At 70.1% G+C, this 54,586-nt stretch carries 54 protein-coding genes and 2 tRNA genes (1 of these 56 cut by a window edge); 22 read left to right on the top strand and 34 right to left on the bottom strand.

Features of this window, described 5'->3' with window-relative positions:
• The 14 genes from ACIQWG_RS21040 to ACIQWG_RS20975 form a co-directional block, all read right to left on the bottom strand.
• Positions 1-734 carry the 5' portion of a tyrosine-type recombinase/integrase gene (locus ACIQWG_RS21040; RefSeq protein WP_404097904.1) on the bottom strand. 643 nt of this gene lie to the left of the window's left edge, so 734 of the gene's 1,377 nt are visible here — the first part of the coding sequence; it begins with the start codon at positions 732-734; the stop codon falls past the left edge of the window.
• A 58-nt stretch (positions 735-792) separates the two neighbouring features.
• Positions 793-978 carry a helix-turn-helix transcriptional regulator gene (locus ACIQWG_RS21035; protein ID WP_404097902.1) on the bottom strand — a complete coding sequence of 62 codons (186 nt, stop codon included), beginning with the start codon at positions 976-978 and terminating at the stop codon, positions 793-795.
• Between the two features lie 107 nt (positions 979-1,085).
• A complete protein-coding gene (locus tag ACIQWG_RS21030; protein WP_404097899.1) occupies positions 1,086-2,492 on the bottom strand; it encodes a phage/plasmid primase, P4 family in 1,407 nt (468 codons plus the stop codon).
• Entirely contained in the window at positions 2,489-2,917 is a 429-nt protein-coding gene (locus ACIQWG_RS21025) for a hypothetical protein (protein WP_404097897.1), read from the bottom strand. Before ACIQWG_RS21025 ends, ACIQWG_RS21030 begins: the two co-directional genes overlap by 4 nt.
• Positions 2,914-3,831 (bottom strand): bifunctional DNA primase/polymerase, encoded by a 918-nt coding sequence (locus ACIQWG_RS21020; protein ID WP_404097894.1) that lies wholly within the window; start codon positions 3,829-3,831, stop codon positions 2,914-2,916. The genes ACIQWG_RS21025 and ACIQWG_RS21020 overlap by 4 nt, the downstream gene beginning before the upstream one ends.
• An 89-nt stretch (positions 3,832-3,920) precedes the next feature.
• Positions 3,921-5,195, bottom strand: coding sequence for a DNA cytosine methyltransferase (locus ACIQWG_RS21015; protein ID WP_404097892.1), 1,275 nt, complete (start codon positions 5,193-5,195; stop codon positions 3,921-3,923).
• A gap of 89 nt (positions 5,196-5,284) precedes the next feature.
• Entirely contained in the window at positions 5,285-5,749 is a 465-nt protein-coding gene (locus ACIQWG_RS21010; RefSeq protein ID WP_404097890.1) for a hypothetical protein, read from the bottom strand.
• Between the two features lie 205 nt (positions 5,750-5,954).
• Complete coding sequence (locus tag ACIQWG_RS21005; protein WP_404097888.1) at positions 5,955-8,090, bottom strand: ATP-binding protein; 2,136 nt, start codon at positions 8,088-8,090, stop codon at positions 5,955-5,957.
• Positions 8,091-8,194: 104 nt separating this feature from the next.
• Complete coding sequence (locus tag ACIQWG_RS21000) at positions 8,195-8,512, bottom strand: hypothetical protein (RefSeq protein ID WP_404097885.1); 318 nt, start codon at positions 8,510-8,512, stop codon at positions 8,195-8,197.
• A 27-nt stretch (positions 8,513-8,539) separates the two neighbouring features.
• Complete coding sequence (locus ACIQWG_RS20995) at positions 8,540-8,917, bottom strand: RRQRL motif-containing zinc-binding protein (protein WP_404097882.1); 378 nt, start codon at positions 8,915-8,917, stop codon at positions 8,540-8,542.
• Positions 8,917-9,813 carry a DUF2637 domain-containing protein gene (locus tag ACIQWG_RS20990; RefSeq protein ID WP_404097879.1) on the bottom strand — a complete coding sequence of 299 codons (897 nt, stop codon included), beginning with the start codon at positions 9,811-9,813 and terminating at the stop codon, positions 8,917-8,919. The genes ACIQWG_RS20995 and ACIQWG_RS20990 overlap by 1 nt, the downstream gene beginning before the upstream one ends.
• The gene (locus ACIQWG_RS20985) at positions 9,810-10,232 is read right to left on the bottom strand and encodes a hypothetical protein (RefSeq protein ID WP_404097876.1); all 423 of its coding nucleotides are present in this window, start codon (positions 10,230-10,232) and stop codon (positions 9,810-9,812) included. The genes ACIQWG_RS20990 and ACIQWG_RS20985 overlap by 4 nt, the downstream gene beginning before the upstream one ends.
• The gene (locus ACIQWG_RS20980) at positions 10,229-10,420 is read right to left on the bottom strand and encodes a hypothetical protein (RefSeq protein WP_404097873.1); all 192 of its coding nucleotides are present in this window, start codon (positions 10,418-10,420) and stop codon (positions 10,229-10,231) included. The genes ACIQWG_RS20985 and ACIQWG_RS20980 overlap by 4 nt, the downstream gene beginning before the upstream one ends.
• Positions 10,417-10,683: a DUF6284 family protein gene (locus ACIQWG_RS20975; RefSeq protein ID WP_404097872.1), complete on the bottom strand. Its 267-nt coding sequence runs from the start codon at positions 10,681-10,683 to the stop codon at positions 10,417-10,419. Before ACIQWG_RS20975 ends, ACIQWG_RS20980 begins: the two co-directional genes overlap by 4 nt.
• Positions 10,684-11,276: 593 nt before the next feature.
• Between ACIQWG_RS20975 and ACIQWG_RS20970 the strand changes: the two genes are divergently transcribed.
• Both ACIQWG_RS20970 and ACIQWG_RS20965 read left to right on the top strand, forming a co-directional pair.
• A complete protein-coding gene (locus ACIQWG_RS20970) occupies positions 11,277-12,044 on the top strand; it encodes a GntR family transcriptional regulator (RefSeq protein WP_404097869.1) in 768 nt (255 codons plus the stop codon).
• Complete coding sequence (locus ACIQWG_RS20965; RefSeq protein ID WP_404097867.1) at positions 12,041-12,610, top strand: GNAT family N-acetyltransferase; 570 nt, start codon at positions 12,041-12,043, stop codon at positions 12,608-12,610. The genes ACIQWG_RS20970 and ACIQWG_RS20965 overlap by 4 nt, the downstream gene beginning before the upstream one ends.
• Positions 12,611-12,644: 34 nt before the next feature.
• Here ACIQWG_RS20965 and ACIQWG_RS20960 read toward each other — a convergent pair whose 3' ends face one another.
• From ACIQWG_RS20960 to ACIQWG_RS20950, 3 genes are all read right to left on the bottom strand, one after another.
• Entirely contained in the window at positions 12,645-13,838 is a 1,194-nt protein-coding gene (locus ACIQWG_RS20960; RefSeq protein ID WP_404097864.1) for a hypothetical protein, read from the bottom strand.
• A complete protein-coding gene (locus ACIQWG_RS20955) occupies positions 13,835-14,398 on the bottom strand; it encodes a DUF4365 domain-containing protein (protein WP_404097861.1) in 564 nt (187 codons plus the stop codon). The genes ACIQWG_RS20960 and ACIQWG_RS20955 overlap by 4 nt, the downstream gene beginning before the upstream one ends.
• Before the next feature lie 126 nt (positions 14,399-14,524).
• Positions 14,525-14,938, bottom strand: a complete 414-nt coding sequence (locus ACIQWG_RS20950; protein WP_404097859.1) for a DUF6233 domain-containing protein — start codon at positions 14,936-14,938, stop codon at positions 14,525-14,527.
• A 154-nt stretch (positions 14,939-15,092) separates the two neighbouring features.
• Here ACIQWG_RS20950 and ACIQWG_RS20945 point away from each other — a divergent pair, with 154 nt between their 5' ends.
• Complete coding sequence (locus ACIQWG_RS20945) at positions 15,093-15,521, top strand: hypothetical protein (protein ID WP_404097857.1); 429 nt, start codon at positions 15,093-15,095, stop codon at positions 15,519-15,521.
• Positions 15,522-15,911: 390 nt separating this feature from the next.
• Here the strand turns inward: ACIQWG_RS20945 and ACIQWG_RS20940 are convergent, their stop codons facing one another.
• The 3 genes from ACIQWG_RS20940 to ACIQWG_RS20930 all read right to left on the bottom strand — a co-directional run bounded on the left by ACIQWG_RS20940 (position 15,912) and on the right by ACIQWG_RS20930 (position 18,234).
• A complete protein-coding gene (locus tag ACIQWG_RS20940; protein ID WP_404097855.1) occupies positions 15,912-16,460 on the bottom strand; it encodes a GNAT family N-acetyltransferase in 549 nt (182 codons plus the stop codon).
• 209 nt (positions 16,461-16,669) lie between these two features.
• Entirely contained in the window at positions 16,670-17,101 is a 432-nt protein-coding gene (locus tag ACIQWG_RS20935) for a hypothetical protein (protein WP_404097852.1), read from the bottom strand.
• A gap of 266 nt (positions 17,102-17,367) precedes the next feature.
• Positions 17,368-18,234: a bifunctional DNA primase/polymerase gene (locus tag ACIQWG_RS20930; RefSeq protein ID WP_404097850.1), complete on the bottom strand. Its 867-nt coding sequence runs from the start codon at positions 18,232-18,234 to the stop codon at positions 17,368-17,370.
• Between the two features lie 374 nt (positions 18,235-18,608).
• Between ACIQWG_RS20930 and ACIQWG_RS20925 the strand changes: the two genes are divergently transcribed.
• From ACIQWG_RS20925 to ACIQWG_RS20900, 6 genes are all read left to right on the top strand, one after another.
• A complete protein-coding gene (locus tag ACIQWG_RS20925) occupies positions 18,609-18,935 on the top strand; it encodes a hypothetical protein (protein ID WP_404097847.1) in 327 nt (108 codons plus the stop codon).
• 367 nt (positions 18,936-19,302) lie between these two features.
• Positions 19,303-20,478 carry a bifunctional MaoC family dehydratase N-terminal/OB-fold nucleic acid binding domain-containing protein gene (locus ACIQWG_RS20920; RefSeq protein WP_404097845.1) on the top strand — a complete coding sequence of 392 codons (1,176 nt, stop codon included), beginning with the start codon at positions 19,303-19,305 and terminating at the stop codon, positions 20,476-20,478.
• On the top strand, positions 20,465-20,884 hold the full coding sequence (locus ACIQWG_RS20915; RefSeq protein WP_404097843.1) for a MaoC family dehydratase: 420 nt from the start codon (positions 20,465-20,467) through the stop codon (positions 20,882-20,884). The genes ACIQWG_RS20920 and ACIQWG_RS20915 overlap by 14 nt, the downstream gene beginning before the upstream one ends.
• The gene (locus tag ACIQWG_RS20910; RefSeq protein WP_404097840.1) at positions 20,881-22,047 is read left to right on the top strand and encodes a lipid-transfer protein; all 1,167 of its coding nucleotides are present in this window, start codon (positions 20,881-20,883) and stop codon (positions 22,045-22,047) included. The genes ACIQWG_RS20915 and ACIQWG_RS20910 overlap by 4 nt, the downstream gene beginning before the upstream one ends.
• A gap of 147 nt (positions 22,048-22,194) precedes the next feature.
• Entirely contained in the window at positions 22,195-22,764 is a 570-nt protein-coding gene (locus ACIQWG_RS20905; RefSeq protein ID WP_404097837.1) for a SigE family RNA polymerase sigma factor, read from the top strand.
• Positions 22,765-23,422: 658 nt separating this feature from the next.
• Positions 23,423-25,069 (top strand): long-chain fatty acid--CoA ligase, encoded by a 1,647-nt coding sequence (locus ACIQWG_RS20900; RefSeq protein WP_404099375.1) that lies wholly within the window; start codon positions 23,423-23,425, stop codon positions 25,067-25,069.
• Between the two features lie 64 nt (positions 25,070-25,133).
• Here ACIQWG_RS20900 and ACIQWG_RS20895 read toward each other — a convergent pair whose 3' ends face one another.
• The 3 genes from ACIQWG_RS20895 to ACIQWG_RS20885 form a co-directional block, all read right to left on the bottom strand.
• Positions 25,134-26,018 (bottom strand): prohibitin family protein, encoded by an 885-nt coding sequence (locus tag ACIQWG_RS20895; RefSeq protein WP_404097835.1) that lies wholly within the window; start codon positions 26,016-26,018, stop codon positions 25,134-25,136.
• 121 nt (positions 26,019-26,139) lie between these two features.
• The gene (locus ACIQWG_RS20890; RefSeq protein ID WP_404097832.1) at positions 26,140-30,300 is read right to left on the bottom strand and encodes a PAS domain-containing protein; all 4,161 of its coding nucleotides are present in this window, start codon (positions 30,298-30,300) and stop codon (positions 26,140-26,142) included.
• Positions 30,301-30,643: 343 nt separating this feature from the next.
• Positions 30,644-31,150 (bottom strand): SSI family serine proteinase inhibitor, encoded by a 507-nt coding sequence (locus ACIQWG_RS20885; RefSeq protein WP_404097829.1) that lies wholly within the window; start codon positions 31,148-31,150, stop codon positions 30,644-30,646.
• Positions 31,151-31,366: 216 nt separating this feature from the next.
• On the opposite strand from ACIQWG_RS20885, the gene ACIQWG_RS20880 reads away from it, so the two are divergent.
• Together ACIQWG_RS20880 and ACIQWG_RS20875 are read left to right on the top strand one after the other, a co-directional pair.
• Positions 31,367-31,457 (top strand) — tRNA-Ser (locus tag ACIQWG_RS20880).
• A gap of 241 nt (positions 31,458-31,698) precedes the next feature.
• Positions 31,699-31,771, top strand: a tRNA-Arg gene (locus ACIQWG_RS20875).
• A 130-nt stretch (positions 31,772-31,901) separates the two neighbouring features.
• Here ACIQWG_RS20875 and ACIQWG_RS20870 read toward each other — a convergent pair.
• The 3 genes from ACIQWG_RS20870 to ACIQWG_RS20860 are packed head-to-tail and all read right to left on the bottom strand — an operon-like array spanning position 31,902 to position 33,503.
• Entirely contained in the window at positions 31,902-32,324 is a 423-nt protein-coding gene (locus ACIQWG_RS20870; RefSeq protein ID WP_404097827.1) for an arsenate reductase ArsC, read from the bottom strand.
• A 28-nt stretch (positions 32,325-32,352) separates the two neighbouring features.
• Positions 32,353-33,126, bottom strand: a complete 774-nt coding sequence (locus ACIQWG_RS20865; protein WP_404097824.1) for an aquaporin — start codon at positions 33,124-33,126, stop codon at positions 32,353-32,355.
• The gene (locus ACIQWG_RS20860) at positions 33,123-33,503 is read right to left on the bottom strand and encodes an ArsR/SmtB family transcription factor (RefSeq protein WP_404097821.1); all 381 of its coding nucleotides are present in this window, start codon (positions 33,501-33,503) and stop codon (positions 33,123-33,125) included. Before ACIQWG_RS20860 ends, ACIQWG_RS20865 begins: the two co-directional genes overlap by 4 nt.
• Positions 33,504-33,582: 79 nt before the next feature.
• On the opposite strand from ACIQWG_RS20860, the gene ACIQWG_RS20855 reads away from it, so the two are divergent.
• Complete coding sequence (locus tag ACIQWG_RS20855) at positions 33,583-34,056, top strand: ArsI/CadI family heavy metal resistance metalloenzyme (protein ID WP_404097818.1); 474 nt, start codon at positions 33,583-33,585, stop codon at positions 34,054-34,056.
• Positions 34,057-34,482: 426 nt separating this feature from the next.
• On the top strand, positions 34,483-35,013 hold the full coding sequence (locus tag ACIQWG_RS20850; RefSeq protein WP_404097816.1) for a hypothetical protein: 531 nt from the start codon (positions 34,483-34,485) through the stop codon (positions 35,011-35,013).
• A gap of 50 nt (positions 35,014-35,063) precedes the next feature.
• On the opposite strand, the gene ACIQWG_RS20845 is transcribed toward ACIQWG_RS20850, so the two are convergent.
• The 5 genes from ACIQWG_RS20845 to ACIQWG_RS20825 form a co-directional block, all read right to left on the bottom strand.
• Entirely contained in the window at positions 35,064-36,104 is a 1,041-nt protein-coding gene (locus ACIQWG_RS20845; RefSeq protein WP_404099372.1) for an MASE1 domain-containing protein, read from the bottom strand.
• A 5-nt stretch (positions 36,105-36,109) separates the two neighbouring features.
• Complete coding sequence (locus ACIQWG_RS20840) at positions 36,110-36,961, bottom strand: PP2C family protein-serine/threonine phosphatase (protein ID WP_404097813.1); 852 nt, start codon at positions 36,959-36,961, stop codon at positions 36,110-36,112.
• Between the two features lie 170 nt (positions 36,962-37,131).
• Positions 37,132-40,095 carry a SpoIIE family protein phosphatase gene (locus ACIQWG_RS20835; protein ID WP_404097811.1) on the bottom strand — a complete coding sequence of 988 codons (2,964 nt, stop codon included), beginning with the start codon at positions 40,093-40,095 and terminating at the stop codon, positions 37,132-37,134.
• Positions 40,092-40,664 (bottom strand): hypothetical protein, encoded by a 573-nt coding sequence (locus tag ACIQWG_RS20830; protein ID WP_404097808.1) that lies wholly within the window; start codon positions 40,662-40,664, stop codon positions 40,092-40,094. The genes ACIQWG_RS20835 and ACIQWG_RS20830 overlap by 4 nt, the downstream gene beginning before the upstream one ends.
• 267 nt (positions 40,665-40,931) lie before the next feature.
• On the bottom strand, positions 40,932-41,759 hold the full coding sequence (locus tag ACIQWG_RS20825; protein ID WP_404099369.1) for an NAD(P)H-binding protein: 828 nt from the start codon (positions 41,757-41,759) through the stop codon (positions 40,932-40,934).
• A 111-nt stretch (positions 41,760-41,870) separates the two neighbouring features.
• Here ACIQWG_RS20825 and ACIQWG_RS20820 point away from each other — a divergent pair, with 111 nt between their 5' ends.
• Positions 41,871-42,269, top strand: a complete 399-nt coding sequence (locus ACIQWG_RS20820) for a winged helix-turn-helix transcriptional regulator (protein WP_404097805.1) — start codon at positions 41,871-41,873, stop codon at positions 42,267-42,269.
• Positions 42,270-42,299: 30 nt separating this feature from the next.
• On the opposite strand, the gene ACIQWG_RS20815 is transcribed toward ACIQWG_RS20820, so the two are convergent.
• Positions 42,300-42,779 carry a MarR family winged helix-turn-helix transcriptional regulator gene (locus tag ACIQWG_RS20815; RefSeq protein ID WP_404097803.1) on the bottom strand — a complete coding sequence of 160 codons (480 nt, stop codon included), beginning with the start codon at positions 42,777-42,779 and terminating at the stop codon, positions 42,300-42,302.
• A 79-nt stretch (positions 42,780-42,858) separates the two neighbouring features.
• Here ACIQWG_RS20815 and ACIQWG_RS20810 point away from each other — a divergent pair, with 79 nt between their 5' ends.
• From ACIQWG_RS20810 to ACIQWG_RS20775, 8 genes are all read left to right on the top strand, one after another.
• Complete coding sequence (locus ACIQWG_RS20810) at positions 42,859-43,296, top strand: HGxxPAAW family protein (protein ID WP_404097801.1); 438 nt, start codon at positions 42,859-42,861, stop codon at positions 43,294-43,296.
• Between the two features lie 39 nt (positions 43,297-43,335).
• Complete coding sequence (locus tag ACIQWG_RS20805; protein WP_404097798.1) at positions 43,336-44,217, top strand: DUF2797 domain-containing protein; 882 nt, start codon at positions 43,336-43,338, stop codon at positions 44,215-44,217.
• 372 nt (positions 44,218-44,589) lie between these two features.
• The gene (locus tag ACIQWG_RS20800) at positions 44,590-45,330 is read left to right on the top strand and encodes a response regulator transcription factor (protein ID WP_362031151.1); all 741 of its coding nucleotides are present in this window, start codon (positions 44,590-44,592) and stop codon (positions 45,328-45,330) included.
• On the top strand, positions 45,327-46,940 hold the full coding sequence (locus ACIQWG_RS20795) for an ATP-binding protein (protein ID WP_404097795.1): 1,614 nt from the start codon (positions 45,327-45,329) through the stop codon (positions 46,938-46,940). Before ACIQWG_RS20800 ends, ACIQWG_RS20795 begins: the two co-directional genes overlap by 4 nt.
• Positions 46,941-46,954: 14 nt before the next feature.
• Positions 46,955-48,442: a glycosyltransferase gene (locus ACIQWG_RS20790; RefSeq protein WP_404097792.1), complete on the top strand. Its 1,488-nt coding sequence runs from the start codon at positions 46,955-46,957 to the stop codon at positions 48,440-48,442.
• On the top strand, positions 48,439-50,649 hold the full coding sequence (locus tag ACIQWG_RS20785) for an ArnT family glycosyltransferase (protein WP_404097789.1): 2,211 nt from the start codon (positions 48,439-48,441) through the stop codon (positions 50,647-50,649). Before ACIQWG_RS20790 ends, ACIQWG_RS20785 begins: the two co-directional genes overlap by 4 nt.
• A gap of 93 nt (positions 50,650-50,742) precedes the next feature.
• Positions 50,743-52,248: an MFS transporter gene (locus ACIQWG_RS20780; RefSeq protein ID WP_404097786.1), complete on the top strand. Its 1,506-nt coding sequence runs from the start codon at positions 50,743-50,745 to the stop codon at positions 52,246-52,248.
• A 72-nt stretch (positions 52,249-52,320) separates the two neighbouring features.
• Entirely contained in the window at positions 52,321-53,088 is a 768-nt protein-coding gene (locus tag ACIQWG_RS20775) for a TetR/AcrR family transcriptional regulator (RefSeq protein WP_404097783.1), read from the top strand.
• Here the strand turns inward: ACIQWG_RS20775 and ACIQWG_RS20770 are convergent.
• On the bottom strand, positions 53,076-53,546 hold the full coding sequence (locus tag ACIQWG_RS20770; protein ID WP_404097780.1) for a PPOX class F420-dependent oxidoreductase: 471 nt from the start codon (positions 53,544-53,546) through the stop codon (positions 53,076-53,078). The two genes, ACIQWG_RS20775 and ACIQWG_RS20770, sit on opposite strands and share 13 nt — an antisense overlap.
• A gap of 50 nt (positions 53,547-53,596) precedes the next feature.
• Positions 53,597-54,421 carry a YceI family protein gene (locus tag ACIQWG_RS20765; protein ID WP_404097778.1) on the bottom strand — a complete coding sequence of 275 codons (825 nt, stop codon included), beginning with the start codon at positions 54,419-54,421 and terminating at the stop codon, positions 53,597-53,599.
• Positions 54,422-54,586: the final 165 nt, after the last annotated feature.

Below are 54,586 nucleotides of genomic sequence, written 5' to 3'. Positions count from 1 at the left end.
AGCAGGGCCCGGGCTTGCGCCGGCGTTACGACGCTGCGCACGTCCAATTCCTCCACCGTTTTGGGAGTCTCCCAGTGAACGCGCAGCAGAGGATTGCCGGGCAGCAGCTCGTGTTCGACGGCCAGGCGCAGACAGTTGCTGAGTACCGCCCGCCGGCGCCGGAAGGTGTTAGCGGCGGCCGGCTTGCCGTCCTGGCGCTTGGCCAGGTGCTCCAGCACCGTGCGCATGCGCTTGGCACTGTCTAGGTCGACCACGGCTGGTGCGTTCCGCTCCACCCACACCAGAGCCTTGGCTTCAGCCCCTGGCGGCTCCTGGCCGGCGCGTCCCGCGTTGAACGCCCACTGATACAGGGCCCGGCGCAACACGTCTTCCTCCGGACGACCCTTGCCTGCCGGGCACAGCGCCATCGTGGCAATGGTCAGACTCTCCGCGATGCTTGCCCGATGCTTCGCCGCAGCAGTCGGCCACTTAAGCGCCACATGAGTGCGAGCGTGGGTGTACCAGTTGGTGCGGTTGCGCTCGCGCACTTCCGAGATGGGAAGGCCGGTCTCCGTGTCGAAGGGCTCTCCTTTGCGGGTCGCTGTCAGCAGCTCTGCACGGCGGGCATCCGCGAGAGTCTTGGTTGCGAACTTCTCTTGGTGCTCGTCGCCGGCGACCTGCCACCTAAGTTGAAACGGGGCGACCTTGCTGGGCCGCTTGCGGATGCTCCAGATGCGCACGTCGTAGCTGTGCATCGTGCTCCCTCATGGGAAGGGGCCCCGCCTGTGGCGGGGCCCCTTGGGTGGTCAACGGTCAGGCTGCGATTTCGTGTTCGGCCCACCAGGCATCCAGGTCGCTGCGACGGCAGCGGATCTGCCCGTTGGACAACTTGATCAGCTTGGGAGCCCCGCCGCGGGCACGCATGCGGTAGAACGCGGCGCGGCTCATCTTGATCTCTTTCAGGACCTCGGGGAGCGTGAGCTTCTCGGTGCCAGCCAAGGCAGCGACTCCTCTGTCTCGTACCGGGGGGAGTTGAGCGCACATTGTTCTGAGTCGTGACTCATCGCGACTCAGAGCGGCTCAGGGGTGGGTTGAGTCGCGATGAGTCACGACTCAGGCAAATGTGGTTCGGGCTGATTGAGGGTGATCCCGTGGTAGGTGGCGACCTGCCGGCCGTAGGCGTCGCGGGGGCGTGTGCGGTTGAGCTGAGGGACGACAGAGAGCAGGTTGCGGCCGAAGACTTGCTTGGTGCCGGGTCGTACGCCGTTGTCCTCGGCCCACTCGCGCCAGGTCTCCCACAGGGTGTCCACGGGCACGCTGCACGCCGGTCCGGTGGTGCAGCGCTCGCGGAGGAATGCGGATGTGGGTGAGGCGGTGTCCTGCATGGTGGTGATGGCATCGCGGCTGGAGGCGGGTTCGGTGATCCGGCCGGTGCGCTGGAGTCGGGCCAGGCCGTCGAGGGCCCAGTTGATGATGCCGGGCATCTCCGCGATGAGTTTGTCCGTGAGCGTGGGGTCTTCCTTGCCCAGCCAGGACACGGTCATGTTGAGCAGGATGAAGCGGCGGGCGATGACGCCGGATGAGTCGCCGAAGTGCGGCAGTTCGTTGGACAGGATCATCAGTCGAGTGGGCAGCTTTCCCGTCCAGGGCTGGCGGTACTTGCGGTCGATGTCGATGGTGTCCTCACCAGAGATGGTGAGCAGCCGTTCCACGACTTGACTGTTGTCATTGCCCGAAAGTCGGGCGTCGGAGATCACGGCGAGCGGCTTGCCCACGAGGGTGGACAACCCGAAGTTCGTGCCCAGTCCTGCCAGGGTCGGGCCGGCGAGGTTTTCCTTGCCGACCAGCATCTTCAGCACGCGGGCGATGGTGCCCTTGCCGGATCGGGACGGGCCGACCATGAGCAGGATCTTCTGCTGGTCGGTGCGCCCTGAGAGGACGTAGCCGAACCATTCCTGAAGGGCTGCGATGGCGTCGGGGGCGTCCGCCCAGATCTGCGCCAGGAACGCCTCCCACGTGGGCGCGCTGGCGTGGGGGTTGTAGGCGAAGGGGACGGAGACGAGGTTGAAGAATCCGGGCCCGTGCGGGAGCAGGGCGCGGTCCCGGATGCGGAGCAGGCCGTTTTCACAGGCGACGATGGGGCCGTGGTCCTGCCCGGTGTCGCCCTGGTCATCGATCCAGGCAGGGGCGTCGGTGTCGGTGGGCAGGAGGGTGATGGCGCCTAGGGCGTCGAGCAGGTTGCTGATCTTCTGCTTTGTCGGCGCCCAGTCGTGCCGCTCGGGCTTGTTGTCCTTGCCCATGGTCATGTAGATCGCGTGTTCTAGGCGCGTGTACATGGTCGCGCGCATCTGCGCGTCGTCCATCTCGCGCCAGCAGGTACCGATCCAGTGCATCCACGAGGCACGCCAGCGCCGGCACACCAGGCGTCCGTCCTCGCTCTGCCAGTCGGTCAGGAGCCGGCGGGCGACGGCCAGGGGGTTGGACGGTGCGGGCAGTTCTTCCAGGTCGGTCATGCGGCGGCCCTCCCTTCCATGGAGGCGTCGGGTGTGCCGGTGCAGCCGGATGTGTGGGCGGCGTACTCGTGGACCAGCGCGGCCACGGAGTCCCGACCCCGGGCGCGGCCGGTCTGCCCGCAGGAGCAGGCGTAGGCAGCGTTGGGGGTGTCTCCCTGGCGCTTGGACCAGCGGGCGCCGTCGTAGTGGTGCCGGTAGACCGGTGGGGCGTAGATGCGGATGCCGGGCCGCTCCGGTGTCGGGTCGACGCCGGGGCGGATGTCGCTGGTCCGGAATCCCTTAGAGCGAAGGGCAGTTACGACGCCCTTGCGGGCGGCGCCTTTCGGCTCGCCCGCTGCCGTCGTGTCCACAGCCTGTGGAGCGGCCGACAGCCCGGACGGGGCACCAGGGATGCTCTTCAGGCGGGGGTGGGGAGGGGTGCTCACGATGCATCCCGCCTGCTGGTCTGGTTGTGGGCGATGGACCAGTTGAGGGCGCTTCGGAGGGTCGAGCGGCACTCGGCAGCGGACAGTCCGGCCGCCTCGCCTTCCTCCTGAAGAGCCTGCTCGACCACGTGCCGGGGAAGGTCGCCCCACGCGACCAACCGTCCCAGGGCGCGTGCGGCGCGGAACAACTTGCTTTCCCGCTCGCCGGGTTGGGCCGTGCCCACGTTCCGTACCTCATTGGCGAGCGCTACATCCGCATATCGCCTTGATTGCGTCGTTACGGCCACTGAGGGGCTCTGAGGCGCCCTGGGGGCCGGTTGCAGGATGCTTTGCAGCCACGCGGGCAGAGGGGCCGCCACGGGGCTGCTCAGGGCTTCGTAGCCTCCGGCGGGTGTGACGCTGCCCGCCGCGACGACGTAGCCGCCCCATGCACGGGTGTCGACCAACTTCCCGATGGTCCGAGCTGTGTTGGTCAGCCGGAGACGGTGGGGGGCGGTGAAGTACAGGTGCTCTCCGCCGCTCGCGGTCCGCACCCGGTAGGTGTCGGGGACGGGGTGTCCGGCGCGCTCGCAGAGCGCCTCAAAGGTTGCCGCGCCGCTAGGCGCGTCCGAACTGCCCTTGCTGCCCTGGTGCTTGGGCATGTCGAGGTCGACGACGACCAGCCCGGACGGGCCGGTGGCGATGCCGACGTTGTAGGGGGTGTGCCACCAGGTGGCGCGGATGCGCTCGGGGTCGCGGGTGGCGCGCTGCTCCCACTTCAGGTGCCCGCCGGCACAGTCGCCGGTGTAAGTGCACGTGCTCTCGCCGTGCAGGGCGGGCCGCTTGTCGCCGGGGCGCAGCGGAAAGACGCACCAGCCGCGTTCGGCCGCATCCAGGGCGGCGCGGAGCATCGCGGATCGGGGGTTGTGGGTCATGCTGGATGTCTCCAGTTCCTTGGATGGGTGCTGGCGAGCAAGGGCGGCCCCGGATCTTTGGCGAGATGAGGGGGCCGCTCTTGGCGTAGCTAGGCGATGTCCAGGGCGAGTTGGGCAGGGGCTGCGACTTCGAGGGCGTCGGCGGCCAGCAGGGTGCGGTAGGCGAGGGCGGCTTGGTGGATGACGACGCCGTTGCCGAGGATCTTGAGCTGGTCGGAGCGGGACAGGCCCAGGTCGGGGCCGGTCACCCAGCCGGGATCGGCCCCCATCATCCATTCCACGAAGGCCGGGGACAGGCGGCGGTTGCCCTTGGTGCCCGGCTCCGTCGGCTCGGGCGCGGGCCGTCCCAGCACCTGCTCCCATCGCCGGATGGCGGGCCCGTAGTCGGTGCCGTTGGTCGCCACCCACCGCGAGCCGTCGGCCAGGTCACGGGCCAGGTACTCAATCGACGGGCGCGAGCTCGCACCCTGCGACGCGGACCGGTTGCGGCCGTAGCGGGCAGCGGTCGGGGTGGGCAGCAGGTTGACCACCACCTCATTGAGCGGGCGCGAATTGGTCCCGATCAGGTTGGAGGCGCCGGACTTCCAGTCCCGCGCTGCGGGCGTGGGCAGCAGGGTCACGGCGGTGCGCAGGTTCATCCCGCCCTGCCGCTTCGGGGAGAGTCCGGGGCCGCCGGTGCCGTCGGCGGCGGCAGGCGTGGGCAGCAGCCTCAGCCGTCGGCCGGGGGCAGCAAGAAGACCACTTCGTCCTCCAGCGTCGGCCCGTGCCCGCCCGCCTTTCGCTTGTCCGGGTGCTGCGGTCCGCCGTTCCTGCCGAGCTGTGAGGTGGGGGTCTTCAGCAGCGGGATACGCGACGGCGAACCAGCGGTCCCGCTTGTGGCAGGCGCCGACTTCGGGATCTCCAGCGCGTAGGCACATCCACCGCGCGTCGTACCCGATCGCGGCCAGGTCGGCGGCGACGACGTCGAGTCCGCGGGAGCGGAGGGCGGCGACGTTTTCCAGGAACACGAGCCGGGGTCGAAGAACGCGAACGGCGTGGGCGATGGTTTTCCACAGTCCGGAGCGGTCACCGGCGATCCCTCCCCGAGGTCCGGCGTTGGAGATGTCCTGGCAGGGGAAGCCGGCGGTCAGCGCCGCCGGACGTGCCGTCGTGGCGGCCAGGGCCGTCCAGTCGACGGCGGTGATGTCACCGAGGTTGCGGGCGCCGGGGAGGCGGGCCGCGAGCAGCCGGGAGGCGGCCGGGTCCTTCTCGCCGACCATGACCGTGGGCAGGCCGGTGACGGCTTCCACGGCCAGGTCCAGCGCGGCGGATCCGGTACAGAGGCTGACGTTGCCGCCCTCCGGCGGCACGACGGGATGGGTCATGCTGGAGGTCTCCAGTTCCCTTGACGGATGCTGGTGAGCAAGGGCGGCCCCGGATCTTTGGCGAGATGAGGGGGCCGCCCTTGGCGTAGCTACTGGTAGAAGCGGTTGCGCTTGATCACGGCCTTGCGGATGTTGACGGTGGTGCCGCCCTTGTGGCCGCTCGTGCTGAAGACCTGCACAGCGATCCATCCGCCGAAGATCACGGCGGTCAGGATGATGAGCTGGGAGATGAAGGCGGTGAGCGCGGCGATGAACGAGGTGAGCAGGATGAGCCCGCCGCACACAGCCAGGAACCCGACGCCCCCGAGGGCGATGTTCACCGCCGCGCGGGAGACGACCGGCTTGGCTGCGACGGGTTCGGGCTGCATGGGGCTGAGGGCGTAGCCGGTGACCACGCGGCCGTCCGGCAGCACGATGCTCGTGACCGACGGAACCGTGCCCGGCTGGACCGCAACGAGGGGCGCCGGCTGGACGATGGCGGGCTGTATCGGGGCGGGCTGGTGGACTTCCACGGGCCCGTAGGCGGGCGCGTGGCGGGCAGGTTCGGGGTGCATGCGGAATCCCTTCCGGCAGTGGGTCAGGGAGGTTGAGGCACCCCGTTGGGGGTGCGCTATGGAGGGGGTTTCAGGGGTCTGACCTGGGGCGCCTCCCTACCTCCCTGGCTGATCATTTGTGCAGGTCAGGGCCAGGGAGGCGGGTCAGGGAGAGGTTCAGGGAGTTCTCCCTGCCTCCCTGGCCCGGGCGGGTCGGCTCCCTGCCTCATCCTGCGGAAGCGGAACCCTCGTCATCGCGGTTGGCGAGGGCGCGGGTGAGGCGGTCACGGCTGACGACCATGACCCCGTCGGACTTGTAGGCGATGTCCTGCCCGGCGTCGTCGCGCGCGTCGTCGAGGACTCGCTTGAGGTCGGTGAACGACCAGCCGACGTACGCCTCTGAGTCGAGCGCGGCGAGTCGGCTGATGACTTCCTGGGTGCGCACCCGCTTGTCGCTGCCGAGCACGGTCACGATGTCGGCGAGCGGGTCACGCTTCTCGCCCCGCTCGATGGCGTGCAGCGTGGTGACCCCGTTGCGCAGGGCCTTGGCGCGGGCGGCGATGGCCTTGGCGTCGTCGTCGCCGATGAAGTGCGTGCGCACCGTGATGGACGACTGCCCCTTCGGGATGTCGATGCCGGAGGAGGCGACGACCAGGGTTCCCTGATCGAGGCCGGGACGCAGGAGGTGCGGGGCGGCGCCGCCGTTGACGGCCTTCTCACCCAGCGCCATGACGGCCTGCGCCTCGGTACCCAGCGCGAGGGAGGCGCGGGTGTGGGCGCCCTCGCGGACCAGCTTGGGAAGGTTCTCGTTGGTGGGGTCCTGGGTGCCCTGCCACATCAGCACGTTGACCACACGGCCCTGGTTGTGGATCTTTCGGACGGCCATGAAGTAGCGGCTGGTGGCCTTGGAGCCGCCGTAGTAGCGGCCCTCTTCGTCCTTGACCGGGCACATGAACGCCACCTGTGCCTCGTCCACGATGCAGAGCAGCGGATCGAACACCATGTCAGGGTTGTCCTGGCGGGCGGCGATCCGGCGGTTCATCTCCTCGACCACGCCCTCGACCATCTCCGTCGTCTGGATGACGTGGTCATCGGTCGGGCCCTGGATCAGGACGGTCGCGATGCCGTTGAACATGATCCAGTCACCGCCCTTGAGGTCGGCGAGCCGGAACTCAACCGTCCTGTCCAGGGCGGCCCACAGGGCGAGCGCGCGCAGGGAAGCGGTCTTGCCCTGGTTGGACAGGCCCGTGATGAGGAGGTGGCGCTGATACAGGCTCAGCGCGGCAGCGTCGCCGCGCAGGTCCTGCCCCCACGGGGCGCGGCCGGTCTTGTAGTTGGCGGTCATGGTCTCGTCGGTGACCAGCGGGGACGGGCCGATCGGCTCGTCGAGGGCGCCGGAGTCGGCGACCCACAGGCGGACCGTGCGGGCCGCCTCGGGGATGGTGATGAACACCTCGTGCTCGTGCCGGGTCAGGTTCTCCGCCAGCTTGCGCCGCTTGCTCTGCACCTCGTTTGTCGCGACACCGGACGGAAGTGTGACGTCGACCTCGACTCCGCATCCGGCGATCGTGATCGGACCGAGCATCGAGGCGCCGGCGTCGCCCATCTCCTGAATCGCCTTGCGCAGGGCGGGGATCCCCAGGTCACGCAGGGCCTTGACCACAATCGACGGGGTGATCGGCTCACCCTCGCTCGATCGGGCATTGGCGGGCAGTGCCCACTGGGGGGCTGCCTGCTGCTTGGAGCCGACGGCCCACATGCCCAGCAGGGCGAACAGCGGACCGAGGATGAGCGCGGGACCCCACACGATCTGCACGATCCGGATGAGCAGGGCGATGAAGTCGATCGTGGCGGCCAGAGGCGTGATGACGTCCTTGACGTCGCCGTTGCTGATGGCCATCACTATCCCGAGCGCGACCAGCGCCCCTATCCCCATGCCGGTGCCGACCGCTGCACCCCTGGCGACCTCAACCGGGGAGTGCAGCAGGTCCATGCGGCGGCGGTGGCGGGCGTCGCGGAAGCGCTGGAGACGCTCTTCCCATTCCTCCGCCAGTTCGTTGTTCCCCGCGGCTTCGGCAGCGCGGATCATGCGCTCGTAGCGGGCGCCGGTACGGCCGTCCCAGGTGCGGCGGGCCACGATCCGGCCCCCGTTGAACGTGTACAGGCCGTGCCGGGCCGCCGCGCGGCCGGCGCTCCTGGTCCGCTCGTGCGTGGCAACGGTCCTGATGGCGCGGCCGGAGCGCACCCACAGCGGCACGGGCCGTACGGGCGGGGCGTCCGGCACGACGGTCAGCGTCGTGACCTGCGCGTCCGGGTCGAGGGGTTCGGGGGTCTTGTGGAGGTGGACGACGTTCTCAGTCATGCTGGGAGTGCTCCTGACTGCCCCGAGGCGGGGCGGGAGTTGAGGTGAGAGCCGGGGTGGCCGTGTCCCTGGCAGGTGGCGGCCACCCCGGCGGTTTCGGCTGGTCAGAACCAGCCGGAAGACTTCTTCTGCGCCTTGGCGCGGGCGGCCTCGGTGATGAGCCGCTGGCGCTCGCCGTGCAGGGCGGTTAGCTCCGCGTTCAGCCGCCGCTCCACAGCCGATCCGACGGAGTCCATCCGGTTCTCCGCGCTGGTCGTGCTGCGGTCGCGGTAGACGTTGCGGGCGCCGCCGGCCATCGCGCGGGACATGTCGAGTCGTTCGCGGGCGGTCAGGGGCCACCACTCGCCCCGGCGCACCGCGTCCAACTTCCTCTCGGTCCGCTGGATTTCCTTGTCCAGGCGGCGGATGTCGGCCTTGCTCATCACGTACTCCTCGGTGGTAGGTGAAGGTCAGGCGGTGTCTTGTGCGGCGAGGCACATGCCGCAGATGCCGTGCGTGCGGGGGATGCAGTAGCCGACGTCGAGCCGGCAGGACGGGCAGGTGCGGCGGGCGAGCATGGCCAGCGCCAGCGCGCCCCACTTGCGCGACGTCATCGGCCGCACGGGCAGGGCGCAGTCGATGCGGTACAGGTAGGCGACCCTCGGGGTGCCGGTGCGGCGGTTGATGCGCATGGCCTGCGCGGCTATCGGCTGACCGCCCGGACGCAGACCCTCAGCCCGTAACTGGCGTCGGGTGGCCAGGCCGCCCGGTGCCAGGCGCCACGGGTAGGTGGGGATGCCGTAGCGGGCGCCGGACGGGTCGAAGCACTTGCCCCACGCGGCCGACATCAGCCGGCCTTGGCGCGCTCGGCAAGCAGGGTGTCGCGCAGCATCCGCGCGTTGGCAGGCGAGGTGTGGACCTCGCGGCGGATGCCCTCTGCGGTCACCTTCGCGTCCGGCCATCCGGCCGTGGCCTTGCGCGCCTCGGTGAGTAGCTGATCGGGGGTGCGCTTGGGTCGGGTCGACTTTGCCGCGTCGGGGAGCCGGCCGGTCGCCCGACGGGATCGGGTCGACTCGGCAGGCACCGGACGCCGCTCGATCGGGGCGAGCGGGAGAGCGGCGCCCTGCGGGATCGGCTTGAAGACCGGAGCCGACTTGAGGTGGTCGACGGGGCCCTGATCGGGCACCCGCACGAGGGTCGCGGTGATCGGCGCAGGGGGCGATTCGGGGAGGTCAGCCGTAGACCGTTTCATTGTGGTCTCGGTAGATTCCTCCGCATTTTCGATCGGGGTTGCGATCGGGGTGGGGCGGTGGTGCAGGACCTTGGCGACCAGATCGGAGCCGAAGTAGATCGACCCGACCGGCAGCGATGTGGCGAGCAGGACCAGGGCCCAGTTCGCAGGGTCCCAGTCGGCCAGCCGAGTCCAGTCGACCCGGGCGCCCCCGCCGCTGTGGAGCTCGGGTACGAGGCCGTGGACGTAGTTGAGGACCAGGGAGGCGAGGGTGTAGGTGCCCAGCACCCGCAGCGCGAACTTCCGCGCATCGGCGGTGAGCACGAGGGTGGCGATCAGGGCCAGGGCCATGAGGCCGTCGACCACGAACGGGTACAGCGTCGCGGCGGTCTCGTCCGCGCCGACCGCGCCGGCGATGTCGCGCAGCGCGTTCCACGACACCCGGAACGCCATACCGACCACGGCGACCAGGGCGAGCACCAGGGCGGCGCGTCCCTTGCGGTGAAGGTTCATGACCGGCCCTCCCGCCACGGGAAGGGGCGGGTGTGCTGCGCGGCCCGGAAGATGCGCAAGGCCACCCCGGCGGGGGCGTCCGGCTTGGCGACCGGGCGAGCGCTGGTGATCGAGGCCAGCATGCGGATGGCGTGCAGCTCGCATCCGTCGGCGCCCGCGTTCTGCGTGTCGATGATGGTCACGACGACCGGGCCGCCACAGGGCGCCGGGTCCTCCGGGTGCGCGGCCGGGCAACGGCGGGCCGGCTCCTGGTCGGCGTCGAGGATCTCCAGCAGAGACCGCAGCGACACCTCCAGGCGGCCCACCATGTAGGCGGCGGCGGACGCGTCGGTCAGCCTCGCCCCGACGATCGCGGCGAGCGTCTCCCGCGCCACCTCGACCTGCGCCCGCTCATGCGGGCTCAACTCAACGCGGCTCATCGCCTGCCCCCGTTCCGGCCGCCGTTGCCGACCCAGCCGAGGAACTGCACGAAGCAGCCGCCCGCGATCAGGTAGCGCCAGATGGGCTCGTCGGTGACGAACGCGGCCGTGATGCTGGTGAAGGAGAGCAGCAGGCCTGCCAGGATCAGCAGCAGGGCCAGGCCGGTCGGGGAGGTGTTCGCCCTCATGCCGCACCGCCCGGCATGCTCGCGTTCGTGCGGTTGATCAGCGCGACCCGGGCGGCGAGCGCCCGGCGGCGGGCGCGGCGGATGCGGCGCGCGTCCAGCTCGGTCGGGGTGCGGTCGATAATGATGATCTGCGCGTCGAGCAGCTCGACGTCCGCCAGGAGGACGGGCATCTCCTGCTCAACCGCGGCCAGTTCCGCGTCCGTCGGTTCGATCCAATCGGCGAACGCGATTGCGGCATCCTGAACTGTGACAATGGAGTTCATGGGTCGTGGTCTCCCTAGCAGGTGCAACGGCCCGAACAGCGGCTCCCGGGGTGCCACCCGGGAGCCGCGTGCCGTTGAGAGGGGAAGCCGCACACGGAACCGGTGCGGCGCGACCGCAGAGCAGCGGCCGGAGTGCCCCGGACGGGATTCGATCCCGCACCCTCACGGCGTGATGCCGGGGCGATGCGCGGGCCTAAGCCGCGCCGTACACCTTTTGCGGGAGGTGACCGCCCGTACTGCGCGATATGGATCTGTGTCTCAGTCCCGCTCTTCCGAGGAATCGCGTCTCGGTCTCTTCGCGCGGCGTGCGTGCCCTTGGACAGATCCGTTCTTTTGAGTCGGCACGTGTCCCTGACGGGAGATGACCGACTGATCTCCGCTCACCTCGACCGGTGTGGTCACGGCCGTCGTAGCTGTGGCGGATCACGCTGTGGAGTTGTCGGCGCAGGCGGGCACACTTAATGGTGTTGCACCACCTGCTCAGCTTGTTGGTACAAGCTGATGCAGTGATGCTGCACCCACGGACGGTGAGTCGTCAAGGGATTGGGGCCTACATGTACCAACAAGTTGCGCGAGTGCGTCATGATGAAGGCATGAACAAGCAGCCGAAGTACCGGCAAGTCGCCGACGTCCTGCGTCGTGAGATCGTCAACGGCACCCACGCGCCGGGATCGAGATTGCCCTCGGAGAACGACCTACAGCAGCGTTTTGACGCCTCGCGGAACACCATCCGCAACGGGCTGAGCTTGCTGGTCAGCGAGGGTTTGATCTCGTCTAGCCAGGGACTCGGCTACGAGGTCAAGTCTCACGAGGTGTTCGAACTCAACGCTTCGCGGTTCGAGAACCTGACCTTCCCGCAGAACGGTGACGCGTACAGCACGGACGTCACTAACGCGGGGCGTCGACCGCACCAGACCTTCCGTGTCGAGATGCTGCCGGCGTCACGGGAGATCGCTGAACGCCTCAAGGTCGAGCCAAGTACGAAGACGGTACTGCGGTTTTGCCACCGCTACGTAGACGACGTTCCTTGGTCGACACAGGCGACCTACTATCCATCGTGGCTGGTCGACGCGTCGCCGCGACTCGCTGAGCCTGGGGACATCGAGGAGGGGACAACGCGGTATCTGGCCGCTCAGGGCATCGAACAAGTCGGGTACTTCGATGAGGTCGAGGCCCGGATGCCGACCCCTGACGAGGCACGTCTCTTGGAGATCGGAGCAGGTGTGCCGGTGATGCTCTGGACGCGTACGGGCTACTCGGTAGATCGTCCGATCCGGTGCACCATCACGACGTTCCGGGGTGACCTGAACCGAATGAACTACGAGATCGGCGACCTAACCGCCCGGAGAGAGACCGCGTGATCATCATCCCAGCAGAGCCGCACGACGTAGCCAAACTGTTGGCCTTTCGCAAAGAGGCCGCAGGCTGGCTACGGGAACTCGGATCAGACCAGTGGAGCCGGCCATACCCGGCTGACAAGCTACTGGCCACGATCGAGGCAGGCTGTGTGTTCATGCTTCGCGACGGGCACACCACCGCTGGCACCGTCACGCTCACCCCGGAGGCTGAAGACGGCCTGTGGACTGACGCTGAACTGGCTGAGCCGTCGATGTTCATCAACAAGCTCACCGTCGCCCGCCAGTACTCCGGACAGAATCTCGGGGGACGGCTGCTCGATTGGGCTGGCGACCGGGCGCATCGCGCGGGTGCTCGATGGCTTCGCCTTGATGCCTGGACGACCAACGAGGGCCTTCAGCGGTACTACCTATCGCAAGAGTTCACGCACGTTCGGACGGTGCGCGAGGGCAGCGCAGTGAACGGTGGTCCGCGTGTCTCAGGATGGCTCGCACAGCGGCCGGCGAGGCCAGCAGAGCACTATTTCGAGGATCGAACTCCGGCTCCGGAGCGGCTTCCGTATGCAGCTTAACTAAGCTGGAGAAACTCATGGCTCGCGCGCTTTGTCACTGTAGTGCCAGCCGGAAGTCTTCCGCTCGGTTGATCCACCATGCGCGGCGTTCAAGAGTAACAGTGCCTACTGCCACAACGGGCGCTCGTTGATCGTGGGCCCTAATTGCCAGTCGGTAGTAATCTCCACTCAACTGAACTCTGACGCGGCGGCGAGACTTTCCCAGTACGCCGTCAATTACCGCGATTCCATCATCCTTGCCTTCGGCTCGTTCAAGCCGAATAACGTGGCCTACGACGCTTTCATGCAAAACGTTCGGCTGACTGCGAAGGTTCTTGCCGACAAATGTTGCTCTCTCCGCTTGCTCTCGCGGTAGGACCACCCGGCTCGGTGTTTCTGCGGGAGGACTTGGATGTGACGGGGACCAGCGGAAGGACATGTCTAGAGAATTGATGCCTTCCCAAGACCCCATGCGTCCAATCGACTCAAGCAACTGCGCACTTGCCCCTTGCTCGACTGCCTCGGATTGCGAAATCTGTGGCTCATCTTGCAATAGCTCATTGGCAGCCCGAAGGCCTGAAGCCAACGTCGACATCACGCGGCGCGTATAGGATTCAATTACCCCTTCGGGCGCTTCTGATGCTCGTACATCCACGCGGTCCGCAGACGGGTTTCCGGCATCGAGGGCCGGCCCAGGCAGTTCCTCTTGAACCGCACTATCGTGTCGCGCAAGAATTGTTATGACGAAACTGCCTCGCAGAGTATGACCCATGCGAACCTCTTCGGCCAGGAACTCTTTGGCGGCGTCTGGCTTCCGAGATGGGTGAGTTGGGCGAGGGTTGATGGCACTGCAAGCCGCAGCCAGAATCATCTGACTTGCCCCATTGATGAGGCTCTGTGCCTCCGTCAGTGGGATCGATCCATCGAGCGTTGTCTGATCCGCACGAAGCAGAAGAATGTCACTTCTGGCGCTTGCAATCTCTAGCGCCAGGGCTTCGCCTTTTACTTTGTGCACCTCGGAAATGGTGCGCAGTGCATCGTTCAGTCGCGTATTGAAGTCGCGATAGCGGGAGTTGTACGGCAGCATGAGGCTTGCGCCTTCTGCCGCATTTACCCAGAAGCTATTAACACCCTCTCGGAAATCCTCACGAATCCAACCAACGGTACGAAGGAAGTCCTCAATCGCTTGCGGGCTGAGATCTCGGATAGGGTCGTAAGGGCGGGCACCTTCACTGTGAGTGATGCTCACGGCCGCTCTCCGTTCCCAACTCGATGCAAAATATTCAGCAACTGTACCACGTCGAAAGTCTGATCTTTCGGCAGGTCGACGTAGGTTGAATCCGCCTCAATTTCTGCCATTCCCTCTAGGCAGACCCAATACGCCTTCTTTCTGAGTAGAAGGTGATCGTCTTTCGTTTCAAGCCATTCATCAAGAAGTTTAGGGACTGTGACGACGACTAGAATTTTGTGGTTATATGTTTCTACATCACGCAGCCAATCGTAATGATCGCGGCTAAGCCTCCATCGCAATCTTCCTTTATGTTCCAGGTCTTGCGCCGTGCATTTAAGTTGAATATCGACCTGGGAGGAACTGTACTTCTTGTGGCGAGCACTTTGGCGTACGGTGAAATCGATCCGTTCAACATCTACCTTTAGGTCGGAAATCGTACACCTAGCGGCAGTCGTAATAGCGTGCGTGTATGCCAGGCTGAATTGCTGCTTGCACTCTGCGGAATGCAGAGAGCCGTATGGGACGCCGTCGCCCAGAGCGAGGAATTGGCCGTCCCACTCAACCTTTGAAGCTGTCACCCGTGCCCCCCAGCCGTTGACTAGCCGACAGTTTGACATGAGTGGCGTGCGTCACACTAGAAGTTGGGGGTTTCGGCAGCGACACAGCTCCAGTGCGAACCTGCGGATCACTAGCATCGCCGCTGATCAGCTCACGTCGATGCCCAGCTCGCTGTCTGGTCGGCAGAACGCGCACGATTCAATGTTCGGGTCGGTGAGTGAGACGCGCGCGTCGTGCTCGCTGATCCGATGGGGTGTGCCTTCGATCATCGTGCAGTCGTTGACGTGGATGACAGCTGGCTCGGGGCCGTGGGGCGAGTGCTTCTGCTGGACGATGAACTGGGGTCGGGGCACGATCTGCGCGACTGGGCCCAGGCCAGCGCCTCCCTTGGGGAGTCGAGGCCGCCGCGGGGCTGGCGCTTCGGCGCGGCTGAGGGCTGAATGAACGGCGTCACGCTGGAGGCGGAGGTAGATCGCGACAGTCTCGTTCTCTGCGATCTCCTTGTCGAGGTGCGCCAGGATCGCTCGGAGGCGCGGAGGATCCGGTGGCGACTCGTTCATATGTTCGATAATAGGGCTGTCCGCACGCGTCGAGGAGCTAGCGTCCGCTGTCCTGTGTCATCGAACTCTGAGCGTGTGCCATCGAAGGTTGAGCGCTGACGCGCCCCCCAGCGCCCCCTAGGCAACGCGGCGAGCTTGGCTTGGAATGGCTTCCATGCTGACCTCGTGGCTCGACTTGATCGTCCTGTCCGCCATCTTCATAGCCATCTACTGGCTAGTTTCGTGGAGGCGAATGGGCAGCAGGATCTCCTACGAGACGGTACTGGTTGCGGCCACGATCAGCCCGTTCGTGGCGGCGTTCGCTTCCAAACTCGGGGAGCGTCTCGGGACTCGGGTGAGGATCAAACGGCTCTCGTGGAGGCAGCGCCGACGGCGCGGAGAGGAACTCGTTGTAGCCCAACCGTTCCGCCACCGCGCCATCACGATTGAAGTGAGAGCGGAGCTCAGCGATGAGGCTCGCCTTGCGCTGATCGACTTGGATGTTGGACAAGAAGTGCTGTGGGGGCATCTCCTCCGCTGGGACGACGAAGCCAAGGCGTGGCTTCCCGTCCCTATCGTCTCCAACGGCGATGACGCCGCTTGAAGCCTTGATCGCCAGTAAGGCGTTTCGTGCCGCTCAACCTTCGATGGCACACGCTCAAGGTTCGGCGACACAGGACATCCGCCACCATTGTTCGTCCGGCAGGGTGCACTGCGGCCATCCTCCGGCCAGCGTCGGGCGAACGGTACGGCTTGACGTAGCGAAGTGGCAGGTCAGGGCCTACTGGACTTCGCGAAACCGAATGGTCTTGAAAACCGTCGTGGCAGCGATGTCACCGTGGGTTCAAATCCCACACCCACCGCGCGGAGAGCAGTGAGAACGGCCCCTGACCTGGGAGAATCGGTCAGGGGTCGGTCTTTTGTCCGTTCCTGTGAGGCGCCGCAGTTCTCCGGAGTTCCCCGCTCGATCGGGCACGGATGGGGCACTGCTCGCTCAGCCGGACGGCGTGACCGAGGACCACACGCCGAACCACTGCTCGGCGCCGTACTCCTCGAACCGCTCCACCTCGGTGAACCCCAGGTTTGCAGCGAGGCGCATCGAGCGGTCGTTGGCGGTCTGGGTGGTGAGCACCACCAACTCGTTGGGGAGGGCGTCGGCGAACCAGTCGAGTGCCGCTGCGCACGCCTCAGCGGCGTACCCGCATCCCCACGCCCCCGGCAAGAACATGTAGCCGAGTTCGGTCTCCCTGGCATCTGGACGGATGCGCCGCGGATGCTCTGCGTCGCGCCGATCGAGCGTGATCATGCCGATCATCGCTCCGTCGAGATCAATCACGAAAAGGCCAGCGCGCCGACCGGGCACGTCAGGAAGCGCGCGTTCGAGTTCACCACGCGGTCGAGGGCCACCGATGTATGTGCCCACCTCTGGTGATGCGAACAACTCGATGAACGCCGCACGATCCCGGGCCTCGGACTCGCGGAGCACGAGCCGTTCGGTCCTTATCGGGGCAGGTGGCCAGGCGACTGGTGCGAGTTCAGTCATGCCGGGCAACCTATGCCCCGCCGTGAGGGTGATCCGAAAGATACGGCCTAGCGGTCAGAAGCACCTCAACCCACCACTTCCCCAGCTCCCATCCCGCCTGCTCGGTTCTGCCTAGGTCGATGGCAGACGGCACGGGAGTTCCCCTCGCCAGGGCAAGCCGATCTCCCGGCCGCAGATGCCTCGTCGACGCCCTGTCCCGGCCCATTCCGCTACAGCTCGTAATCCCGAGCCAGCCCCTCCCAGTCGACCTCCCGCAGCGCGTCCTCCGCGTCGCAGCCGGCCGGCACGGAAGTCGTGGGCTGGAACCAGATGATCGTGAGGGCGGAGCGGTGCAGGACCGGGTCGCGGTCGGGGTCGATGGCCTCGGAGCGGAAGGCACCCACACAGGCCACCCGCGGCAGCACCTCGACCGGGCCGAACGCACCCGAGTACTGGTCGGGATACTCCCGCGGCGGCGGTATGAGGTGCACCGGCGTGGAGGGGCGGTCTCCCTCGGCGGCGCGGACGAGGCCGCTGATCCGCATGTCGTTGACCACCTTGCAGGGGTAGCCCTCCAACATCCCTCCGTACGTCGAGGAGAGATGCAGCTCGGAGAGGTCGATCGAGCGGCCGGACGTGAGGACGACACGAGTCAGCGACATGGTCGGCACTTTAGGGCGGTGGTGCATCGAGCTCCCGTGAATTTCCGGGCCGGTCGGTCGCCTGACTCGGTCAGGTTGGGCGCCCGCGTACGGCAGGGGCGGGCTATGGGGGAGGAGGCGGGTGGGGTGTGGGGGCAGATCCGGGGGGGGAGGGGATGGGGCCGGTGGGGGAGAGCCGGGGCGGTCGACCAGGCCCACTGGCCTGGCCCAGCCCCTCCGGACCCACCCGGCCCCGCCCTCCCCCCTCCCCCCCTCCCCCACATCCCTCAGCCCCGATGCCCCGTCATCCGCGCCGCCGACGCGATCGTCGCGCGGGCCTCGCGTTCGGTGAGGCCGGTGTTGAGGGCCGCCTCGACCAGGGGCTCGACGAGGGCGGGGCCGATGCCGTCCTCGTAGGCACGGCAGGCCGCCCAGAACAGGCGGGTGTTGCGTTGGCCCTCGTGCGCGGCCAGGACGAACTGGACGAGGCCCTGGCCGTGGCCGCCGGTCGACGGGGGCGCGGGGTGGTGCGTGCGTGGTGGGGGGAGCAGAAGGCGCAGGAGGGCGCGCGGACAGGGCGCGGGAGCGATGTGGGCAGTCCCGGGCGCGGTGCTGTAGACGCCGTGGTCGGTGCGGGAGCCCGGTCCGACGAGGTAGCCGCCGGCGCCCCGGATGTCGATGCCGGGGGCCAGGCGGCCCGCCGAGTTGGGGACGACGACTTCGGGCGGGCCGGTGAGCCAGAGGTGGCGGCCGCCGCTGGGGGTGAGTATGACGACGGTGGGCGGAATGGTGAACAGGTGGCGCAGCGCCAGTTCGCGCAGGGCGGCCGAGGAGTCCGTACCGGATTTGGTGTCGAGGTCGATGCCGATCAGATGGTGCGGCGGCAGGCCGCACGCGATGCCGTAGCCGGTCGCCCACGGGGCGGCGGCGAAGAGTTCGCGGATGCGGGCGGGGTCGGTGGAGGCGTCGTAGACCCCGTGCCCGAAACGGCCGCACTCGCCGTGGCAGGGCTTGGGATCGAGGTCGTCGCGGTGAGGTGAGCGCAGGGCCGGGAGTTTCGTCCGGGACAGGGGGATGACGGCCAGTCCGCGTTCGGCGGCTGACAGGGCGTGTGCGAGGGCCAGCGTCGTGGCCTGCCGGTCGGTGGTGGCCATGCTTCTATGTTCGTACGAGTGTTCGAAAAAGGAAAGGGGGAATCGGTGCGACCCGCCGACGGCGCGCCGGGCGTCGGAGATTGGCCGGAAGTGCGCTGGAACCTTTCCCCTCTTGTGCTGCTTGAGGTGGAGCTGCCCGTACTGCCCCGTCTGGGAGTTGGAAGTGGCGAAAGGGGTTTATCGACTTGTCATCACGCTTGAGGGCGAATCAGGGCTTCCGGGGTGGTTCGCCGGGGATTCGGTGGGCAACTCTGATCTCGCGACGTCGTGCAGGACTCCGGGGCGGTCGGCCAACTGCCTTGGAAAGCGCAGTACTTCATGCACCACCTATGCGTCCGGCGGGGAGCCTGGGCGCACTGTTCTGGAGGAACAACATGGCAAGCATCCGTACCGCCCGCGTCATCGCAGCCGTCTCCGCCCTTCCGCTCGCGGTCGCCCTCTTCTCCGGCGTCGCGACGGCGGACAACGGCGCCATCGCGGACGACGGATCCAGCGCGGCCGTCACGAACGCCGCTCAGGGCCTCGTCGGCAGCGGGGTCGGCGGCGACAACTGGGGCAACTCGTCCACCACCCAGCAGCAGGCGACCGGCTCCGGTGCCTCGAACCAGAGCAACACCGCCCAGGTCAACGGCTCCGCCTTCACCTCGGTCAACCAGGGCAACGACAACACGTCGGTCAACTTCACTCCGCTCTGGTGGTGAGCTGAGGGGGCCGGTGCCCCGGTGCTCAGGCATCGGCCCCCTCGGAACTGTGGGTGTGCTGTGGGGTGTAACGCGTCTGCGCGGCGGTACTTCGGTGCCGCCGCGCAGGCGTTTTCCACGACCTTGACAGGGCTCACTATCTGACGGACAGTCAGAAACTCGAGTGAGAAATCCGAGTCAGAAACCCGGATGGGAACCCGAGTCGGGACCGAGTCAGACCCCCTGTGTTGCGCTCGGCTTGCGGAAGTTTCCCGGAACTCGTGGGAACCGGATCGGCGGCCGCGGTGTACCAGAAGTGTCAGTTCGATGCGGAGTGCACGGCGGCGCGGATGCGCCGGGGGCGGGCGACGAGGACGAGGGGGCGACGGTGAGCTACGGAGCGGGGGTGAGCCGCGAGGTGGCGGCGGACGACGAGTTCGAGACGCGGCCGGACGGGACGCGGTCGGACGGGACGCGGTCGGACGAGACGCGGCTGTTCGAGGCGCGGCTCAAGGCCTACGAGGGGCAGCCCGCCGCGGTGGCACGCACGGGCAAGGACCCCGTCAACGCGCCCATGATCCGGCACTGGTGCGAGGCGATGGACGACACCAACGAGGCGTATGTCGGACCGGACGCCATCGCGCCGCCCACCATGCTCCAGGTGTGGACGATGGCCGGCCTCTCCGGCCGTACAGGACACGCCCACGCCTACGACGAGTTGCTCGCCATGCTCGACGAGGCGGGCTACGGCTCGGTGGTCGCCACGGACTGCGAGCAGGAGTACCTACGGCCCCTGCGGCCCGGCGACGAGATCACCTTCGACTCGGTGATCGAGTCGGTGTCGGAACGGAAGACCACGAAACTCGGCACCGGGTACTTCGTCACGACCCGCATGGACATCCGCGTCGGCCCCGACCTCGCCGGCACCCACCGCTTCCGCATCCTCAAGTACGCACCCGTACGGAGGGCGGGACCGCCGGACCGGCGCCGGCAGGAGTCTGAGTCGGACCACCGCCCGTCCGGCCGACACCGGTCGGACCTTCGCCCGTCGGACCAGCACCAGGCCCCCACTCGACCTCACCCCGTCATCAACCGCGACAACGCCCGCTTCTGGGAGGGCGTCCAGCGGCACACCCTGCTCATCCAGCGCTGCACCGCCTGCCGCACCCTGCGCCATCCCTGGCTCCCCGGCTGCAACACGTGCGGGGGACTGGACTGGGACACGATCGAGGCGACCGGTGAGGGCACCGTCTATTCGTACGTCGTGATGCACCACCCCCCGTTCCCGGCCTTCGACCCGCCCTACGCGGTCGCCCTGATCGAGCTTTCCGAGGGCGTGCGCATGATCGGCAATGTGCTGGGGGTGCCGTACGACAAGGTGCGCATCGGGCTACCCGTACGGCTCGAATTCCAGCAGCACGAGCAGGAGTTGGTGCTTCCGGTATGGCGCTTGCATGAGGGGAGCGCTCATGAGGACACGGCGCATGAGGACATAGCGCATGAGGACACCGCCCGCGAGTCGACCCCTCGGAAAGGTGCAAAAGGTACACATGAACGCCGGTGACGAACTGCCCCCGCTCGAGATCCCGATCACCCGCACGCTCATCGTCGCCGGCGCCATCGCCTCACGCGATTACCAGGACGTGCACCACGACGTGGAGCTGGCCCGTCAGAAGGGCTCCCCGGACATCTTCATGAACATCCTGACCACGAACGGCCTGGTCGGCCGCTACATCACGGACCACTTCGGACCTACGGCCCTCCTGCGCAAGGTGGCCATCCGACTCGGGGCGCCCAACTACCCGGGCGACACCATGGTGTTGACCGGCAGGGTCGAGGAGGTCGACGGCGACACCGCGACTGTACGGGTCGTCGGAGCCAACGGCATCGGCAAGCACGTGACCGGCACCGTGACGGTCACCGTGCCGACGGGAGCCGCGGTCGGCGGGTCGGCGGAGGGGGCGGTATGAGCGTGCGCGAGCGGGACGCCCTCGGCGGTCGGGCGGCGATCGTCGGTATCGGGGCGACCGAGTTCTCGAAGGACTCCGGGCGCAGCGAGCTGCGGCTGGCCGTGGAGGCGGTGCGGGCCGCGCTGGACGACGCGGGGCTGACACCGGGCGACGTGGACGGGATGGTGACGTTCACGATGGACACCAGCCCGGAGATCACCGTGGCCCAGGCGTGCGGCATGGGGGAGCTGTCCTTCTTCTCTCGCGTCCACTACGGCGGCGGCGCGGCCTGCGCGACCGTCCAGCAGGCGGCGCTCGCCGTGGCGACCGGTGTCGCGGAGGTGGTGGTCTGCTATCGGGCGTTCAACGAGCGGTCGGGCCGTAGATTCGGTTCCGGTGTGCAGCACCGGGAGCCCTCGGCGGAGGGCGTGGCCCTGGGCTGGTCCCTGCCGTTCGGGCTGCTCACCCCGGCATCGTGGGTGGCGATGGCGGCCCAGCGCTATCTGCACGCCTATGGGCTGACGCCAGAGGCGTTCGGGCATGTGGCGGTGATGGACCGCAAGTACGCGGCGACCAACCCCGCCGCCTACTTCCACGGCAGACCCATCACCCTCGCCGACCACGCGGCCTCCCGCTGGATCGTCGAGCCGCTGCGGTTGCTCGACTGCTGCCAGGAGACGGACGGCGGTCAGGCGCTGGTCGTCACGTCCGTCGACCGGGCCCGCGATCTGCCCCATCCGCCGGCGGTCATAGCGGCGGCGGCCCAGGGTGCCGGCCGGGGGCAGGAGCAGATGACGAGTTTCTACCGGGACGACCTCACCGGTCTGCCGGAGATGGCCGTCGTGGCCCGGCAGCTGTGGCGGACGGCGGGGATCGGCCCGGGGGAGGTCGACGTGGGGATCCTCTACGACCACTTCACTCCGTTCGTGCTGATGCAGTTGGAGGAGTTCGGGTTCTGCGGAAAGGGGGAGGCGGCCGACTTCGTGGCCGAGGAGCGGTTGCCGCTCAACACACACGGGGGCCAGCTCGGGGAGGCGTACCTCCATGGGATGAACGGGATTGCGGAGGGGGTGAGGCAGGTGCGGGGCACGGCCGTGAACCAAATAGCCGGGGCCGCAAAGGTGCTGGTGACGGCCGGGACGGGGGTGCCGACATCGGGCCTGGTGCTCGCTGCCGACGGGTGACCCCCCAGGGGTGAACCCGCAGTACGGATCCCTCGCTCGTCCACCTTCAGGAGGTGGAGCCAGCCCCACCCCTACAACCTGAGGCGGACGTTGCTTCGGCACCTGCGGCCGATCCGCGGAAGTAGGGGTCACTCATAGCGTGGAGCCATGACCACACCCGTCTGCACCAGCGCTTCCGACGCCGCTACTTCAGCGAGGCAGACCCGTCCGAGCGCGACGTATCCCTCCTTCACGTCGTACGTACGGGCCCGCCAGCCGGTGCTGCTGCGTACCGCCCGCTCGCTCACCGCGAACCCGAGCGACGCGGAAGATCTGTTGCAGACCGCGCTCACCAAGACCTACGTGGCCTGGGAGCGGATCGAGGACCATCGCGCGCTCGACGGCTATGTGCGCAGGGCGCTGCTGAACACGCGGACCTCGCAGTGGCGTAAGCGCAAGGTCGACGAGTTCGCCTGCGACGAGCTGCCCGAGCCGGAGCCCGCGCCGGGCCACGACGACGACCCGGCGGAGCAGCAGGCGCTGCACGACGCGATGTGGCGCGCGATCATGCGGCTGCCGGCCCGGCAGCGGGCGATGGTGGTGCTGCGGTACTACGAGGACCTCAGCGAGGTCCAGACGGCCGAGGTGCTCGGGGTTTCCGTGGGCACGGTGAAGTCCGCGGTGTCGAGAGCGCTCGGGAAGCTGCGCGAGGACCCGGAGCTGGGGCTGGTCCGGTAGGAGTGACCCCACGCCTCCGCTGAGGTCGCCCCCGAGGCCGCCGCCTCCCCTGGGCATGCCCGGCGGATCATGCCGACGTCACTGGACCTGAAGCGCCCTCCTCCGCCTCGCGGCTCAGCTCGCCCTCCGCCGCGCAGCTCCTCCTCCGCCGCGCAGCTCGTTCTCCGCGGGACAGCTCGGCTTCCGACGCTCAGCTCGCCTTCCGCCGAGCAGCCAGGCCCTCGGCCTCCCCGCCGGCCCTCGGCCGAGCAGCTCGCCCTCTGCCGAGCAGCCCACCCCACCCCCACGCTCGAACAACCTCGCCCGCGGCGGGCACCCCATGGCCCCACGCCCCATGGCCCCCGGCCCCACGCCCCCCGGCCCCACGCCCCCCGGCCCCACGCGCCCCGGCCCCACGCGCCCCGGCCCCGCGCCCCCGCTCACCCCGCCCCCCCCCACACACACACCCTCACCCCCCACCCCCAAGACCCCTTCCTCCTCCCCTCCCCGCTCCACCCCATCCCCCCGCAGGCCTTACCGGCAGAGTTCTGTGAACGCAACGTGACATGATCGATCGCCCGGACCTAGTGACATACCGCTCGGTATGCGCGCAGAATCTCCGCAACCCTTACCACCGCGTAGGCAATGTCGCCCCCGGGAGGACGCCGTGCTGAGCACCATGCAGGACGTACCACTGCTGATCTCTAGGATCCTGGCCCACGGGTCGACGATCCACGGCACATCACAGGTGACCACCTGGACCGGCGAGGCCGAGCCGCATCGTCGTTCCTTCGCCGAGGTCGGCGCCCGCACGGCCCAGCTGGCGCACGCGCTGCGCGAGGACCTGGGCGTGGCCGACGACGAGCGCGTCGCGACCCTGATGTGGAACAACGCCGAGCACGTCGAGGCCTACTTCGCGATCCCCTCCATGGGCGCGATCCTGCACACCCTCAACCTCCGCCTGCCCCCCGAGCAGTTGGCCTGGATCGTCAACCACGCGGCGGACCGCGTCGTCATCGCCAACGGTTCGCTGCTCCCCCTGCTCGCCCCGCTGCTGCCGCACCTCAAGACGGTGAAGCATGTGGTCGTGTCGGGGCCGGGGGACCGTTCCGCCCTCGCGGACGCGGCCGTTCAGGTGCACGAGTACGAGGAACTCCTCGCCGGTAAGCCGACCACGTACGACTGGCCGGAGCTGGACGAGCGGCAGGCCGCCGCCATGTGCTACACCTCCGGCACCACGGGCGACCCGAAGGGCGTCGTCTACTCGCACCGTTCGATCTACCTGCACTCCATGCAGGTCAACATGACCCAGTCGATGGGCCTGACGGACCAGGACACCTCGCTCGTGGTGGTGCCCCAGTTCCACGTCAACGCCTGGGGTCTGCCGCACGCCACCTTCATGACCGGCGTCAACATGCTGATGCCGGACCGCTTCCTCCAGCCCGTGCCCCTCGCCGAGATGATCGAGCGCGAGAAGCCGACGCACGCGGCCGCCGTGCCCACCATCTGGCAGGGCCTGCTCGCCGAGCTCACCGCCAACCCCCGGGACGTGTCCACCCTCGGCCAGGTCACCATCGGCGGCTCGGCCTGTCCGCCCTCGCTCATGGAGGCGTTCGACAACCTCGGCATGCGGGTCTGCCACGCCTGGGGCATGACGGAGACCTCGCCGCTCGGCACGGTCGCCCGGCCGCCGGCGCACGCGGTGGGCACGGAGGAGGAGTTCGGGTACCGGCTCACGCAGGGCCGTTTCCCGACCGGCGTCGAGGCCCGGCTCACCGGCCCCGGCGGCGAGCGCATCCCGTGGGACGGGGAGTCGGCGGGCGAGCTGGAGGTCCGCGGCCCCTGGATCGCGGGCGCCTACTACAACGGTCCCGACGCCGAACCGCTGCGCCCCGCCGACAAGTTCAGCGAGGACGGCTGGCTGAAGACCGGCGATGTCGGCACCATCTCCGCGGACGGCTTCCTCACCCTCACCGACCGCGCCAAGGACGTCATCAAGTCCGGCGGCGAGTGGATCTCCTCGGTCGACCTGGAGAACGCGCTGATGTCCCACCCGGACGTCGCCGAGGCCGCCGTGGTCGCCGTCCCCGACGAGAAGTGGGGCGAGCGCCCGCTGGCCACGGTCGTCCTCAAGGAGGGCTCGACCGCCGACTTTGAGACGCTGCGCGCCTTCCTCGCCGACGAGGGCAAGATCGCCAAGTGGCAGCTGCCCGAGCGATGGACGGTCATCGCGGCGGTGCCGAAGACGAGTGTGGGCAAGTTCGACAAGAAGGTGCTGCGCAGGCAGTACGCCGAGGGCGGTCTGGACGTCACCAAGCTCGGCTGACACCGCCGTACGACGAAGACAGCCCCCGGCGGACGCCGGGGGCTGTCTGTCATGCGACTGTGGGCTAGTTCTTGCCGTTGTCCACGATGACCGGCGTCCCCGCGGAGTCCGTGCCGCACGGGACCGCGTAGACCGGGTTGGCCTTGGCGGCCTCCTTGTAGGCCTCCAGGCACTGGTTGTACAGGACGTTGTCGCTCAGCGACCGCTCGATGATCTTGTTGGCGCGGGCGATGCCCTCCGCCTCGATCCGCTTGCGCTCCGCCTCCGCCTTGGCCGTGCGGGACGCCTCGACGGCCCGGTCGGTGGCCTGCTCCTGCTGGATCTTCTTGTCGATCTGCTCCTGGAGCTTGTCCGACGGCCGCACATTGCGCAGGTTGACGGTGGTGACGTCGATCCCGCGCGGCGCCAGGCGCTCCTTCACGAGCTTCTCGATCTCCGCCCCGATCTGCTCGCGCCCGGAGGCGTAGCCCTCCTCGCTGGTGTGCTGGGCGAAGACGTTGCGGATGATCTCGCGGCTGTCCGGCAGCACCAGCCGTTCCTCGATGGCCTCCTGGCTGCCCGCCAGCCGGTACAGCGCGACCGACTTCGACGGCACCACGGCCCACTTGATGGTGACGTCGGCGTACAGCACCCCGCCCTGCGACGAGCGGACCTCGACGACGTCCTTGTCGTTGAGGTTGAGGTCCACCGGGCGGGTGGAGAAGGACGTGACGTCGGTGAACGGCGACTTGAAGTGCAGACCGGAGGCCAGCGGCGAGCCGATCTTGCCGAAGGTCACCGGAACCCCGACCTCATAGGCGCTCACGACGAAGACACAGGCGAAGGCGGCGGACAGCAGACCCGCGACGGCGCTGACGGCCGCCCCGAGTCTCCACCCCCCGGAGCCGGTGCGGCCGCGGCCGACGAGGAAGAGCACGACCGCCGCTATGAGCAGCAGAATGGACAGCACGAACACAGGAGACCCCCCACGAAACGGATCAGCGCCGCCTCGGAGGCGGCGCGCAGCGCATCGTAGCGGGATCAAGTCCCCGTGCTGCGCCGCCCCCTGAGGGAGTAAATGGACCTGTGGGCTAGTTGGTCCCGATCCGCGCCAGCAGATCCACGATCCGTGCCTGCACCTCGCCGCTCGTCGACCGCTCCGCCAGGAACAGCACCGTCTCGCCGGAGGCCAGCCGCGGCAGGTCGGCCTGGTCGACGGCGGCGGTGTAGACGACGAGCGGGGTGCGGTTGAGCCGCCCGTTCGCGCGCAGCCAGTCCACGATCCCGGCGCGGCGCCGGTGCACCTGCATCAGGTCCATCACGACGAGGTTCGGGTGGAAGTCGCCCGCGAGCAGCACCGCGTCGGAGTCGCTCGCGGCCCGCGCCACCTGCATCCCGCGCCGCTCCAGCGTCGCGGTCAGCGCCAGCGCGATCTCCGCGTGCTCCTCGATCAGCAGCACCCGTGGCGGATGCTGCTCACTGTCCCGAGGGGCCAGCGCCTTGAGCAGTACGGCGGGATCGGCGCCGTAGGCAGCCTCCCGCGAGGCCTGGCCGAGTCCCGCGGTCACCATCACCGGCACCTCGGCCGCGACCGCGGCCTGGCGCAGCGACTGGAGCGCGGTCCGGGTGATCGGCCCGGTCAGCGGGTCGACGAACAGCGCGGCGGGGAACGCCGCGATCTGCGCGTCCACCTCCTCGCGCGAGTGCACGATCACCGGCCGGTAGCCACGGTCGCTCAGCGCCTGCTGCGTCGTCACATCCGGTGCCGGCCAGACCAGCAGCCGCCGCGGGTTGTCGAGCGGCTCGGGCGGCAGCTCGTCGTCCATCGGCTGTGGGCGCGGAGTGTCGGCGACCTCGACGGCCCCGCCGGGTCCGTCCAGCGGTTCGGGTCCTTCGGCGGCGTTCTCGTCCGGCGCGCCTATGGCGTACGACCGTCCGGCGGCCTCGGTCATCGGCGCGCGCCGTGACTGTCCCGCCATCGACGGCTGGGCCTGCCCGCCGGACGACCCCTGCTGCGGGGCCGGTGACGTGGCGGGCACCGGCTGCTCGGCCGGCGGATGCGGACGTGCCGCCTGCTCCGCCGAGGCACCGGATCGCGCGGTCGGGTCGGGCGGGGTGCCCAGTTTGCGGCGCCGTCCGCCGGCGGTCTGGTGCGGGGGCGGCGTCGCGGACGCCGAGGGCTGCTGCACCTGCGCAGCCTGCCGCGTGAACGGCACCCCTTGCCCCAGGGTCCGCACACTGATCGCGCGCCCCTGCGTCGAGTTCGGGTCGACAGGCGCACCCGTGCCGGTGGGAGCGGCCTCGGCCGGAAGCGGCTGCGCGGCCCGCTGCTGCCCGGTCGCGGCGGCTTCGGGAGGCAGCGGAGTACCGGGAGCCGGAGTTCCCTGTGCCGCCCGCGGAGCCTGCGGGGCGTTGGCCTTCGGCGGTACGGGGGCGGCCGCGCCGTTCGCCGGTACGGCCCCCGCGCCGGAGGTGTCGTCGGTGGCGGGCCAGGGCTGCGGAGCCGGGACGCCCTGCGCCGGCGTGCCCTGCGCCGCGGGAGCCGCCTCGGCGGGGAGGGGGCCGCCCGGGGCGACGGGGGCCGGAGCGGGCTGGGCGGGCGAGATGGCCTCGGCCGGCATCGACTGCCCGGGCACCGCGGCCTGCACGCCCTGACTCGCAGTGCCCTGCGCCGGAACCTCCTGCGCGGCCCCGGCCCGGCGCCGACGCCCGGTCGGAGCGTTGGTGGGATGCGGCTGCGGCGGGGTGTGGTCCTCGGCCTGGTCGTGCGGCACGGCATCGTGCCGGCCCTCGTCACCGCGTACGGCCGTCTGCCCCGGAACCTGGGCGCGCGGCGCCTGCATCGCGGCCTGCCCCGGAACCGGAGCTGTCGCAGCCGTCGGAGCCACAGGAGAAGCCGGTGTCATGGCCGAGGCCGCGGCCGACGCCGCCCCCCGGTCGGCAGGGGCGCGGTCCGCGTCGGCGGGTGGCAGCGCGAACACCGTACGGGCGCCCGCCTCCTGCGCGGCCGCCCGCTCGGACGCCGCGGCCAGGGCTCGCCTGCGCCGCCCGCCCGGTTGCTGGGCGTCGGCCGAGGCGGCCGTATCGGAGCCGGCGGCCGGTGCGGGCAGGGCGGGCGGCAGCGCGTGCTGCTCCCCGCCGTCGCGCCGGGCACGTCGTCCGGCGGGTGCGGGCACGCCCTGCGGGGGTACGGTCCCGCCCAGGCCGCTCCCGGTGGCCGCGGTCCCCGCCGCATGCTCGGCGGCCGTGACGACGGCACCCTGGGCGAGGCCGTCCCCGCCGTCCTCGGCGGGCCGTCCACGGCGTCGTCCGGTGCCGCCGGAGCCCTCGCCGCCGCCGTCGCCCGCGTCCTGCGGCAGCTCCTGGGCGGCCGCGCGCCTGCGCCGACGACCCGTGGGCGCGGCACCCTCGGCCTCGCCCTCGGCGTCGGCACCGGGCGTGTCGCTCTCCAGGAAGGCGTCCACGGAGGACCGTCGGGCCCGCCGTCGTCCGCTGCCGGCGCTCTGTTCGGAGGCGGCCGCGCCGGCGCCCTCGGACCCGTCACCGGCCTCGATCGCCAGCGCAGCCGCGGGAGCGGCGACAACGGCCCCCGCCCCACCGCCGATGGGCACTTCGAGGACGTACGCGCTGCCGCTCATCCCCGGCACCTCGTGCGTCTGGAGCACCCCGCCGTGAGCCCGCACGATCCCGCGCACGATCGGCTCGTGCACCGGGTCTCCCCCGGCATACGGCCCACGCACCTCGATCCGTACGACCTCACCGCGCTGCGCCGCCGCGACGACGACCGTGTTGTCCATGTATCCGCCCGCCGACACGGGCGAGTTGCCGGTCGCGTCGACCCCGGCGACATCCGCGACGAGATGCGCGAGCGCGGTCGCGAGACGCTGCGGATCGACCTCGGCCTCGATGGGCGGCGCGTGCACGGCGAACTGCACCCGTCCCGGGCCGATGAGTTCGACGGCCCCGTCGACACCCGCGGCGACGACGGCGTCGAGCATCACCTTCGTACGCGAGACCTGGTCGGCGCCCGCGTCGAGCTGCTGGAACCCGAGGACGTTGTCGATGAGCGTCGTGATGCGGGAGTAGCCGGCGGACAGGTGATGCAGCACCTGGTTGGCCTCGGGCCACAACTGCCCGGCGTCGTCGGCGGCGAGCGCGGCGAGGTCACGGCGCAGCTCGTCCAGCGGACCGCGCAGCGAGCGCCCGAGCAGGGTCAGCAGTTGCTCGTGCCGCGCGGCGAGCGCCTCGTACCGGTCCTTCTCCCGCTCACCGAGGGCGGCGTAGCGGTCCTCGCCCGCGGCGACTTCCTCGGCGTGCCGCTCCTGGAGCTCCTCGATCTCGGTCACCTGCCGCTGCCGCAGGGAGGTCAGTTCGGAGGCGTGCTCCTCGGCAAGCCGTTCGAGTTCCTCCTCGTGCCGCTGCTGGGCGGTGTCCTTCTCCTCGACGACCTTGTCGTAGGGCCGCCGGTCGGTGAAGGTCATCACGGCGCCGACGAGCTGCTCCCCGTCGCGCACGGGCGCGGTCGTCAGGTCGACGGAGACCTGGTCGCCGCCCTTGGACCAGAGCACCTGCCCGCGCACCCGGTGCTTGCGCCCGGAGCGCAGGGTGTCGGCGAGCGGCGACTCCTCGTACGGGAAGGGCGACCCGTCGGTACGGGAGTGGAGCACGAGGGTGTGCAGCTCACGCCCGCCCAGGTCGCTGGCCCGGTAACCCAGTATCTGAGCGGCGGCCGGATTGACGAGCACGATGCGGCCGTCGGTGTCGGTGCCCACGACGCCTTCCGACGCGGCTCGCAGGATCATCTCGGTCTGCCGCTGCGAACGCGCCAGCTCGGCCTCGGTGTCGACGGTGCCGGTCAGATCCCGTACGACGAGCATGAGCAGCTCGTCTCCGCTGTAGCCGTACCCGTCGTAGGCCTGCTGCCCGTTCTCCAGGTTCGCTGAGGTGACCTCGACCGGGAACTCGCTCCCGTCGGTCCGCCGGGCGACCATCCGGGTCGGCTTGGTCCGGCCCTGCGGGTCCATGTGCTCGGGCCGCCGCATGGACCCGGGAATGAGCTTGGAGTCGAACTGCGGGAGCAGATCGAGCAGCCCCCGCCCCACCAGAGCCGTCCCCGGCGCCTCGAAGGCCTCCAGGGCGATGGTGTTGGCGTTGACGACGGTCCCATTGGCGTTGACCAGCACCAACGCGTCGGGCAGCGCGTCGAGTATGGCTGCGAGGCGAGCAGCGCCTCGGGATGGCCTGCTGCTCACGAGACGCTTCCTCCCTGTTACCGCACCTTGCCGACCGCTCGGGCCATCTTGCCAACCGGCCCGCGACGTGTCACGCGAGGGAGTCTAAAGGCTGGGGTCGCGCTCGCGACGCCGGATGAGAGGGAGGTCGCACGACGAAGTGACCCAGAACGTATGACCGCCTGCGGCGTCGTACTTCCCGGATCCGCCGCGTGTCCATTCAGACTTCGCGAGACCTTCGCGGGACTTTTGCGGAGTCGGTACGTCCGGTATGGAAAGCCTGTGCGAGGGGGGACGGAGGGTGCTTACGACGGACCGGACCCCGGCCGGGAGCCAGGCGGAGCGGGAAGCGGGCAGTGGGGCCCTACCTCCGCCCTCCCGCCCGCAGCTCGGGAAGGAGCGGCACGAGCCGGTCCCACCGGGCGATCTCGCAGCCGTTGCTGCGGTCGTAGCGCGCGTCGACGGGCCGCCCGGCCCAGGTCCCGGTGACATGCGCGGTGGCGGGCCCGCCGTACTGCATGGTGCACAGGCCGTCCTGCGCCACGGGGGCGAAGGCGTCCTTGCCCCAGCGGGTGCCGCGATCGAGTACGGCGCAGGCGCCGGCGGCGTCCGGGTGGTCGCCGCCCGTCGGATGGCAGATCAGCTCATGGGTCCCGTCGGCGCCACCCCCGGCACCGCTGACGGTGACGGTGAGGTGATCGCCGGCCCGGTCGGGGCCCTGGAGCGAGGGGAGAGCGAGGACGGGCGCAGCCTGGGGGGACGCGACGGCGGGCGCGACGGAGGTGAGGCCGACGGCGACGAGGGAGCCGGTGGCGCCGAGCAGCACCCGGCGCAGGCGCCCGGTCCGGGCGCAACGGTTGACCTGCAACATGACCTGACTAACGCCGCACACCCTCGGACGTTGCGCCCTGGACGCCACCCTTCCCGGCGCCCCGGGGAGCGCGGCGGGAAGGGCAGCGGGTAGGGCAGCAGGAAGGGCTTTGCCCTGCGACCTCTCCGCCTAGTACCGTGGGAGTCGATTGGTGACAGGACGCTCGACTGTGTCATCATCTGCACGCACCACTCGCGCTCGTGCGAGGGCTGTGCTGGAGGCGTCGCCTAGTCCGGTCTATGGCGCCGCACTGCTAATGCGGTTTGGGCCTTAAAGCCCATCGAGGGTTCAAATCCCTCCGCCTCCGCGCTCGATCACGAAGCCCCGGTCTCTGGACCGGGGCTTCGTTGTTCTGTGACCGAGGTCACCGATCCGCCCTGTCGACACCGTGCCGTTCAGAGTCGGCGTCCAAAGCCCATTTCAAGGCGTTTCCGCAGGTCGCAACGGGTGCGGCAAACGGATTTCACATGGCGGCGGCAGTCATGTAATGTTCTTCCTGTCGCCGCGAGCGGGCCGGAAGGGCCGGGAGCGGCGAGAAAACAGAACAAGCACTCGTAGCTTAACGGATAGAGCATCTGACTACGGATCAGAAGGTTGCAGGTTCGAATCCTGCCGAGTGCACACAGGCCAAAGCCCCCTCGGGATCATCCCGGAGGGGGCTTTGTCGTGTCGTACAGCAGCGAAGTACGCCAACTGCGTCAGCTGTTGCCGCCCTTGGCGTCGGACAGCCGAGGCTCAACAGTGGTCGCATTCACGCTCGGCTCGGCGGAGCGATCTCCTCCACCAGGCCCTTGATGCGGTTCTCGATCTCGTCGCGGATGGGGCGGACGGCGTCGACACCCTGCCCGGCCGGGTCGGGGAGTTCCCAGTCCAGGTAGCGCTTGCCGGGAAAGACGGGGCAGGTGTCGCCGCAGCCCATCGTGATGACCACGTCGGAGTCCTGGACGGCCTCCACGGTGAGGACCTTGGGCACCTCCGTGGCGATGTCGATGCCCACCTCCGCCATGGCTTCTACGACGGCCGGGTTGACCGTGTCGGCCGGTGCGGACCCGGCGGAGCGGACCTGCACCCGGTCGCCCGTCAGGTGCGTGAGGAAGGCCGCGGCCATCTGGGAGCGTCCGGCGTTGTGGACGCAGACGAAGAGGACGGACGGACGTGCGGAGGGGGTGTTCATGGCGGGTGCGTCTTCCTGCGGAGAGCGGTCAGGGGAGGGTGGGGGCGGCGAGTCCGGTTTCGTCGCGGACAGGGACAGGGACAGGAACAGGGACAGAGGCGGGGGCCGGGGTGGATGGGGAGGGCCTGCGGCGTCCGAAGACCGCGAGCACCAGCCCCAGGCCCAGCGCGGCGCCCGCCAGTTGGGCCGCGATGAACGGGCCGATTGAGCCGGGGGCGATGCCTGCGAAGGTGTCCGTGAAGGCTCGGCCGACGGTGACCGCCGGGTTGGCGAACGAGGTGGAGGACGTGAACCAGTACGCCGCGCCGATGTAGGACGCCACAGCCACGGGTCCGAAGTGGGCACGCCCGGTGCGCGCCAAGCCGAAGATCAGCAGGATGAGTCCGGCGGTCGCGACCACCTCGCCCAGCCACAGGTGCCCGGCGAAGCGGTCGTGGCCGGACCACTGGACGAGCGGCTTGCCGAACATGGCGTCGGCCACGATCGCGCCGGCAATGGCTCCGACGATCTGCGCGGGGATGTACGTGGCTACGTCCCGCACGCTCGGTCCGTCCCCGTGGCGTCGGCCGTCGAGCCAGGCCACGGCTGTGACTACGGGATTGAAGTGCGCACCGGAGACCGGGCCCAGCAGCGCGATCAGCACGCCCAGGCCGAAGACGGTGGCCAGCGAGTTGGCCAGCAGCTGCACGCCGACGTCCTGGGTCAGCTCGGTGGCCTGGATGCCGGAGCCGACCACCACCGCGACCAAGGCCGCCGTCCCCACGGCCTCGGCGACGGTCCGGCGGACCAGCGGAGCGGTCACGCGGTTGCCTCGGCCTTCTGCGACGTCGCCAGGAAGGCCGCGAGCCGGTCGAGGGTGGCGGGCAGTGCCCAGTAGTAGACCCAGGTGCCGCGCCGCTCGCAGTCGATCAGGCCGGCCTGTCGAAGCAGCTTGAGGTGGTGCGAGATCGTCGGCTGGGACAGGTCGAAGGCCGGGGTCAGGTCACAGACGCAGACCTCACCGCCTGCCTGCGAGGCGATCAGCGACAGCAGGCGCAGGCGCACCGGGTCGCCCATCGCCTTGAACAGCTTCGCCAGCTCTGCCGCCTGGTCCGCGTCCAGGGGTGAGGTCACCAGCCCCGGGCAGCATGCGTCGTCCTCGTCGCGCTGACCGAGCACCACAAGCTCTTGTTTCGACATGCTTCTATGTTGACAGCCTTCGATTCAAGGAGCAAGCTTGAATCGACAAACATCAATACAAACCGATGGGGGCCTTGCCATGTCGCGTGCTCAGCTCGCCCTGCGGGTCAGTGATCTGGAAGCGTCGATCACCTTCTACTCGAAGCTCTTCGGTGCCGAACCGGCCAAGCGGCGCGAGGGCTACGCCAACTTCGCCCTCGCCGAGCCCCCGCTCAAGCTCGTGCTGATCGAGGGCGCCCCCGGCGAGGAGACCCGCCTCGACCACCTCGGTGTCGAGGTCGAGTCCACCGGCCAGGTCAACGCGGCCACCACCCGGCTCAAGGACGCCGGCCTGGCCACCTTCGAGGAGAACGACACCTCGTGTTGCTACGCCCTCCAGGACAAGGTGTGGGTCCACGGCCCCGGCAAGGAGCCGTGGGAGGTGTACGTGGTGAAGGGCGACGCCGCCAACCTCGGCAAGAACCCCGACCCCGACAGCACGGGCGACGCCTGCTGCACCGGACAGGCCACCGAGGGGGCTCCGGCAGTCGCCGGATGCGTCTGCGGACAGTGATTCGAACAGCCTGGCCGACGGGAGCCCTGTCCGTCTCGGTTCTTCTCTCATCGGACTCCCGCAAGGGGAAGGCCAGTTCAAGGGCAACAGCCGACTACGGCACCATGAGGGAGACCGTGTGCGGCTCCGTGCCGATGCAGTACGGCAACTGCCGGCGCAGTCACCCCTGGCTGAAGGCTGCCGCCTGCGGGGAGTTGTGCCTGCCCCCGGCGCCGTACGGATCGCCGTACACGCCGGAGACGACGAGACCGGCAGGACCCTCCTCTACGAGATCCCCAACGACACGGTGGCCCCCGCCTACGTCCCCGGCATCCTGCGCACCGTCCTGGCATCATCGGTGCCGACATCCTGCTCTACGCCGTGGTCCGCCAGAACCTGCCGGACCGGTGGACCGACAGCTGGCCCTTGAAACTCCAGCTCCTGGACGTGCAGAGCGCGGCCGCGGCGGTGCTCGCCACAGGTGGGGCGGCGCTTGCACGGGCCCAGTACGCCCGTACGGTCAGGCCTGCGCTCGGGTCGTTCGGCCGTGTCCGCCCCGACCTCGCACCGAATGATCAACTGGCCTGGGTGTGCCACCTGTTCAATGGTGGCCAAGAAGTCGTTGTCATAGAGGACATTCGCTACCACGTCGCCTACACCTCCGCCGGACATGCCGGAGGAGCCACGGACACGGTGGGATGGGCGGAGCGCCGGACGGCCCTGGAGTCGATCGAGGGCGCTGGGCTGGTGAGCCGAGCGGATTTCTACATCAACTTCGTCTCGTCCGGGCACCCCGTTCCGGCCCAGCATCTCGTGTTCCTGGGGTGGTGCACGGAGAAGTCCATGCGGGTCGTGGAGAGCGTGTTGCTCAAAGCGCGTGTGACCGATCGAGTCGGCGACGCCCATGAGCGCGTGATCGACCTGCTGAAAGGCGCCGACCGTGCGCCTTCCCTCCCCGATCCACCGGCGCCGTTCTGAGGGCCGTACGGCACAGGCACCGCAGGACGTAACGCTCGCCGCCCTCCTCGTCAGCGTCGGGTCTCCTCGTCAGGGTCCTCCAGTCGCAAGGCCCTCCGGTGATCCACTGCCTGGTCCGGGACCAGGCGGGAGAGGGCGTCCGTGAGGCGTTCGCAGGCCTCTCTCAGGGCTCGGACCGTCTGGTTGCGTTCGGCGATGGTGGCCGAGAGGAGGAGGGAGGTCAGGGCCACCGTGCCGTTGAAGGCCTGGAGGATGACCATCTTGGCGAGGAGGTCCTGGTCGGCGAAGGGGCCCACGTCGGCCGCGCCGGCGGAGATCGCCACCACCGAGGTGATCAGCGCGACGGGCGCGGCGCCGGGGAGCTGGAAGCGGAAAGCCGCCCAGACGAGGAAGGGGACGACGAGGAAGAGGAGGTTGAGGGAGCTGCGGGTGGCCACGAACGAGGCCACCGTCGTGCCGGCCAGCAGAGCCACCGCCTCGACCCAGCGCAGGGCGCTCGCGCCGGCCGGCCGGTGCACGGTGCGTGCCGCCAGCAGGAGGGGAGCGATGACCAGGACTCCCATCGCGTCGCCCGTCCACCACACCGACCAGGTCGGCCAGAAGTCGTCGGCCGTCAGCGCGTCGGAGGCCACCAGGACGCCGGTGCCGATCGTCGCGCTGATCAGCATGCCGACCAGCGCCCCCAGGAAGACCAGGGCCATGGCGTCCTGGAGCCGGTCCAGGGCCGGACGGAACCGCGCGCGGCGCAGCAGGAGGCAGGCGCAGACCGGGGCGATCGTGTTGCCGGCGACGATCGCGAGCACGGGGAGGATCGACGGTCCCAGCGTCACGTTCACGACGAACGCCCCGATGGCGATGGCCGGCCACATGCGCAGGCCCCACAGGAGTAGGGCGACTAGCGCGATGCCGGTGGGTGGCCAGAAGGGTGTGACCTGCCCTCGTACCAGTTGCTGCTCCAGGCCGAGCTTGGCGCTGCCGTAGTACGCGGCCACCACGACCGCCAGGCGCAGGGCGACGACGGCTTGGCGCCGGAGCCGGAGCCGTGGGCCGCCGGTCTCGCGCGGTGCCTGGGGGGCGACCAGGGCGTGCATGGACCTCACCCGCCGACGCTGTCGCCGAGGCCGTCGCCGGTGCTCTCGCCGTAGCGAAGGACGAGGACCGCGGCGTCGTCGCTGTGCCCGGTAAGGTCCGCCACCTTGATCACCGCGGCGGCCAGTTGCTCGGGGTCGTAGCCGCAGCAGGTGCCCACCAGGTCGGCGACCGTCTTCAGCCCGTCGTCGATCGGGTAGGCGGGGCCCTCCACCACACCGTCGGTGAGCAGCACGAACGCGCCCGTTCCGGTCAGCGACCGGTGCGCGGACGGGTAGCGCTCGCCGGCGTGGATGCCCAGCGGCAGGCCGCCTTCGTCGAGGACGATCTCGCAGTGGCCGCCGGTCGTGGCCCAGACCGCCGGGACATGCCCGGCGCGGGCGTCGCACAGCTCCTTGGTCACCGGGTCGAAGCGCAGGAAGGAGCAGGTCACGAAGAGCTCGCAGGCCATCTCGACGAGCAGGTCGTTGGTGCGCCGCAGTATCTCCGCCGGGTCCGAGGTGGCGGTCGCGACGGCGCGCAGACAGGTCCGCACCTGCCCCATGTGGGCCGCCGCCTCGACATCGTGGCCCTGGACGTCCCCGATCGCGAAGCCCATCGAGCCGTCCGGCAGCCGGAAGCCGTCGTACCAGTCACCGCCGATGTCGAGGCCGACGCGGGCGGGCGCGTACCGCCCCGCCGCCCGCAGCCAGGGCACGCCGGGGAGCTCGGCGGCCAGCACCTGGCGCTGGAGCGCGGCGGCGAGCTCGACGCGGGCCTGGTGGAGCTTGATCTGGTCCAGTATCCGGCCGGTGAGATCACCGAGCTGATCCAGCAGCTCCCTGGTGGCGCCGGCCGAATCGGAGCGGCGGCGGGCCATGGCATCACACCCCGGACTCGAGCGGAGCACCATTTACGGCTTATGTCACATTTCTAGCGCTTTTACGGTACCGCGAAGGCGGGGCCGCGACCCGACTCGGTTTGTGGATGCCCCTCGGTCACGGTCACCGAGTTGCTCGGGAGGCACCGCCCCCGCACCTGGACACGGGCTCAGTCCGCGTCCCCGAACGCCAGCGCGTCCAGATCTCCGTCGAAGTCCTCCCCCAGACCCGGCAGGCTCAGGAACACCCGCTCCAGCGGGTCCGGCGCCAGGGCCTCGGGTGCTTCCCGTACCGCGTCCGGTGTCGTCTGAAGGGCCTGTTCCGTCCAGATGCACTTGCCCGTCGGCGTGTACCGCGTCCCCCAGCGCAGCGACAGCGCCGTGATCAGCTGAAGCCCCCGGCCCCCTTCGTCCGTCTCGGTGGCCCGGCGTATCCGCGGCATCGTCAGGCTGCCGTCGAAGACCTCGCAGATGAGCTCGGCGCCGTACAGGAGCCGTAGGCGCAGCGGACCCTTGGCGTGGCGGATGACATTGCCGACGAGTTCGCTGGCCAGCAGCTCGGTGGTGGGGGTCAGGGCGGTCAGGTCCCAGGCGGCGAGCTGCTCGCGGATCAGGGCGCGGGCCTGTCCCGCCGCTCTGGGGTCCTTGGGCAGAGGCCAGGACGCCATCCGGGAGTCCGGCAACGCGTGCAGCCGGGCCAGCAGCACGGCCGCGTCGTCGGCCGCCTGCTGGTCGGCGGGGAGCAGGGCCGAGGTGACCCGCTCGCAGAGACGGTCCAGGTCGGCCGCCGTACCGTCCGCGTGCGCGGTGCCCAGGACGTCGGACAGCGCCGCCATGCCCTCGTCCATCTCGCGCTTGGCGGACTCCACCAGGCCGTCGGTGTACAGCACCAGCACACTGCCCTCGGGGACCGGGATCTCCGTCGTCTCGAAGGGGGGCTCGGCCGCGCCGAGGGGCGGGTCGGCCGGCAGCGGCGGGAAGACGACCGTGCCGTCGGGGTGCAGCAGCGCCGGCGGCGGATGGCCCGCCCGCGTGATCGAGCAGACGCGGGTCGTGGAGTCGTAGAGCGCGTACAGACAGGTCACGTACGACTCCTCGCCCATGGCGCCGACGATGTCGTTGAGGTGGCTCATGATCTCGTCGGGCGGCAGTTCGAGGTCGGCCAGGGTGTGGACGGCCGTGCGCAGCCGGCCCATGGTCGCCGCCTCGGGGAGGCCGTGGCCCATGACGTCACCGACGACCAGGGCCACCTGGCCGCCGGACAGCGGGATGATGTCGTACCAGTCGCCGCCCACGTCCATGCCGTGGCCGGCCGGCAGATAGCGGGCGGCGGCCGTGCAGGCCGGGACGACGGGCAGGTCCCGGGGGAGCAGACTCCGCTGGAGCTCGCGGGAGCGGGTGTGCTCGGCGTCGAAGAGCCGGGCCCGTTCCAGGGCCTGGGAGACCAGGGCGCTGGTCGCGGTCAGCAGGGCGCGCTCCTCGTCGGTGAGGCGGCGCGGGTGGTCGAAGGTGACCGCGCAGATGCCGAAGGTGTGGCCCGAGGCGGTCAGCGGGAGCAGCGCCCAGGCCTGCTTGTCGGCGCGGGCGGGCAGGTCGGCCAGCTCCGGGTAGCGGGCGGCGAACTCGCGCGGGGTGGACAGGAACAGGGGCGCGCCGGTCAGGATCGCGTCCCACAGCGGGCTGGGCTGGGTGCGCTCGCGGCCGTCGAGTACGGCGATGACGTCGTCCGGGTAGCCGACGGACCCGACGATATGCAGCCGGTCGCCCTCCACGGTCTGTACGACGAGACCGGTCGCCTCGAACGGCGGCAGCACCCCGCGCGCCACCGCGTCCACGACGTCCGCCGAGGTCGTCGCCTTGGCCAGGGCCGCCGTCAACTCCCCCATCCGGGCCGCGCGTTCGGCGGCGGACCGGTCGGCGGAACGGCGTTCCTCCTCCAGCCGCCGCCTCTCGGTGACGTCGGTGAAGTAGATCGTGCGGCCGTCGGGGCCGGGCACCAGGCGGAGATGGCACAGCCGGCCGTTCGGCAGCCGTACGTCGAAGCTGACCGACTTCTCCGCGGCGGCCGCCTGCCGGCAGCGGATCTCCAGGCCGGGGACCTGCTCGGCGGCGGGCAGGTCCCACAGCAGACAGCCGAACAGTTCCTCCTCGGAGAAGCCCAGGGTGCGTTCGGCCTCCAGGTTGGCGAAGGTGATCCGCCAGTCGTCGTCCATCGCGAGGAAACCGTCGCTCATATGCCGCAGGGCCCGGCTGAGCGCGTCACGCGCGGAACGGGGCTCGGCGCTGTCCCAGCCCACCCCGGTCATCCGCAGCGGTTCGCCCTGGTCGTCGTACGTCGCTCGGGCGCGGGCCTGGGTCCAGCCCCAGGTGCCGTCCAGTTTCCGCACCCGGTACTCGGCCTCGAAGACACCGCGCTCCCGGATCGCCCGGTCCACCAGCGCCAGCGTGGGCGCCAGGTCGTCGGGGTGGACGCATCTCATCCAGTTCTCGACCTGACCGACGTAGTCCTCGGGCCGGGTGCCGTACAGCTTCAGGGCCGCCTCGTCCCAGAGGAGTTCGCCGGTCCGGATGTTCCAGTCCCAGGAGCCGACGCTCACCTCCTTCAGGGCCTGGCGCAGCCGCTCGCCGTCGTGCCGCGGCTGCCCGGTCCGGGACGGGCCGGTCGTGGGCGGCGCCTTGACCATGCGGTCCTCGGTCCAGGCGATGACGGATCGCAGGAACTCCCAGTGCTCGGGGCTCGGTTCGCCCCGGTCGCCCATGAGGACGGTGAGGGCGCCGGTGCCGCGGTGGCCGGTGTACAGCGGCAGCGCGGCGAGGCCGGTGCCGGGCCAGGTGGCGTCCGCGGTGTCGGCGGCCCCGGCCGGGCTCAACGGGACCCAGACGCCGTGCCCCTCGCGCAGCGCGCGGGCCGGGGCCAGCGGTTCCTCCTGGTCGACGATCTCCCAGGAACGGATGAGGGCGCTCGGCAGCCCGGCCGTCGACACCAGGCGCAGCGCGGACATCGGGCCCCGCAGGTGGATCATGCCGCCCAGCGCGCTCAGTTCGCCCACCGCGTGCTCCAGGGCCAGCCGGAACACCTCGCTACCCGGGACACCGGGGGCCACCGTGCCGAGCAGTGCCAGCCGAGCGTTCATGCCGCGGACTTTACCGTTCCGAGCTCAACCGAATCGCTGGTTCCCAAGATCCTTGCGCGCCCCGCGCGGACGCTCGCCCCGACGTCAACGGCCGTATCGTATAGACGAGTTGAAGGGCGAGCCGTCCTGCGTTCGGCGAACACGAACAGCCGCAGGACCAGGAACCGTCCGATGCCCGCGAGCCCCGAGGCGGTGAGGTAGACCGCCTGCTCCCAGGCCATGCCGGGCGCCGGCCGCACGGCGTACAGGACGAGCATCGCGGCGCTGGTCGCCAGGTAGGCGGCGACCGCCGAACCGGAGGACTTCAGGTGCCGCCGCCAGCCGGGACGTGCACCGGTGCCGAAGGTGAACAGGGCGTGCAGCTCGGTGCACAGGAGCGTGCCGACGACGGTGACCAGGGCGTTCGCGACCACCCAGGGCATCATCGCGCCGAGTGCCGGTACGGCCGCGCTGGAGAGCAGCCCGACTCCGCCTCCGCACACCACGAACCGGGCGAACGAGGAGAGGGCGCCGGGCCGCTCCTGGCCCGGCAGCGACGTACTCGGCTCGGACAGGCGGTGCGACTGCATGGCGGTTTCCTTCCGGGCGAGCGGGATCCAGTACGGGATGCAGCTCAACCCGGGCGGGCTTCAGCGGGGTCTCAGGCGGGCTTCAGCGGGGCGTCAGGTGGGCTTCAGGCGGGCCTGAGGCATGGCCGGGCCTGAAGCGTGGCCTGGCCTGAGGCGTGGCCGGACCTGACGCGTGGCCTGAGACGCTTGAAATCACCGACTACGCGAACTCATCGACTACGCGGGCTCATCGACTACTTGAGCCCATCGACTACTTGAGCTCATCGACTACTTGAACTCACCGACGTTCCGCCCCGCCCACTCCGCGAACGTCCGGCCCGGCCGCCCCAGGATCCGCTCCACGTCCGGGCTCACCTGCCGCAGCTCGGCCGGCGGCGCACCCAGCAGGTCGAGGGTGCTCTCGACCACGGGCTCGGGCATGGCACGCAGCATGTGCTCCCGGGCCTGCGCGCGAGTGAGCTCGACGTACGTCACCGGCTCCCCCAGGGCCGTGGCGATCGCGGCCGTCTGCTGCCGGGGCGAGACGGGCGCGGGGCCGGTGAGTTCGTAGACCTCGCCGTGGTGGCCCGGCTCGCGCAGGGCCGCCGCCGCGACCTGCGCGATGTCGGCCGGGTCGACGGTCGGCAGGGCCACGTCGCCGAAGGGCGCGGCCACCTCCCGGCGGGCCCGGATCAGGTCGGCCCACTGGAGGGTGTTGGAGTGGAAGCCGCCGGGACGCAGCATCGTCCACTCCAGGCCAGAGGCCCTGACGGCGTCCTCCGACGCCGAGGGGTGGTCGCCCGTGCCGACGCCCTGGGACGACAGCAGGACCAGGCGCCGGACGCCCGAGGCCCGGACGACGTCCAGAACGGCACCGAGGTCGCCGCCGGCCGCCATGAAGTCGCCCGATGTCAGGAGGAACAGGGCCGACGCCCCGTCGAGCGCGGGCGCCAGGCGGGCGGGTTCGGTCAGATCGGCCTGGTGGTGGCGGGTCCCCACCGGAACGTCCCGCGCATCGACACGGCGGGAGACGGCGGTCACCTGCTCACCCGCCTCGACGAGGGCCCGTACAAGTGGCCGTCCGACATTGCCTGTTGCTCCGGTCACCACGATCATCATCGGTCTCCGTTCCGAGTTCGGATCCAGCAGTTCGGATCTCGTACGGGGACGCTACTGTCGTCGGGGTAGTAGGTACCTAGAGGAAAGTAATGGAGAACAGGGGGAGTTGTGACCGAGGACACAGACCTCAGGGCTCCGCGTGGCGCCGACCCCGAGAACGCCTGCCCGATCGCTCCCGTCGTCGACATCGTCTTCAGCCGCTGGACGACCCCGATCCTGTGGGCACTTCACGAGTACGGCCGTCAGCGCTTCGTCGAACTGGAGCGCCGTATCGCCACCATCACGCCGAAGGTGCTGACCCAGCGACTGCGGCAGTTGGAGCGCGACGGCCTGGTCCTGCGCACGTATCACGCCGAGGTCCCGCCGCGCGTGGAGTACGAGATCAGCGAACTGGGGCGCAGCCTGTCCCCCTTGTTCGCCGCGCTCTCGGAGTGGTCCGTGCATCTGGGAGAGGTGGAGCACGCGCGGGCGGCCTACGACGCGCGGGACAGCCGCCGCGGCCGTTGACCCGGTGCGAGCCGTCCCCGCGCCGTCTCGTCAGTCGGCGCGGCGGTGCTCCTCCAGATAGCCCGCGGCCAGGGCGCTCGCGCGCGTGAACCAGTCGGTCAGGACGGCGATCTCCTCGGCGGAGTAGTCGGCGAAGAGGTCCATCAGCCGGGCGTAGTACGGCTCGTAGATCTCCCGGATACGGGCTTCCGCGTCCGGCCGCGCGGCCACACGCACCCGGCGCCGGTCCACCGGGTCGGGACGGCGGGTGACGTAGCCGGCGCGTTCCAACCGATTGAGGATGCCGGTGACCGCGCCCGTGGTGACGTGGACGCGCGCCGCCAGGTCGCCGGCCGTGAGCAGGTTCTCGCCGGCTTCGATGACGTAGGCGAAGCAGGTGAGGTCCGTGACGTTGAGGCCGACCTGCGCGGCGATCTCCTGCTGCCCCACCATCGCGGTCGCGATGAGCTGGTCCATGGCCGACAGGGCCTGGACCGGGGAGGCGGCGGGGCGGCGCGGCTTGCCTTGCATCTTTTCGATTTACCTTAGCTTGTGAGAGATTTAGTGCCTAAACTTCTTACGACGTGAGGAATTCTCGGGAGGTGGGCACGTGAGCCAGTATGACGAGGGGCACACGGTCGCGGGGTGGACCGGCACCGCGATCGCGACCGTCGGCTCCGCGGTGGCGGGAGCGGGGATATGCACGGTCTCGGCGCTGCTGATCTGGGGCGGGCTGGGGATTCTGGCGGCGAGCGTCCTCGTCACCTGGGCCCTGCACCTCACCGGATGGGGCAAGCCTCCGGGGGTCCGGCCGCGTCGTGAGTGGCGGATGGGGGCACGCGATCTGACCGCGCGGGGCGGGCATACGGACTGCTGGGGGTGCCGGCTCGCGGGGCGGGGGCGGCGTACGGCGGTCGTGGCGTCCAAGTCGGGGTCCGAGCCGGCGTCGGAGTCGGGGTCCGAGCCGGGTTCCCAGTTGGTCCCCGTGGTCGATGCGCAGCCGGAGCCCGAACCCGTTGTCGCCGAGGCCGGTCGGGGCGGTCGCTGAGGGGGCGTTGTCAGTGCCTGCCTCTACTCTCGAAGAGCGATGGCACAGGCATGGAGATGCAAGGGGCTGCGCTGGTCGGCGCAGGGCCCCGAGCTGGCGTGGGACGGCGGTCGGCGCTCCACGCTGACCTGGGGGAAGCGCGTGGCCTTCGGGGTCGCGGAAGGGGGAGTGCGGACATGCGTGGGAGCGCGGGGGCATGCGTGTCCGGTGCGAGCGGTCGTGCCGGGGCGGAGCACGGGGGCGCGGTGCGAGGAGTGTGCGCGGCTGGACCGGGCGCACTCGGTGGCCGCCGACACGATCGCGGACGACCCGCGGCCGTACCACGTATATCTGGCCTGGTTCGGCCCCGGCATGACCAAGGTCGGCATCACCGCCGTTGAGCGCGGCTCGGCACGGCTGCTGGAGCAGGGCGCGGTCTGCTTCACCTGGCTCGGCGCCGGCCCGCTGATGGCGGCACGGCGCACGGAGGAGTTGCTGCGGGCGGCACTCCGGGTCCCGGACCGGATTCCGTACGCCGACAAGCGCGCCGTGCGCTCCACCCTGCCGGAGTCGGCGGCGGAGCGTGCCGCCGAGGTGGAGGAGCTGCACGCCCGAGCGGTGGCCCTGGACGCCTGGCCGGAGTCCCTCACCCGCGAGCCCTGCCAACCGGTCGACCACGCCGGGGCGTTCGGGCTCACGGCTCTCCCGGCCGCCGTCGGAGAGGTGGCCGAGCTGGTCGCGGGCGGGGCGGTGAGCGGGCGGTTGGTGGCTGCCGCGGGGCCCGATCTGCATGTGGAGACGGGGGGTGGCGGGGTGGTCGTGGTCGATACGCGGTTGATGACGGGGTGGGAGCTGGTGCCTGCGGGTGAGGAGGGGGAACTGAGCGTGCCAGTACGGGCGTTGAGGCAGGCGGAGGCGAGCGTGCAGGACGGGCTGTTCTGAGCGGGGGCGCGAGCGTGCGGACGTGCTGTTCTGGCGGCGGACGTGAGCGTGCGGGACGGGCTGTTCTGAGCGGCGGAGGCGAGCGTGCAGGACGGGCTGTTCTGAGCGGCGGAGGCGAGCGTGCAGGACGGGCTGTTCTGGCGGCGGACGTGAGCGCGCGGGACGGGCTGTTCTGAGCGCCGGGCGCAAGCCTGCGGGACACGCCGTTCTGAGCCGCGGAGTTGAGTGTGCAGGGCCGGCTGTTCTGAGCTGCCCGCGCCGACACCGGCCGACGGCTTCCAAGGCGCCGCCTGAGAGCCTCCTGTGCGTTTCTTAGGAGATTCACAGGCTCCGGAAAGCGTGTTCTAAGAGGACCAGGACAACGTGTCCGCTATGACCACGACCTCGCCCCAGGGGCGCACCGAACTGCTGAGGCCGGACGGGAGCCCCGTCCGAGTGCTTGTGGTGGACGACGAGTTGTCGATCACCGAACTGCTGTCCATGGCCCTGCGCTACGAGGGCTGGCAGATCCGCAGCGCCGGAGACGGCCAGGGTGCCGTCCAGACCGCGCGGGAGTTCCGGCCCGACGCCGTCGTCCTGGACATGATGCTGCCGGACATGGACGGGCTGACCGTCCTCGGGCGGCTGCGCCGGGAGCTGCCGGACGTGCCGGTGCTGTTCCTGACGGCCAAGGACGCCGTGGAGGACCGTATCGCCGGGCTCACGGCCGGTGGCGACGACTACGTCACCAAGCCGTTCAGCCTGGAGGAGGTCGTGGCCCGGCTGCGCGGGCTCATCCGGCGTTCCGGTGCCGCCGACCGGCGGTCGGACTCCGTGCTCGTCGTGGGCGACCTGACGCTGGACGAGGACAGCCACGAGGTGTCCCGGGCCGGGGAGAACATCCACCTCACCGCCACCGAGTTCGAGCTGCTGCGCTTCCTGATGCGCAACCCGCGGCGCGTGCTCAGCAAGGCCCAGATACTCGACCGCGTGTGGTCGTACGACTTCGGCGGACAGGCCAACGTGGTCGAGCTGTACATCTCCTATCTGCGGCGGAAGATCGACGCCGGCCGTGAGCCGATGATCCACACCCGGCGTGGTGCCGGTTACCTGATCAAGCCCGCGGCGTCATGAGCGGGCGACGACGGCCGCGGGCGCAGAAGAGGCGGGCGGGTCAGCCGCGTACGCTGCGGACGCGGCTCGTCGTCGCGTCGGTGGTGCTGATCGCCGTGGTGTGTGCGGTGATCGGCACGGTGACGACGCTCGCGCTGCGCTCGCATCTGTACGAGCAACTGGACGGCAAGCTCAAGGAGGCCGTCGGGCGGGCGGTCGGCTACGGCGGGCCTCCCGGCGGTGCGCCCGGAGAAGGCGGTGGGGCGAGCACCAAGGGCCTCAAGAACTTCACCCTCGACGACTTCGTCACGCGCGGCCCGCAGCCGCCGGGCACGATCATCGCCAAGGTCCAGAACGGCACCATCACCGAGGCCAAGGTCGGCAAGAAGGTCGAGAACAGCACCGAGCCGTTCGGGATGAAGTCCTACGACCTCACCGAGTCCGCCACCCAGGCGCTCAACGGGGTCTCCCAGGACGGCGACAAGCACACCGTCGACCTCGGTTCCCTCGGCGAGTACCGCGTGCTGTACGAGACGGGCGACAACGGCAGTTACTACGTGGCCATCCCCACCGAGGAGGTCACCAGTACCGTCAACACCCTGATCCTCGTCGAGGTCAGCGTGACCGGCGCCGGCCTGATCGCCGCCGGCATCGCCAGCTCCGTCCTCGTCGGCGTAGCCACCCGCCCCCTGCGCCGGGTCGCCGTCACCGCCACCCGGGTCTCCGAACTCCCCCTCCACACCGGCGAGGTCAACCTCAGCGAGCGCGTCCCCGAGTCCGAGACCGACCCGCACACCGAGGTCGGCCAGGTCGGCGCCGCGCTCAACCGGATGCTGGACCACGTGCACGCCGCCCTGCACTCCCGCCAGCAGAGCGAGATGCGGGTACGGCAGTTCGTGGCCGACGCCAGCCACGAACTGCGCACCCCCCTCGCCTCCATCCGCGGTTACGCCGAACTGACCAGACGCGGCCGGGAGGAGGTCGGACCGGACACCCGGCACTCCCTCGGCCGGATCGAGTCGGAGGCCGGGCGCATGACCCTGCTCGTGGAGGATCTGCTGCTGCTCGCGCGGCTCGACGCCGGCCGGCCCCTCCAGTTCGAGCAGACCGACCTCATCCCGCTCGTCGTCGACACCGTCAGCGACGCGCGCGCGGCCGGCATGGACCACAACTGGCGTCTCGACCTCCCCGACGAGCCGGCCCTGGTGTCGGCGGACGCGGCACGTCTGCAACAGGTCCTCGTCAACCTGTTGGGCAACGCGCGCAACCACACCCCACCCGGGACCACCGTCACAGCGCGTGTCCAACGGCGGGGTCCGTGGATGTGTGTGGACGTCGAGGACAACGGCCCGGGAATCCCGCCGGATCTGCTCCCGCACGTCTTCGAGAGGTTCGCGCGAGGCGACTCCGCGCGTTCCCGCGCCACCGGCTCGACCGGCCTGGGCCTGGCGATCGTGCAGGCCGTGGCGACCGCGCACGGCGGTGCCGTGACGGTCGACAGCGTGCCCGGACGCACCATGTTCACGGTGCATCTGCCGGCCCTGCCGGTGCCGCCGAGCGCCGAAATGAGCTGGCAACAGCACTCACAGGCACAGCACAGTGTCACCACATGGGCGGAACAGGGCGCCTGACAAAAGTCGGTGTCATGCGAACCGACTCTTCTCCCGGCACCCTGCCGGCGCGGGAGCACCTCCCGGCCGGCGACGCCGGTACGCCTGTTTTGGACGTAGTGATCCCCGTCTACAACGAGGAGAAGGACCTCCGGCCGTGTGTGCTGAGACTGCACGATCACCTCAAGCGCACCTTCCCGTACGCGTTCCGCGTCACGATCGCGGACAACGCGTCGACGGACACCACCCCCCGGGTGGCGTCACGGCTGGAGGCGGAGCTCCCGGAGGTCCGCTCCTTCCGGCTGGAGCAGAAGGGCCGCGGCCGGGCGCTGCGGACCGTCTGGTCCGCCTCGGACGCCCCGATCCTCGCCTACATGGACGTGGACCTGTCCACCGACCTCAACGCGCTGCTGCCGCTGGTGGCACCGCTGATCTCGGGCCACTCGGATCTGGCGATCGGCTCCCGGCTCGCCCGTAGCTCACGGGTCGTGCGCGGTCCCAAGCGGGAGTTCATCAGCCGCTCGTACAACCTCATCCTGCGCGGCTCGCTCCAGGCCCGCTTCACGGACGCCCAGTGCGGTTTCAAGGCGATCCGCCGGGACGTCGCCCAGATCCTGCTGCCGATGGTGGAGGACACGGGCTGGTTCTTCGACACCGAGATGCTGGTGCTCGCCGAGCGCGCGGGCCTGCGGATCCACGAGGTCCCCGTCGACTGGGTCGACGACCCGAACTCCACGGTCCACATCGTCAGGACGGCGACCGACGACCTCAAGGGCGTGTGGCGGGTGGGCAAGGCCCTGGCGAGCGGTTCGCTGCCGCTGGACCGGCTGGCCCGCCCCTTCGGCGACGACCCGCGCGACCGCGAGATCGAGGACGTGCCGGGGGGCCTGGCCCGCCAACTCGTCGGCTTCTGCGTCGTCGGCGCCCTGTCCACCCTGTTCTACCTGCTCCTCTACAGCGGCTTCCGCGTCTTCACCGGCTCGCAGGTCGCCAACGCGCTGGCGCTGCTGGTCTCCGCGATCGCCAACACGGCGGCCAACCGGCGGCTGACCTTCGGGGTGCGGGGCAGCGGCGGCGCCGTACGGCACCAGGCGCAGGGCCTGGTCGTGTTCGGTATCGGCCTCGCCCTGACCAGTGGCTCGCTCGCCGCCCTGAACGCGGCCTCGGCCGACCCCTCCCACTCCACCGAACTGGCGGTGCTCATCGCCGCCAACCTCGCGGCGACGGTGCTGCGCTTCCTGCTCTTCCGGGCGTGGGTGTTCCCGGACCGCCGGGACGCCGGGTCGACGGTCGTCGCCTCGCACAGCCCGGTGCACACCCCGTCCTCCCCGACCTACTCCATGGCCCACCCCGGCCACCAGGGCCCGCTCCCGCAGCGCCCGGTGATCCAGGGCGCGCCCCAACACTCCTACGACACCACTCAGTTCCGCGCCGGTGAAGCCGCGGACGGCACCTGGAGGGACGCCACCATGCAGTTGCAGCCGGTGCGCCCGCACGACACCGATCCGAGGGACTCCCGATGAGCGTCCACTACGACCAGCAGACCCACGAGAGCCACGCCAGAGACACCGGCCCCGGCACCTGGGGCCCACCCACGGCCACCCCGCCCGCCGCTCCGGCGCCCGACGCCGGTGAACCCGTACAGCCGTTCCTGCGGCGGCTGTGGCGCGGGCGGCCCGGGGACCCGCGCTGGGCCCGCCCGGCCTTCCTCGGCCTGCTGCTCGCCACGCTCGTCCTCTACCTCTACAACCTGAGCGCCTCCGGCTACGCCAACTCCTTCTACTCGGCGGCCGTCCAGGCCGGCAGCCAGTCCTGGAAGGCCTTCTTCTTCGGCTCGCTGGACGCCTCGAACGCCATCACCGTCGACAAGCCCCCGGCCTCCCTGTGGCCGATGGCCCTGTCGGTCCGCCTCTTCGGCCTCCACTCGTCGGCGATCCTGCTCCCCGAGGTCCTCATGGGCGTCGGCACGGTGGCCGTGGTGTACGCGGCCGTACGACGCCGGTTCAGCCCGGGGGCCGGCCTGGTGTCGGGCGCGGTGCTCGCGCTCACCCCGGTCGCGGCGCTGATGTTCCGGTTCAACAACCCGGACGCGATGCTGGCCCTGCTGATGGCCGTGGCCTGCTACTTCGTCATCCGGGCCGTGGAGGACGGGCGTACCAAGTGGCTGGTGTGGGCGGGAGTGGCGATCGGCTTCGCGTTCCTCGCCAAGACCCTTCAGGCCTTCCTGATCCTGCCGCCGCTCGCGATCGTGTACGCGGTCTGCGCGCCGGTGTCGGTGAGGAAGCGGATCGGTCAGCTCGCCGCGGGCCTCGCCGCGATCGTCGTCTCGGGCGGCTGGTGGGTCGCGATCGTCGAACTGTGGCCCGCCTCCTCCCGCCCCTACATCGGCGGCTCGCAGAACAACTCCTTCCTTGAGCTGACCTTCGGCTACAACGGCCTCGGCCGGCTCAACGGCGAGGAGACCGGCAGCGTCGGCGGTGGCGGCGGTGGCGGGAACGGCGGCGGCAACTGGGGCGAGACCGGCTGGGACCGGCTGTTCGGCTCGAGCATCGGCGGCCAGATCTCCTGGCTGATCCCGGCCGCGCTGATCCTGCTGGTCGCGGGCCTGGTGGCGACCCGCAAGGCACGCCGTACGTCGGTCACCCGCGGTTCGTTCCTGGTCTGGGGCGGCGCGCTGGTCACGACGATGCTGGTCTTCAGCTACATGCAGGGCATCTTCCACGAGTACTACACGGTCGCCCTCGCCCCCTACATCGCCCCGCTGATCGGCATGGGCGCCGCCCTGCTGTGGGAGCGGCGCGACAAGGTGTGGGCGGCACTGACCCTGGCGGGCGCGATGACGGCCACCGCGGTCTGGGGCTACGTCCTGCTCAACCGTTCCTCGGACTACCTGCCGTGGCTGAAGTGGTGCGTGCTGGTCGGCGGTCTGGCCGCGGCGCTGGGTCTGATCTTCGCGTCGAAGCTCGGCCGTCAACTGACCATGGCGGTCGTCGGGCTGGGTCTCGCCGCGGCGCTGGCCGGCCCGGCCGCGTACACCCTCACCACGGTGAACGAGGGCCACACCGGCTCGATCGTCACCGCCGGTCCCGCCGTCGCGGGCGGCCGGGGCGGCGGCCCCGGCGGAGGCGGCGGCATGGGCGGCGGTCCCGGTGGCGGCGGCATGCCCGGTCAGGGCCAGCAGGGTCAGGGCCAACAGCAGGGCGGCAACGGCTTCCCCGGCGGCGGCATGCCCGGCGGCCAGAACGGCAACGGCACCACGCAGGGCCAGGGCCAGAACCAGGGCCAGAACCAGCAGGGCGGCATGCCCGGCGGCGGTCGGATGGGCGAAGGCGGCGGCATGGGCGGCGGTGTCGGCGGTCTGCTCAACGGCGCCAGCGTCAGCGACGAGGCCAAGGCACTCCTGGAGAAGAACGCCGGTGACTACACCTGGACGGCCGCGGCCATCGGCGCCCAGAACGCCGCGAGCTACCAGCTCTCCACCGGCGACCCGGTCATGGCGATCGGCGGCTTCAACGGCACCGACCCGTCCCCGACGCTGGCCGAGTTCAAGGAGTACGTGGCGGACGGAAAGATCCACTACTTCATCGCCAGTGGCAGCGGCGGCGGCATGGGCGGCAGCAGCAGCGGCACGTCCTCGCAGATCAGCTCCTGGGTCCAGGAGAACTTCAAGTCCGTGACGGTCGACGGTACGACCTTCTACGACCTGACGCAGCCGACCAGCGACAGCTGACGGTCCCGGCGACAAGGGGCGGTGGCAAGGGGCCACCGCCCCTTGCCGTACCTCCGTTGTACGCCGTATAGGAATTGCTCTACGGTGTAGAACATGACGACACCCCCCCAGGAACAGGCCCCGGCCCAGCCACAGCCCGAGGCCCCGGCCGGTCACCCGCAACGCTGGCTGATCCTCGGTGTCCTCTGTCTCGTGGTGCTCACCGTGGTGCTCGACAACACCGTCCTGAACGTGGCCATCCCCTCGCTCACCCGCGAACTGGGGGCGGCCACCTCGGACATCCAGTGGATGATCAACGCCTACTCGCTGGTGCAGTCGGGTCTGCTGCTCACGGCGGGCAGCGCGGCCGACCGCTACGGCCGTAAGAAGCTGCTGGTGGCTGGTCTGGCGCTGTTCGGCGTGGGTTCGCTGGTGGCCGGCCTCGCCGACTCCACCGCCCAGCTGATCGCGGCGCGCGCCGGGATGGGTGTGGGCGGCGCGCTGCTGATGACGACCGTCCTGGCCGTGGCGATCCAGATCTTCACGCCGGAGGAGCAGCCGAAGGCGATCGGCATCTGGGCTGCGGTGAACTCGCTGGGCTTCGCGGCCGGACCCCTCCTCGGCGGCTTCATGCTCGACCACTTCTGGTGGGGCGCGATCTTCCTGCTCAACCTGCCGGTCGCGGCGCTCGCGCTGGTGGCGGTCGTGGTGCTCGTCCCCGAGTCGAAGAACCCGCAGGGCGACCGTCCCGACCTGCTGGGCGCGGTGCTCTCCACGATAGGAATGGCCTCCCTCGTCTACGCGATCATCTCCGGGCCCGAACACGGCTGGACGTCGGGCCGGGTACTGATCACGGCTGTCGTGGCGATCGTCGTGCTGGCCGCCTTCGCGTACTGGGAGAGCCGGATCCCGTATCCCATGATCGATATGCACTTCTTCCGGAACCGGCAGTTCACGGGGGCGGTCTCGGGCGGTGTCCTGATCACCTTCGGCATGGGCGGCTCGCTCTTCCTGCTCACCCAGCACATGCAGTTCGTGCTCGGCTACGAGCCCCTGGAAGCCGGTCTGCGGACGGCCCCGCTCGCCCTGATGATCGTGGCGCTGAACTTCACCGGTGTGGCGGCGAAGTGGGCGGCCCGGCTGGGCACCCCGCTGGCCATCGGGCTCGGCATGGCCGTCATGGCGGCCGGTCTGTTCTCCATCGCCACGGTGGCCTCCGGCGGCTACACCGGCACGCTGCTGGGGCTGGTGCTCATCGGCAGCGGTGCCGCGGTGGCCAGTCCGGCGATGTCCCACGCGATCATGAGCGCGATTCCGCCGGAGAAGGCCGGCGTCGGCGGCGGGATCAACGGCACGGTGGCGGAGTTCGGCACCGGACTGGGGGTCGCCGTGCTGGGGGCGCTGCTCAACTCGCGGTTCGCGGCGCTGATTCCGGTGGCGGCGACGTCCCTGCCGGGGGCGCTGGCGGCGGCGGGTTCGGCCGAGGAGAAAGCGCAGATCACGGACGCGTTCTCGGCCGGGCTGGAGACCAGTCTGTCGGTGGGGGCGCTGGCCGTGTTGCTCGGAGGGTTGGTCGCGGGGGCGTTGCTGCGGCGGGCCGAGCGGGCACAGTCCGCCTAGGAGGGCGGGCGCCCGCGAAGGGCGTTGCCGCCTAGCATCTTGATCAGTCAGCGGAGTCGAGGAAGGTGCGCCATGGTGAGGGCAGCCGGACAGGCGGGGCGCACCAGCGTCTGGCTGGAGGGCAAGGAGCGTCGAGGCGGGCGCGGGGGAGGGCAGCCCTCGGGGCTCGACCGGGACCGGATCACCGAGGCGACCGTACGGCTGCTGGACGCCGAGGGGCTGGCCAAGTTCTCCATGCGCCGGCTGGCCGCCGAGCTGAACGTCACCGCGATGTCCGTCTACTGGTACGTCGACACCAAGGACGACCTCCTCGAACTCGCCCTCGACGCGGCCTTCGGCGAGCTCACCCTCCCCGACCCGGACACCGACGAGGACTGGCGCGACCAGCTGCGCGCGCTGGCCCGGGAGTACCGCGGCCTGCTGGTGCGCCACCCCTGGCTGTCACCCCTGATCGGCACCTACGTCAACATCGGTCCGAACAGCCTGGCCTTCTCCCGGCTGGTCCAGCGCATCATCCGCAGGACCGGCCTGCCCGCGCACGGTCTGGTGGCGGCCATCTCGGCGGTCTTCCAGTTCGTGTACGGATTCGGCACCATCGAGGGCCATTTCATCGCCCGCAGCACGGCGTTCGGCATGACCCCGGACGACTACTTCCACCACGCCATGAGCACGGTGACGCAGTCCCCGGACGCCGCCGACATCGTCCAGGACTCCGCGGAACTCATGGAGGCCCGGGGCGGCGACACGGTCGAGGAGATGTGGGAGCGCGACTTCGAGTTCGCCCTGGACCTGCTGGTGGCGGGCATCGAGGCGATGGTCGAGAAGACTCAGTCGCCCTGAACCAGCCGCGCCGGGAACCCACCGGTGGCCACCGGCCCCCACGTCTGCGGTGTCACCCGAATGATCGACTTCCCCTGCTTCAGCATCGCCGCCCGGTACTCGTCCCAGTCCGGGTGCTCGCCGGCGATGTTCCGGTAGTACTCCACGAGCGGCTCGACGGACTCCGGGGAGTCGATCACCTCGGCGGTACCGTCGACCTGGACCCAGGGCCCGTTCCAGTCGTCACTCAGCACGAGCAGGCTGACCCGCGGGTCCCGCTTCGCGTTCCGTGTCTTGGCCCGCTCGGGGTACGTGGAGACCACGATCCGCCGCGAGTCGTCCACCCCGCAGGTCAGCGGCGACGCCTGTGGGCCGCCGTCCGCCCGCCGGGTGAGCAGCAGGGCCCGGTGGCGGGGCCGTACGAAATCCAGCAACTCTTCCAGCGATACGCGGGTGTTCGTCGCGATGTTCGGTGCCATGGGCGTCAGCCTAGGGGCAGACGGGCCCGCTCAGCCTGACCCTGGCGTGTCTACCCTTGCGGCAGCGACTCCCCCTGCACCGCCTGGACGTCCAGCTCGACCCGCAGCGTTGTACCGATGGCCGCGATCCCCGCCTGCACCACCTGGTTGTAGTTCATGGCGAAGTCGTCCCGGTGGAGTTCCGTGGTGGCCCGGAAGGCCGCCCGGGTACCGCCCCACGGGTCGGCGCCCGTACCGAGGTAGGCCAGGTCCAGGTCCACGGGCCGTACGACACCGTGCATGGCCAGCTCGCCGCGCACGGTCCAGCGGTCCGAACCGGTCGCCGCCACCAGGCCGGTGGACCGGTAGGTGATCTCCGGGTAGCGCTCCACGTCCAGGAAGTCCGCCGACTTCAGATGCCCGTCCCGCATCCCGTTCCCCGTGTCGATCGAGTCGGCCCGGATGACCGCCTCCACCCGGGACTTGGTGACGTCGTCCGGCGCGATCTCGAGGGTGGCGGTGAAGTCCGTGAACCGCCCCCGCACACTGGAGATCCCCAGGTGCTGGGCCACGGCCGCCACGCTGGAGTGCGCCGGGTCGACGGTCCAGGGTCCGGGCGGCGGCAGTTCGGTACCGCCCTGCCGGGCCAGCGTCACCGTGCCGACCTCGGCGCGGCCGCTCGCGGTGACGATCGCGCTCGCGGCGGCGGGCGCGTAGCCGACGGCGGTGACGATGACGGTGTACGCCCCCGGGGCGAGCGGGTTCGCGTCCCGTACGGCCCCTTCCGCGTCCGCCTCGGCCCGCAGCACCTGTGCTCCGGTCATGTCCGTCACCGTGACCACCGCGTGCGACACGGCCCAACCGTCCCGGGTACGGATCCTCGCGGTCAGTCCCATCTCACGTACTCCTCAGCATGAAAGTCCCGAAAGGGCCGGGCCCGGGGGGGGGGGGGCCCCCCCCCCGGGGGCGCCCCCCCCCCCCCCCGCCGGGGGGCCCAACACCCCCGGGGGGGGGGGTGCGTGATGTTGTGGGGGGGGGCCCGCCCGGGCCACCCCCGACCG

Source organism: Streptomyces sp. NPDC098781 (genome assembly GCF_044759995.1).
Taxonomy (GTDB): Bacteria; Actinomycetota; Actinomycetes; order Streptomycetales; family Streptomycetaceae; genus Streptomyces.
The sequence above is the reverse complement of the archived record's forward strand: the minus strand, read 5'-3'. Positions and strand labels throughout refer to the sequence as shown.

What these genes read in the sequence shown, in the direction of transcription:
- ACIQWG_RS21030 (WP_404097899.1), bottom strand. Translation starts at nt 2,492, where the DNA reads ATGACCGACCTGGAAGAACTGCCCGCACCGTCCAACCCCCTGGCCGTC.
- ACIQWG_RS20915 (WP_404097843.1), top strand. Translation starts at nt 20,465, where the DNA reads ATGAACGCCGGTGACGAACTGCCCCCGCTCGAGATCCCGATCACCCGC.
- ACIQWG_RS20930 (WP_404097850.1), bottom strand. Translation starts at nt 18,234, where the DNA reads ATGGCCACCACCGACCGGCAGGCCACGACGCTGGCCCTCGCACACGCC.
- ACIQWG_RS20885 (WP_404097829.1), bottom strand. Translation starts at nt 31,150, where the DNA reads ATGTTGCAGGTCAACCGTTGCGCCCGGACCGGGCGCCTGCGCCGGGTG.
- ACIQWG_RS20795 (WP_404097795.1), top strand. Translation starts at nt 45,327, where the DNA reads ATGAGCGGGCGACGACGGCCGCGGGCGCAGAAGAGGCGGGCGGGTCAG.
- ACIQWG_RS20950 (WP_404097859.1), bottom strand. Translation starts at nt 14,938, where the DNA reads ATGAACGAGTCGCCACCGGATCCTCCGCGCCTCCGAGCGATCCTGGCG.
- ACIQWG_RS20940 (WP_404097855.1), bottom strand. Translation starts at nt 16,460, where the DNA reads ATGACTGAACTCGCACCAGTCGCCTGGCCACCTGCCCCGATAAGGACC.
- ACIQWG_RS21010 (WP_404097890.1), bottom strand. Translation starts at nt 5,749, where the DNA reads ATGCACCCCGAACCTGCCCGCCACGCGCCCGCCTACGGGCCCGTGGAA.
- ACIQWG_RS20765 (WP_404097778.1), bottom strand. Translation starts at nt 54,421, where the DNA reads ATGGGACTGACCGCGAGGATCCGTACCCGGGACGGTTGGGCCGTGTCG.
- ACIQWG_RS20995 (WP_404097882.1), bottom strand. Translation starts at nt 8,917, where the DNA reads ATGTCGGCCGCGTGGGGCAAGTGCTTCGACCCGTCCGGCGCCCGCTAC.
- ACIQWG_RS21015 (WP_404097892.1), bottom strand. Translation starts at nt 5,195, where the DNA reads ATGACCCATCCCGTCGTGCCGCCGGAGGGCGGCAACGTCAGCCTCTGT.
- ACIQWG_RS20785 (WP_404097789.1), top strand. Translation starts at nt 48,439, where the DNA reads ATGAGCGTCCACTACGACCAGCAGACCCACGAGAGCCACGCCAGAGAC.
- ACIQWG_RS20825 (WP_404099369.1), bottom strand. Translation starts at nt 41,759, where the DNA reads ATGATCGTGGTGACCGGAGCAACAGGCAATGTCGGACGGCCACTTGTA.
- ACIQWG_RS20870 (WP_404097827.1), bottom strand. Translation starts at nt 32,324, where the DNA reads ATGAACACCCCCTCCGCACGTCCGTCCGTCCTCTTCGTCTGCGTCCAC.
- ACIQWG_RS20900 (WP_404099375.1), top strand. Translation starts at nt 23,423, where the DNA reads ATGCAGGACGTACCACTGCTGATCTCTAGGATCCTGGCCCACGGGTCG.
- ACIQWG_RS20770 (WP_404097780.1), bottom strand. Translation starts at nt 53,546, where the DNA reads ATGGCACCGAACATCGCGACGAACACCCGCGTATCGCTGGAAGAGTTG.
- ACIQWG_RS20860 (WP_404097821.1), bottom strand. Translation starts at nt 33,503, where the DNA reads ATGTCGAAACAAGAGCTTGTGGTGCTCGGTCAGCGCGACGAGGACGAC.
- ACIQWG_RS21020 (WP_404097894.1), bottom strand. Translation starts at nt 3,831, where the DNA reads ATGACCCACAACCCCCGATCCGCGATGCTCCGCGCCGCCCTGGATGCG.
- ACIQWG_RS21000 (WP_404097885.1), bottom strand. Translation starts at nt 8,512, where the DNA reads ATGAGCAAGGCCGACATCCGCCGCCTGGACAAGGAAATCCAGCGGACC.
- ACIQWG_RS20780 (WP_404097786.1), top strand. Translation starts at nt 50,743, where the DNA reads ATGACGACACCCCCCCAGGAACAGGCCCCGGCCCAGCCACAGCCCGAG.
- ACIQWG_RS21005 (WP_404097888.1), bottom strand. Translation starts at nt 8,090, where the DNA reads ATGACTGAGAACGTCGTCCACCTCCACAAGACCCCCGAACCCCTCGAC.
- ACIQWG_RS20855 (WP_404097818.1), top strand. Translation starts at nt 33,583, where the DNA reads ATGTCGCGTGCTCAGCTCGCCCTGCGGGTCAGTGATCTGGAAGCGTCG.
- ACIQWG_RS20775 (WP_404097783.1), top strand. Translation starts at nt 52,321, where the DNA reads ATGGTGAGGGCAGCCGGACAGGCGGGGCGCACCAGCGTCTGGCTGGAG.
- ACIQWG_RS20815 (WP_404097803.1), bottom strand. Translation starts at nt 42,779, where the DNA reads ATGCAAGGCAAGCCGCGCCGCCCCGCCGCCTCCCCGGTCCAGGCCCTG.
- ACIQWG_RS20790 (WP_404097792.1), top strand. Translation starts at nt 46,955, where the DNA reads ATGCGAACCGACTCTTCTCCCGGCACCCTGCCGGCGCGGGAGCACCTC.
- ACIQWG_RS20845 (WP_404099372.1), bottom strand. Translation starts at nt 36,104, where the DNA reads ATGCACGCCCTGGTCGCCCCCCAGGCACCGCGCGAGACCGGCGGCCCA.
- ACIQWG_RS20830 (WP_404097808.1), bottom strand. Translation starts at nt 40,664, where the DNA reads ATGCAGTCGCACCGCCTGTCCGAGCCGAGTACGTCGCTGCCGGGCCAG.
- ACIQWG_RS20945 (WP_404097857.1), top strand. Translation starts at nt 15,093, where the DNA reads ATGCTGACCTCGTGGCTCGACTTGATCGTCCTGTCCGCCATCTTCATA.
- ACIQWG_RS20805 (WP_404097798.1), top strand. Translation starts at nt 43,336, where the DNA reads ATGGCACAGGCATGGAGATGCAAGGGGCTGCGCTGGTCGGCGCAGGGC.
- ACIQWG_RS20910 (WP_404097840.1), top strand. Translation starts at nt 20,881, where the DNA reads ATGAGCGTGCGCGAGCGGGACGCCCTCGGCGGTCGGGCGGCGATCGTC.
- ACIQWG_RS20905 (WP_404097837.1), top strand. Translation starts at nt 22,195, where the DNA reads ATGACCACACCCGTCTGCACCAGCGCTTCCGACGCCGCTACTTCAGCG.
- ACIQWG_RS20975 (WP_404097872.1), bottom strand. Translation starts at nt 10,683, where the DNA reads ATGAACTCCATTGTCACAGTTCAGGATGCCGCAATCGCGTTCGCCGAT.
- ACIQWG_RS20840 (WP_404097813.1), bottom strand. Translation starts at nt 36,961, where the DNA reads ATGGCCCGCCGCCGCTCCGATTCGGCCGGCGCCACCAGGGAGCTGCTG.
- ACIQWG_RS20800 (WP_362031151.1), top strand. Translation starts at nt 44,590, where the DNA reads ATGACCACGACCTCGCCCCAGGGGCGCACCGAACTGCTGAGGCCGGAC.
- ACIQWG_RS20990 (WP_404097879.1), bottom strand. Translation starts at nt 9,813, where the DNA reads ATGAACCTTCACCGCAAGGGACGCGCCGCCCTGGTGCTCGCCCTGGTC.
- ACIQWG_RS20935 (WP_404097852.1), bottom strand. Translation starts at nt 17,101, where the DNA reads ATGTCGCTGACTCGTGTCGTCCTCACGTCCGGCCGCTCGATCGACCTC.
- ACIQWG_RS20980 (WP_404097873.1), bottom strand. Translation starts at nt 10,420, where the DNA reads ATGAGGGCGAACACCTCCCCGACCGGCCTGGCCCTGCTGCTGATCCTG.
- ACIQWG_RS20985 (WP_404097876.1), bottom strand. Translation starts at nt 10,232, where the DNA reads ATGAGCCGCGTTGAGTTGAGCCCGCATGAGCGGGCGCAGGTCGAGGTG.
- ACIQWG_RS20970 (WP_404097869.1), top strand. Translation starts at nt 11,277, where the DNA reads ATGAACAAGCAGCCGAAGTACCGGCAAGTCGCCGACGTCCTGCGTCGT.
- ACIQWG_RS20925 (WP_404097847.1), top strand. Translation starts at nt 18,609, where the DNA reads ATGGCAAGCATCCGTACCGCCCGCGTCATCGCAGCCGTCTCCGCCCTT.
- ACIQWG_RS20835 (WP_404097811.1), bottom strand. Translation starts at nt 40,095, where the DNA reads ATGAACGCTCGGCTGGCACTGCTCGGCACGGTGGCCCCCGGTGTCCCG.